Origin of the sequence: Baekduia sp. (genome assembly GCF_035318805.1) — a bacterium.
Classification (GTDB): domain Bacteria; phylum Actinomycetota; class Thermoleophilia; order Solirubrobacterales; family Solirubrobacteraceae; genus Baekduia.
The window spans coordinates 169,889-211,680 of the sequence record NZ_DATHDY010000016.1 but is presented as its reverse complement, the minus strand read 5'-3'; the positions used below and the strand labels follow the sequence as shown (position 1 = coordinate 211,680).

Sequence of the window (41,792 nt, the reverse complement as noted above, 5' to 3'; positions counted from 1 at the left end):
TGAGCAGGTCGACGATCTTCATCTGCTCGATCACCGAGCCGGGCCATCCGTGGCAGACGACGAGCGGCAGCGCGTCCTCGTGCTTCGAGCGAACGTGGACGAAGTGGATGTCGAGCCCGTCGATCTCGGTGATGAAGTTGGGCACCGAGTTGAGCTTGGCCTCGCACTTGCGCCAGTCGTGCTCGGTCTCCCAGTAGCGCGCGACCGCCTGGATCGTCGCCAGCTGCACGCCCTGCGACGCATCGTCGACGCCTTCCTTCTCGGGCCAGCGCGTGGCCGCGATGCGGGCGAGCAGGTCTTCGAGGTCCGCCTCGGGGAACTTGACCGTGAACGGCCGGACTGCCGTGGCTTCCGCTGACCTGTCAGTGGTGGCAGACATGCGGGATCCTCCTTGCTTGCAGGCACCGGCCCGTCGCACGAAGCCTGATCGTGTTAATGCACTGCGCGCCCGTGGATGGCCCTGGGGTGTGCTGCGGGGGCTCAAGTCGAGCGCTGACTGGGAGCGCAAACTGACTCTACGCGCGCCAACGCCGCGACGCCAAAGAACTCGAATGCGCAGTGTTGTGGCACTGCACTGCCCTCGGCGGCAGAGCGACGAAATGGCAGGCGCGCCGGTTGGAGTCGGCAGCCAGGTCGGCGCGGCGCCGCGAGGGACACGGCATGGGCGCCGCTGCGGAGGCAGCATCTCGCCGGCGCGCGACTCCGTCCCTCAGCGGCGGGCTCGACCGGCCACCACTCTCGCTTTCCATGCGCAGGAGCACTGACCAACAGGCGACAGGCGACCGCAGCTTTCGCGGAATCGCAGAGTGCTGCTCGTCGTCCGATGCAGCAGCGACGGCAGAACATCCCGCTCTTCGTTCCGAGCGAAGGGCCGGGCGTCGGTGCGGACGCTGAACTTGTCGCGGCGATGCGGGTCTGGGGATGTCGCTGTGAACGGCCAGCGTGCCGAGTAGCGACCTACCGTGAATAGCGGGACCGGACTCGACGGGCTCGGCGCCCCGCTCGCCGATGCGACGCGCCAACGAGTTGTCGTAGGTCCCTTTTGCCAGCATCAATGGTCCCGCGGGACGGCGCGCGGGGAGCGACGCGGACGGCAGGATCGACGGGGTCACCGACGGGGCCGCGCTGGAGGACAGCACGCGGTCAACCATCGACAGGCGGCAGCCCCGGCCGTCCTGCACTCAGGAGAGGTTTCTGCCAATCATGTCTCACCGAAAGCCCCTGGCCGCGTTGGCGGCCGTCACGGCCGCACTCGCCGTCGTTGTCCCGGCGGCGAGCGCGAACGCCTCGACGTTCGGGCCTGGGCCTGGCGTTCCCTGGCCGGTCGTCAGCCCCGTGTACACGCCCTCCACGGTGCTCTGCAGCTCGTTGGTCTTCCAACTCAACGGTGCGGAGCTGGTAGGGAACCCCATCTTGGCGAACGCGATCGGCGGGACGTTGATGGATATGGGCTGCGGGGGTGCGGCCATCTAGCCGTCGCGGCTGGGCGCCGATACAGCTCCGGGCGATGCTGTCATGAGCGCGGGGGGCGCGACGCCCCCCCGAGCCCGGCGCTGAGATTGCCGCCCGAGGCGACGCCCAAGCCCCGCCTCGTCAACGGCACCCGATTATTCAGCGACCCGCTTCCGCTTTCCCATGCTCAGGAGGAGCGCGGATGCGCTGCTCCTGTTCGTCCAAGGCGGCAGCGGTTGACCGGCGGCTACCGGCGTACTCCGCACCCCAGGGTGCGGAACTTGATGTAGCGAGACGAGCGGAGGGTGACGGTGCGGATGATCTGCCGGTGACCCGTGATCCGGACGGTGAGCCGCACCTTCGATCCTGGCGTCACGTGGGCGAGGTGGGGATCCGGCTTGTCGTTGCCGACGGACGAGGCGTAGCAGTGACGCGCGCGCTTGCCGAACGGCACGGGGTCCGCGTCGGACCCCGAACTGCCGACGAGGAAGTTGGCTCGCACCCCTTGGCGGTCTACAGGCAGAGAGCGGCTCATCCGCACCCGGACCTGAAAGTACGGTGCGCCGTCGCTCGTCCCTTCGACAACGACGACGGGCTCCCTGGTCAGCCGGAAGTCCGCGGTCGCGGGGGCGGAGGTCGGGGCGATCACGGCGTCCGGCGGACGAGCAGGCGACGCGCCCGCCACCACGACAGCGGCGCTCAGCGCCGAGGTGATCGTAAGGACGGCAGTGGATACCACGGAGCGGCGAATGCTCCTTCTAACGCACCCGCGCGACGAAGGACGCGGTAAGTGCGCTACTCGTTTCCATGCAACGGAGCACCCGCTTCGTCGCGCCCGCGTTACACCGCTATGCCGCACGGGAGCGGGCCGAAGCGCGTCCGGCAACGCGGTCGGCCCGGCCATCCCCACCCGGCGCCCTGGGATCGGCGGCGCTTTGGCTCTGTGCCGCGGATCGCGGTGTTGCCACCCCTGCGAAAACCTGAGAATGGACCGAAACCTGAGAACCGGCACGGCCCGTCGGGGCGAGCTTTCCGAAAGCCGCTCTGTGCAGGTAGTTCTCGGGTTGTGAAACCCGAGAACGACCCCGCCCTACTTGATCGAGTCGTACACCTTGAACAGCGGCATGTACATCGAGATCACGATGAAGCCGACCATCCCGCCGACGACGATGATCATCACCGGCTCGAGGATGGACGCCAGCTGCTTGACGGCGGCGTTGACCTGGTCCTCGTAGAAGTCGGCGATCTTCGACAGCATCGTGTCCATGGCGCCGGTCTCCTCGCCGACGCCGACCATGTGGCTGACCATGCCCGGGAAGACCGACGCGGCCTTCAGCGGATCGGAGATCGTCCCGCCCTGGCGCACGCTCTCGATGACGTCGCCCATGGCCTTCTCGATGCACCAGTTGCCGGCGGTCTTACCGGTGATCTCCAGCGCCGCCATGAGGGGCACGCCGGCGCTGATCAGCGCCGACAGCGTCCGCGACCAGCGCGCCAGCGCGATCTTCTGGACGATGTCGCCGATCTTCATCGGGATGCGGAGCTTGAAGGTGTCCCAGAGCCGGATGCCGGAGGCCGTGGCCTTCCACTTGCGGAATGCGTACACCGTGCCGCAGGACCCCAGGATGAGCGCCCACCAGTAGCCGGTCATGACGTGCGACAGCCCGACGGTGAACTTGGTGATCGTCGGGAGGTCGCCACCGAACTGTTTGAAGACCCCCACGAAGACCGGTACGAGGAAGACGACGAGGGCGATGAGCACGCTGAACGCGAAGCCCATCACCACGAGCGGATAGGCCATGGCCGCACGCACCTGGCGGCGCAGCGAGTCGGCGGACTCCAGCTGGGAGGCGACACGCTCCAGCGACTGGTCCAGCATGCCGCCGGTCTCGCCGGCGCGGGTCATGGCGACGAAGAGCTGGTTGAACACCTTGGGATGGCGCTCGAGGGAGTCCGACAGCGGAAGCCCGGCCTCGACGTCCTTGCGGACCGCGACGAGCGTCTCGGCGAGCTTCTTGTTCTCGGTCTGCGCCTCGAGCACGTACAGCGAGCGGAGGATCGTCATGCCGCTGCTGACCATGGTGGCGAGCTGGCGGGTGAGGATCGTCAGGTCCTGGGGCTTGATCCGGTTCAGGAACCCGATGTTGAGCTGCTTGGAGCCGTGCTTGCCGGCGATGTCGAGGACGATCAGGCCGCGCTGCTTGAGCTGGTCGGCGACGACCTGCTTGCTGTCGGCCTCGACCTCGCCCGACGCCTTGGCGCCGGTCATGTCCATGGCCTTGAAGACGTAGGTCGCCATGGCTCAGGCCGCCATCGTCATTCCGGTGCCCATGAGGCGCCGAAGGTCGTCTGGGCTCGAGGAGCGCGCCTCGGCAGCGCGCTGGCTGATCTTGCCCGCTCGCACCAGCGCCGCGAGCGCCGCGTCCAGGGTCTGCATCCCAGTCCCCGCGCCGGTCTGCATCGCCGACAGGATCTGGTGGGTCTTGCCCTCGCGGATCAGGTTGCGGACCGCTGGCGTGGGCACGAGCGTCTCGCAGGCCACGACGCGCGCCGAGCCGTCGGCGGTCGGGATGAGCGTCTGGGTCATGACGCCCTGCAAGGCGACCGACAGCTGAACCCGCACCTGGGCCTGCTGGTGGCTGGGGAACACGTCGATGATGCGGTCGATCGTCTGCGGGGCGCTCTGGGTGTGCAGCGTGGCGAAGACGAGGTGACCGGTCTCGGCGGCGGTGAGCGCGGTGCCGATGGTCTCCAGGTCGCGCATCTCACCCACGAGGATGACGTCGGGGTCCTGACGGAGCGCCGCCTTCAGCGCGGCGGCGAAGCTGGTCGCGTCCGACCCCAGCTCGCGCTGGTTGACCATGCACTTCTTGTGGCTGTGCAGGAACTCGATGGGATCCTCGATCGTGAGGATGTGCTCCTCGCGCGACTCGTTGACCTCGTCGATCATCGAGGCCAGCGAGGTCGACTTCCCCGAGCCGGTCGGGCCGGTCACCAGCACCAGGCCGCGCGGCTTCTTGCAGAAGTCGTGCACGACCGGCGGCAGCCCGAGGTCGTCGATCGGGACGATCTGCGACGGGATCAGCCGGAAGGCCGCGCCGATAGCCGAGCGCTGCAGGTAGGCGTTGACGCGGAAGCGCGCCACCCCGGGCACCGCGTAGGCGAAGTCCAGCTGCCAGTCGGTCTCGAGCCGCTGGCGCTGGTCGTTGGTGAGGATGCCGAACACGAGCTCGCGAGTGTCGGTGGAGTCGAGGACCGGGTAGTCGTCCAGCGCCGTGAGGCGTCCGCGGACCCGGATCATGGGCCGCGAACCGGCGGTGATGTGCAGGTCGGACGCGCGACGCTCGAGGACGTCGAGCAGGAGTTGGGCGAAGTCGAGTCGCATCGCCACGATGGTCGACGCATCCACCCCGTTTCTTGAGCGGGCAGGCCCCGACTGGACGGCCCGCGGAAGGGGCGGGCGTCAGCCGCGCGGCAGCCGGGCCCAGGACACCTGCCGGGTCGCGTCGTCGGCCACCCACAGGCTCGCGGCCGTGAGCATCGCTCGGCCCCTGGCGGCGACGACCCAGCGGCGCCGGTCCGAGAGGCGCATGACGTGCAGGCGCGCCGCCGTACCGCGCGGCCGCCAGGCGACCCAGCCGTCACCGAGCGTCACGGCGATGGCCGTGGTCAGCGACGCGGGCGCCTTCACCGGGCGGGCGAGGCCGCAGCGGCGCAGCTCGTGGTGGACCGGGTTGGTCGGCACCGGGTGCCCCGTGCGCGTGTCGACGATCGCCCACCCTCCGCGGTACTCGACCGGACGGTAGGACGGCCCGGAGTAGCTATCGGACCACGCGACCGCCTGCGCCTGGATCGGCGCGCAGTACGGCAGCACGAGCGTGGCGGCGTCGTAGTCGAAATGCGTGGCTTGAGCGTCGTCCTGGCCGCTGCGGAGCTCGCCCGTCCGCCAGTTCTGCACCCACCGCGCGTCGGACTTGTTGCCCGGCGTCGAGACTCGCAGCCACTGCGACCCCACCACGTCAGGCGCCGACGGCTGGCCATCGCGCAGGATCACGTCGGGCCGGGCCAGCACGGTGCCGGCGAGGTCGGTGATCGCGACGTGGCGGACGGACTTGGAGTCGGACGGGTTCTGCCGGTTCTGGAGGAGCTCGCCGCCGCAGTCCCACGCCAGGTGGTTCCCGCCCGCCGCGGCGAACCGGCAACCGGCCACGGGCGGGACGCGCTGCTGGACGAGCGCGTCGTCGATGACCCCAGCGGTGCCGTCCGATGTCCGGAAGGCCAGCGCGCCCGGCTCGGCGACCTGCGGCGCGTCATAGCCGTTGAGCACCGTGGTCGCCTTCAGCGGGTTCGGCGGGCCGGCGAGCGCGGCGGTGGGCGCCGCGGCCATGGTGGCGGCGACGGCGAGGATTGCGAGAGGCGTCTTCAGCATTCGGCCCTTCAACGATGCCCCGGCGCCGAAGTTGCGCCGCGTCGACGGTTCGTCTCAGTACCGCGCGCCGACCGCCTCGGGGAGCGCGTCGAGCTCGTCGAGGTCGTCGGACTTGAGCAGGACGTCGGTCGCGGCGACGTTCTCCTCCAGGTACGGGATGCGCTTGGTGCCCGGGATCGGGACGACGTGCTCGCCCTGGGCGAGGACCCACGCAAGCGCGATCTGTCCGGGCGCGGCGTCGTGGCGCTCGGCCACGCGGCGGACGGCGTCGACGATCGCCTGGTTGGCCGCGAAGGCCTCCTGCTGGAAGCGCGGCCAGCGCCGGCGGGCGTCGTCGTCCTCGAGCTGGTCGCGGTCCAGACGGCCGGTCAGGAAGCCGCGGCCCAGCGGCGAGAACGGGACGAACGCGATGCCGTGGAGCGCGCACAGCGGCAGGATCTCCGCGAGCGGGTCGCGCGTCCACAGCGACAGCTCGCTCTGCACGGCGGCGATCGGATGGACGGCGAGTGCGCGCTCGAGCTGGTCGGGCGTCACCTCCGACAGGCCGATGCCCGTGGCCTTGCCGGCGGCGACGACCTCGGCCAGCGCGCCGACGGACTCCTCGATCGGCACGTCCGGGTCCGGTCGGTGCAGGTAGTACAGGTCGACGTGGTCGACCTCCAGGCGGCGCAGCGAGCCGTCGATCGATGCCTTGATGTGCTCGGGCCGGCCGTCGCGACGAACGTTCTTGGTGTCCGGATCGTCCACGAGGAGGCCGCACTTGGTTGCGAGCGTCACCTCGTCGCGGCGGCCCTTGAGCGCGTGGCCGACGAGGATCTCGTTGGTGAACGGCCCGTACACGTCGGCCGTGTCGATCAGCGTGGCGCCGAGGTCGATCGCGCGGTTGATGACGGCGTCGGGGTCCGTCCCCTCCCGGTTGCCGTAGGCCCAGCTCAGGCCCATCGCCCCGTAGCCGATCGCGCCGACCTCGGGCCCGTCGATTCCCAGCTGTCGCGTCTGCATGGGCTCCACCATGACGGGTCAAGTCCTCGCACGCGAGTTGTAGGACTCGGTGCGCAGGACGTCGCCGCGCCGGCTCAGCCGGTGCCCGTGACGCGCGCCACTTCGGCGATCGACGTGCGGCCCTGCTTGACCTTCTCCAGGCCGTCGTCGCGCAGGCGGCGCATGCCGTCGCGCATCGCAACCTCCGCGATGCGGTCGGCCGGCGCGCGCTCGATCGCCAGCCGGCGGATCTCGTCGGTGATCGTCATGACCTCGTAGAGGCCGATCCGGCCCTTGTAGCCCGAGCCGCCGCAGCGCGAGCAGCCCTTGGGGTCATAGGCCTCGATGTCCACGTGGCTGCGGAAGCCGTGGTCCTGCAGCACGGGCGCGGGGATGATCGTTCGCTCCTTGCAGTTCTGGCACAGCGTGCGGCACAGGCGCTGGGCGATGACGCAGTCCACCGCCGAGGCCACGAGGAACGGCTCGATGCCCATCTCGACCAGGCGGGTGATCGACGTCGGCGCGTCGTTGGTGTGCAGCGTCGAGAGCACGAGATGGCCCGTGAGCGCCGCCTCGATGGCGATCTTGGCCGTCTCGGCGTCGCGGATCTCGCCGACCATGATCACGTCGGGGTCGGCGCGCATCATCGCGCGCAGGCCGTTGGCGAACGTGAGGCCCGCCTTCTTGTTGACCTGCACCTGGGTGACGCCCTCGAGCTGGTACTCGACGGGGTCCTCGATCGTGATGATGTTCTTCTCGGGCGTGTTGAGCTCGCCGACCGCGGCATAGAGCGAGGTCGACTTGCCCGAGCCGGTCGGGCCGGTGACGAGCACGGCGCCGTAGGCCTGGTGGAACGCCTTCTGGAAGCGCGCGGCGTCGTCCTCGTCCATGCCGAGCTTCTCGAAGTCGAACTGGACGTTGGACTTGTCCAGGATGCGGATGACGATGTTCTCGCCGTGCACCGACGGCAGCGTCACCACGCGCAGGTCGATGTGGCGGCCGTCGAGGCTCAGGCCGACGCGGCCGTCCTGGGGCAGGCGACGCTCGGCGATGTCGAGGTCGCTCATGATCTTCAGGCGCGACACGACGCCGCTGACCATCCGCCGCGGGACGGTCATCGTCTCGACCAGCACGCCGTCGATCCGGAACCGCACCCGCATCGAGCCGTCCTCGGGCTCGAAGTGGATGTCCGAGGACCCCTGCTCGGCGGCCTGGGCGATGATCTGGTTGACGAGCTTGATGACCGGCGCGTCGTCGGCCGACTCGCGCAGGTCGACGATCTCGCCCACGCCCTCGTCGGGCGAGAGGTCGATCTCGGCGGTGGCGGCGACGTGGTCGAGTCGACTCTGTCGCGAGATCAGCATCGCGATGTCCTCGCGCGAGGCGACCGCGACGCGAACCTCGTAGCCCGTCATCAGGGCGATGTCGTCGACCGCGAGGACGTTGGCCGGGTCGGCCATCGCGATCAGCAGTCCGCGCTCGCCCACGAACGAGATCGGGACCGCCTCGTAGCGCTTGGCCGACGCGGGCGCGATCAGGTTGGCCGCCGACATGTCGACCTGGAAGACGTTGAGGTCGAGGTGATCGAGGCCGTGGCGCTCGGCGACGGCGCGCGCGAGGTTGTCGAGGCTGATCGCGCCCTGGTCGAGCAGGACGTGCTCGGGCGTGGTGCCCGTGGCGCGCGCGGCCTCGACAGCCTGCTCCACGCGCGGGCGGTCCGAGAAGCCGAGCTCGACGATGACGTCGGTCAGGAAGCGGGCGCTGCCCCCGCCGGTGCGACGCGGCGGGGTGATGCCGTTCCAGTCGGCTGGACGTTCGTTCGAGCCGGCAGGGACGATGGGCGGCGCCGCGACGGTCGCCGCGCCGTTGCCCCCGCCCGCGACGTCACCGATCGGTGCGCCGGGGATCGGCGGCACGGCGGTGAGATGGGTCGCTGGTTCCGGGGTCATGTTCGTCGGGGCTCGATCCACGCGCGCTGTCCCGCATCGCGTCGATGGGCGCCTCCCGGCCGGTCCAGGCCTGGAAGCTCAACGCGCCCTGACGGACGAGGACCTCCAGGCCATCGACCACCGTGCATCCCCGGCGTCGCGCTTCCGCGACGAGCCCGGTGCCGCCGGACCGGTAGACCAGGTCCGCCACGGTCGCGTATGTGCCCAGCGCATCGGCATCGATCGGCAGCTGCTTGAACTCGCCGTCGGAGAGCCCGACACTCGTGCAGTTGACCAAAAGATCCGCGGCCAGCGGCCGAATGACGGCTTCGACGCCCAGATCCTCGGCCAGCCGGCAAGCGCGCTCCGGCGTCCGGTTCCAGACCAGCACGCGGGCGGCGCCGGCCTCGCGGAGCGCGTAGGCCGCGGCGCGCGCGCTGCCGCCCGCGCCGAGCACCAGCGCGACCTTCCCCGCGGGAGCGTCGGGCAGGGCGGCCAGGAGGCCGGGCGCGTCGGTGTTGGACGCCGCGATGGCGCCGTCGGCGTCGAAGCTCAGCGTGTTGGCGGCGCCGATCGCGCGGGCCGCGTCGGTCGCCGAGTCGGCCAGCGCCAGCGCCGCCTCCTTGTGCGGGATCGTGACGTTGGCGCCGACGAAGCCCGACGCCGGCAGCGACCTGACCGTCTCCTCGAAGATCTCCGGCGGGGCGGGCAGCCGCTGGTAGTGCCAGTCGCGCAGCCCGAGGGCCGCGAAGGCGGCGTTGTGCATCGCCGGCGAGCGGCTGTGCGACACGGGCCATCCGAGGACCCCGAGGCGGTGCATGGTCATGCGCCGGCCGCTGGGCTCAGCAGTGCGACGGGTCCTTGCCGCCGAGCTGGTCACGCTTGCGGTTGTAGGCCTGGACGTCCTTGGTGAACTGGGCGTCGGAGGACGAGAACGCGTGCGCGCCGTTGCCGCAGGGCTTGACGACGTAGAACAGGTAGGACACGTTCGCCGGCGCCAGCGCGGCCTTGATCGACGCCAGGCCGGGGCTGCCGATCGGCGTCGGCGGCAGTCCCTGGCGCGTGCGCGTGTTGAAGGCCGAGTCCTTCTGCAGCTCGGACTGCTTGAGCGGCCGGGTCCAGTTGTCGAGGCCGTAGCGCAGGGTCGCGTCGATTCCGAGCGGCATGTGGTCCTTGAGCCGGTTGTAGATGACGGCCGAGATGAGCTTGCGGTCCTTGGCGACGCCCGCCTCGCGCTCGATCATCGAGGCGATGATGAGCACGTCGTAGTCGCTGAGGTTCTTGCGCTTGGCGCCGCGACGGTCGAGCTTGTTGTAGCTCTCGCGGAACGTGGCCAGCTGCTGGGCGACGAGCTTGCTCGCGGTGGCGGTCTTGGCGCCTCGCTTCAGCTCGTAGGTCGCCGGGAACAGGAAGCCCTCGAGCGTCTTGGTGCCGCGCGGGACGCCGTAGTTCTTGAGTCCCGTGACCTCGCGCGGGTTGCGGGTCGCGGCCTTGACGTAACTGCCGCTCACGGCTCCGCGCACCGCCGGGGCGGCCTCGCGGATCGAGCGACCCTCGGGCATGGTGACCTTGACCGTCGGCGCGGCGGCGGGGTTCTGGGTCAGCGCGTCGAGCGCGGCGGTGTAGCTCATGTCGCGCTTGAGCGTGAAGCTGCCGGCCTTCAGGTCGGCGCGCTTTCCGGAGAGGCGCGAACGGATGTTGAAGAAGAACGCGGAGTCGATCACGCCCTGCTGGGCCAGCTCGTCGCCGATCTCCCCGGCGGTGGCGCCCGGCTGGATCGTGACGCGCACGGGGTGAGCCGCGTCGCCCTCGCCGGCGAACGGCTGCGCGACCCGGAAGGCGAAGTAGCCGACCGCGACGACGACCACCAGGACGAGCAGCGGGATGAGCCGGCGGCCGCGCCGCGCGCGCGGGAGGCCGCGCTGCCTGGGCGGCCGCTTCTGCCGGCCCTTGGGTCCCGCCGGCCGCGGACCGGCGACCTCCGGGAGGTCGCGGACCGATGGCGCGGCGACCCGACGGACGCCCGCGGGCGCCTCGTCGCTCGCCGGCACGGTGACGGGCTCGGGCTCGAAGACCGGCTCGGGGTCGGGCTCGAAGTCCGGCTCGGGCTCGTAGACCGGCTCCGCCTGGTCCTCGAACGGGAGCAGTCCCGCCTCATCCGACACAGGTTCGTGCGTCTCCTGTCGCGGGGCCTGGCCCTCAGGAGGAAGTGTGGAGGCGGGCTCGGGGACCGGCGGCAGCGGCCGGCCCTCGCGCTCCGCACGCCGGCGCTCGCGCTCCAGCCGCGCGGCCTCGCGCTCGGCGGCGCTGCGCGCGCGCTGCTCCGCGCTGGTGCCCTTCTTGTCGCCGCCGAACAGCGGGGTCATCCGATCTCGCTTCCGTGGCGGGCCAGCCAGTCCTCGAGGAGCACGGCGGCGGCGCGGGAGTCCTCGCTCGTGCGCGCGTGGGTGGGTGGGCCCGACTTCGACGCGATGGCCGTCGTGAAGCGCTCGTCGTAGAGCTCGACGGGGATCGGCTTGACGCGCTCGCGCAGCCGATCGGCCCACTCGCGCGTCTCGCGCGTCTGGTCGGTGTCGCGCCCCGACAGTCCGAGTGGCAGCCCGACCACGATGCGTCCGACCTCCCGCTCGCGCGCGAGGTCGGCGACGCGCACGAGGCCCTTGCGGGTCCCTGGTCGCTCGATGTGCTCGATGGGCGTCGCGAGCGTTCCCGTAGGGTCGCTCAGCGCACAGCCGCACCGGGCCGAGCCGTAGTCCAGCGCCAGCACACGCATGAGGCTAGAGAATCAGCACCCGCGGACGACGTCTCACCCGCCGAGGGCGGTCTCGATCGCCCTCCGCGCCGCCGCCAGGGCGTCGTCGAGCTTCTGCGGATCGCGACCGCCGGCCTGGGCCATCGTGTCGCGCCCGCCGCCGCCTCCGCCGACCATCTGGGCGGCCACCTTGACGAGCTCGCCGGCCCTGACGCCGCGCTCCACGAGCGCGGGCGCGACCGACGCGACGAGCGCGACCTTGCCGCCCGTGTCGGCGCCGAGCACGATCGCGGCGTCGCCCAGGGAGTTCTTCAGCCGGTCCGCGGCGTCGAGCAGCGCCTTGGCGTCGGCCACCTCCACGATGCTCGTCAGCACGTGAGCGCCGCCGACCTCGTCGGCCAGGTCGACGAGCGCGGCGACGTCGACCGCGCCGTTGGACGGCCCGGCCTTGGCGGCCTGCTTGAGCTGCTGCTGGAGGTCGGCGACCCGGGCCGGCACCTGCTCGGGCGACGTGCGCAGCGCCGCGGCGGCCTCGCGCACGAGCGCGTCGTGGGAGCGCAGCAGCGTGACCGCCTCGGGCCCCGTGACGGCCTCGATGCGTCGCACGTTGGACGCGCTGGAGCCCTCGCTGACGATCCGCAGGACGCCGATCTCGGCGGTCGCGCGCACGTGCGTGCCCCCGCACAGCTCGCGCGAGTAGTCGCCGTCGCCGATCTGGACCATGCGCACCACGTCGCCGTACTTCTCGCCGAACAGCGCCATCGCGCCGGCCTCCTGGGCCTCCTTCAGCGTCGTCGTGATCGGGCGCACGGGGTCGTTGCGCAGGACCCACTCGTTGACGCGGTCCTCCACGCGGTGCAGCTCCTCGGGCGAGAGGCGCTGCCCGTGCGTGAAGTCGAAGCGCAGCTTGTCGGGCCCCACGTAGGAGCCCGCCTGCCGGACGTGCGTGCCCAGCTCCTCGCGCAGCGCCGCGTGCAGGAGGTGCGTGGCGGTGTGGTTGGCCGCGGTCGCGTGCCGCGTGGAGCGGTCGACCCGCGCCACGACGCGCTCGCCGGCGCTCAGCGAGGGGTGGGTGGGTCCGAATCCCTCCACGACGATCGCCTGGTCCTCGCCTGCGCGCAGCACCTCGGAGACCGCGGCGCGGCCCGAGCCGTCCTCGCGCTCGATCACGCCGGTGTCGGAGACCTGGCCGCCGCCCTGGGCGTAGAACGGTGAGCTGGCGAGCTTGACGAACGTGCGGCCGCCCTGCTCCAGGACGCCCGCGACCGTCGTGCGCTCCTCGAGGTGCTCGTAGCCGGTGAACTCGGTGCGCTCGTCGGAGAGCCGGCGGATCACCTCCTGCTTGGCCCCGACGCGCTCCTGCGTGCCCGCGCCCGCCGAGGAGCGGACGCGCTGCTCGTCCATCAGCACGTCGAAGCCTGCGACGTCGACGGGCACCTCGCGCTCGGCGGCGATCTCGGTCGTCAGGTCGATCGGGAACCCGAAGGTGTCGTGCAGCCGGAACGCGTCCTCGCCGCTGACCGACCCGCCGGCCAGCAGCTCGTCGAGCATCGCCAGGCCGGTCTCCAGCGTGCGGCCGAAGCCCTGCTCCTCCGCGGTGACCCAGCGCAGGATCGTCTCGCGCTCGCGGTGCAGCTCGGGGTAGGCGTTGCCCATCGTCTCGATGACGACGTCCACGTAGCGCGGCAGGAACTCGCCCTGGATGTCGAGGCGGTGGCCCTGGACGATCGCGCGGCGCATCAGCCGGCGCAGCACGTAGCCACGGTCCTCGTTGGACGGGACGACGCCGTCGGCGATCAGGAACGTCATCCCGCGCGCGTGGTCGGCGAGGATGCGCAGCGCCCGCTCGTCGAGCTCCTCGGCGGTCGCCAGCTCCCGGCCCAGCTCCATGAGCGGCACGAACTGGTCGGTGTCGAAGATCGAGTCGACGCCCTGGAGGATCAAGGCCATGCGGTTGAGGCCCATGCCGGTGTCGATGCTCGGCTTCGGCAGCGGCGTGAGCGTCCCGACCGGGTCCTGGTTGAACTGCATGAACACGAGGTTCCAGTACTCCAGGAAGCGCTCGTTGTCGCCGCCGGGCAGGTCGTCCTCGGTGCCCCACTCCAGGCCGCGGTCGAGGTACAGCTCCGAGCACGGCCCGCAGGGGCCCGTCGGGCCGGCCTGCCAGAAGTTCTCCGAGCGCGGGCACGCCACGATCCGCTCGCGCGGCACGCCGATCCTCAGCCACGCCTCGATGGCCTCCTCGTCGGGACCGAGGCCGAGCTCCTCGTCGCCCTCGAACACCGTCACCCAGATGTCCTTGGGCTTGAACCCGAAGCCCTCGAGCGAGAGCTTCCAGGCCAGCTCGATGGCGCCGTCCTTGAAGTAGTCGCCGATCGAGAAGTTGCCGAGCATCTCGAAGAACGTGAGGTGCCGCGTCGTCGTGCCGACGACGTCGATGTCCGGCGTGCGGAAGCACTTCTGGCAGCTGGTCAGCCGCGGGTACGGCGGCTCCTCCAGACCCTGGAAGTAGGGCTTGAGCGGGTGCATCCCCGCGGTCGTGAGCAGGACCGACGGGTCGTACGACGCGGGGACCAGCGAACCACTGGGCAGGCGCTTGTGGTCGTGCTTCTCGAAGAACGACAGGAAGGTCTCGCGGATCTCGTCGGAGGTCACGATCGGATCGTCGCAGATCCGACCACGACGTCCCCCGCGAGGAGCACTGCCGTCTGGCCCGGCGCGGGCGCCGAGAAGGGCTGCGAGAGGACGACGGCATCCTCCTCCAGGCGGCAGGGCAGTACGGCGGCGTGGTAGCGCAGGCGGACGCCGTCGACCGCCCCGGCGTCGCGGTGAAGGCGCACGCCGCGCAGCGCGACGCGGTCGACGTCCAGCGCCGCCCGCGGCCCGACGGTGACGGTGTTGGCCCGCGCGTCGGTGCCGAGCACGTAGAGCGGCTCGGTGGCGTGGACGCCGAGGCCGCGGCGCTGGCCGACGGTGAAGTGGAAGTGGCCGCGGTGGCGACCGAGGACCTGGCCGCTGCGGTCGACGACGTCGCCGGGCCGCTCGCCCATGCCCCCGTGCCGCGCGAGGAAGCGCTCGCGCCCCGTGCCGGCCAGGAAGCAGAGGTCCTGCGAGTCGGGCTTCTCGGCGACGCTGAGCGCGTGCTCGCGGGCGAGCTCGCGCACGCGCGGCTTGGTCAGCTCGCCGAGCGGGAAGCGCATCCGCCGCAGCGTCGCGCGCGAGAGCGCGGCCAACATGTAGGTCTGGTCCTTGGCCGGGTCGGCCGCCGCGCGCAGCAGCCCGTCCCCGGTGCGGCGCGCGTAGTGGCCGGTGGCCAGCGTCGCGGCCCCGAGGCGGTCGGCGAAGTCGAGCATCGCGTCGAGGCGGACGTGGCCGTTGCAGCGCACGCACGGGTTGGGCGTGAGGCCCTCGGCGTGCTCGGCCATCCACGGCTCGACGACCCCGGCGCGGAACGTGTCGCGCAGGTCCAGCGTGAAGTGCGGCAGCCCGAGGCGATGGGCGACCGAGCGTGCGGCGCGCACGGCGTTGGCCGAGCAGCACGACGCCTCGGCGTCGTTCTCGGGATCGCGCCACAGCTCGAGCGTGACGGCGACCACCTCGCCGTCGCTGAGGACCGCTGCGACGGCGCTGTCGACGCCGCCCGACATCGCCACGAGCGTCCGGTCGGCGACGGGCGCCGCCTGCGCGTCGGCCGCGGCGGCGGCGCCGAGGGCGCGATGCAGCGCGTCGGAGGCCAGGTCGGCCGCGTGGAGCTTGCCGACGCTCAGGCCGCCCAGCGCGCGCGCGATCGCCTCGGTCCCCACGCGTGCGGCGTCGAGGAGCGGCGCCCCGCGCACGAGCTCGACGGCGGCGCTGCCGGCGGCGATCGCCGCGCCGCAGCCCGACGCCTCGAAGCCGGCATCGACGACTGTCTCCCCCGCGACGGCGAGCGAGATGGTCACCAGATCCCCGCAGACGGCGCCGCCCGCCGCGCCGGCATGGCTGCCGGCGGGCACGTGGCCGCGTCCCACGGGGTGCAGCAGATGATCCTCGAAGCGCTCGTCGGGCACGTCGGTACGAGTCTAGAAGCGCCGGGCCTGCGAGCCGGGTTCGCCGTCTAGTGGCCGTCCAAGCGCCCACATCCCCGCTCAACTTCCGGGGGGTGGCGGTCGACAACGCGGGTGTGGACCAGGTCAGTCGCCCCATGCAGATCGCCCTCGTGGCCGTCGTGCTGCTCGCCGGCATGTGGTTCACGGTGCTCAAGCCCAAGGCCGACGCCGGCGGCACGCCGGCCGCCGACGCCTCGTCGGCTCCCGTCGCCCCGGGCACGAAGGGCCTCGCCCGCGCCGTCGACAAGGCCAAGGGCGCCGCGTCGACCTCGGACGCCGCCAACGCGCGCATCCAGGCCGCCACCGGCGACGCCTCCGCCGCCGCCACGAAGACCGCCGCCGCCAAGGCCGCGACGACGACGGCGAAGACCAAGGCCAAGACCACCAAGTCGGTCGCCGCCGCGCGCAAGCCCGGTACCAAGGCCGCGACCCTCGTCGACCCGTCCAACCGCCTCCTCGCCTACCTGTCCAAGGGCAAGACGCTGGTCATCCTCTTCTACGGCAAGGGCTACGACGACGACGCGGCCCGCAAGGCCGTGCACCGCACCGCCCTGAAGGACAGGAAGATGGTGTCCGCCTACGTGCCGATCAGCAAGGTCGGCAGCTACGAGGCGATCACGACCGGCGTCGACGTCCTCACCTCGCCGACCGTCATGGTCATCGGCACCAACCGCAAGGCCACGACGCTGACCGGCTTCATCGAGGCCGCCACGGTCAAGCAGGCCGTCGGCGACGCCCGCCGCGCGGCCGCCGCCGACAAGAAGAAGTAGGAGACTGTGTCGCTATCGCGACTGGGGACCCACCTCCGGCGGCGACGGCTGGCCGTCGTGGGCCTCGGCCTCCCTGGCCGCCTACGGCACCCCTAGCGGCGCTCGCGGCGCCGCCCGCCGCTCCTAGTCCGTCTGGGCCGCCGGCGCGGGCGCGGTCGACTTCACGAACAGCTCGCGCAGCTGCTGCTCGTCCACCGGCGCAGGCGCCCCGGTGAGCGGATCGCCGCCGCTGGCGGTCTTCGGGAACGCGATGACGTCGCGGATCGACTCGCGCCCGAGGAGGATCGCCACGATGCGGTCGATGCCCATCGCGATGCCGCCGTGCGGCGGAGCGCCGGTCTTCAGGGCGTCGAGCAGGAAGCCGAAGCGCGCACGCGCCTCCCCTTCGCCCATGCCGAGCACGTCGAACACCTTCTGCTGGACCTCGGGGTCGTGGATGCGGATCGACCCACCGCCGATCTCGACGCCGTCCAGGACGAGGTCGTAGGCGCGCGATCCGAGCGCGCCCGGATCCGAGAAGTCCGTGCCGGTCGGCGCGGTGAACGGGTGGTGGATCGCCGTCCAGGGGTGCGCCGGGTCGCCGGTCGGCTCGAACAGCGGCCAGTCGACCATCCACAGCAGGTCGTGGCGGCCCTCGGGGATCAGCCCGAAGCGCTCGCCCAGCTCCAGGCGCAGCGCGCCGATCGCGGCGGCCGCGATGGCCTCGCGGTCGGCCACGAACAACAGCAGGTCGCCCTCGGAGGCGCCGAGCGCGTCGTTGACCGCGCGCATCTGCTCGGTCGAGAAGAACTTCGCGAGGTTGCCGGTCCAGGGCGTGTCGCCGCCGCCCGCGACGATCGGCGCGACCGCCTTGGCGCCGTGACGCTGCACGACCTCGTTGAGGCCGTCGAGCTCGGAGCGCGACATCGCGCGCCGCCCGGCGTTGAACGCGCGGATGACCCCGCCGGAGGAGAGCACGCCCTCGAAGACCTTGAAGTCCGAGCCACGCAGGTGCTCGCCGACGTCGGAGATCTCCAGCCCGAAGCGGGTGTCGGGCTTGTCGGAGCCGAAGCGCAGCATCGCGTCGGCGAACGACATCCGCGGCCACGGCGCCGGCGGGACCTCGAAGCCCGCGGCGGCGAACACCGCGACCATGATGTCCTCCATCGTGGCGATGACGTCCTCCTCGTCCACGAACGACATCTCGAGGTCGAGCTGGGTGAACTCGGGCTGGCGGAAGCCGCGGAGGTCCTCGTCGCGGAAGCAGCGCGCGATCTGGAAGTAGCGCTCGGTGCCGCCGATCATCAGCAGCTGCTTGAACAGCTGCGGCGACTGCGGCAGCGCGTACCAGGCGCCCGGCTGCAGACGGGAGGGCACGAGGAAGTCGCGCGCGCCCTCGGGCGTCGAGCGCGTGAGGATCGGCGTCTCGACCTCCAGGAAGTCGCGCTCGTCGAGCACGTCGCGCATCGTCTTGACGATCGCGTGGCGCAGCTCGAGCATCCGCTGCATCGGCTCGCGGCGCAGGTCGACGGCGCGGTGCTTGAGCCGCAGCATCTCGTCGGCCTCGACGTCCTCGTCGACCGGGAACGGCGGCGTCTCGGCCTCGGCGAGGACCGTCATCTCGGTCACGGAGACCTCGACGTCGCCCGTGGGCAGGTTGGGGTTCTTGTTCTGCGCTTCGCGCTCGACGACCTCGCCGGCGACGGAGATCACGTACTCCGAGCGCAGGCGCTCGGCCGCGGCGAACGCCTCACCGCTCACGTCCGGGTGGAACACCAGCTGCACGATCCCGCTGCGGTCGCGCACGTCGATGAAGATCAGCCCACCGTGATCGCGGCGGCGGTGGACCCAGCCGGAGACGCGGACGGTCCGCGGGTGGGTGGGGTCCGCATCCGCCGCGCGGAGGTCGCCGGCCCACGTGTCGCGGTAGCCGTTGGGGCGCGGAGGCTGCCTCATGCGAAGTGCCGTCCCTTCAAGACATGGGCGACGACCGCGGTCGCCTCCAGCTCCTCCTGCTCGCCCGTCTCCATGTCCTTCAAGAACGTTCCTTCGTCGTCGAGGATCGCGACCCAGCGCGCTCCGATGCGGGATGCCTGCTTCATCTGCCCCTTGCGCGAGCGCCCCGCCAGCTCGAGCTGGACGTTGAGCCCGGCGCGGCGCGCCTCGGCGGCCAGGGTGAAGGCCGGCACGTTCGTGCCCGCCACGTAGAGGTCGGTGACGGGCTCCGGCTCCGGCCTGTGCTCGCCGGCCAGCAGGAGGCGCTCGACGCCCGCCGCCCAGCCGATGCCGGGGATGGAGCCGAGGCCGAGCTGCTCGGCCAGGCGGTCGTAGCGGCCGCCGCCGCCGACGCCGGACTGGGCGCCCAGCGCGTCGGAGGTGAACTCGAAGAGCGTGCGCGTGTAGTAGTCCAGGCCACGCACGAGCGTCGGGTCGATCTCGTAGGGCACGTCGGCCGCGTCGAGGCGCGCGCGCACCTCGGCGAAGTGCTCGCCGTCCTCGGCGGTGAGATGGTCGATGAGCAGCGGCGCGGTGGCCATCACGTCGCGCGTGCCCGCATCGTCGGCGTCGAACGCGCGCAGCGGGTTGAGGTCGATCCGCGCGCGGACCTCGGGGCTGAGCCGGTCCTCGTTGGCGCGCAGGTGGCTGATGAGCAGCTCGCGGTAGTCGGCGCGCGTCTCGGGCGTGCCGAGCGAGCCCAGGCGCAGCCGCGCGCCTTCGACGCCCAGCTCGCGGATCAGCGTGTGCAGCAGGACGATGGTCTCGGCGTCGACCGCGGGATCGTCGGACCCGATCGCCTCGGCGCCCACCTGCCAGAACTGGCGGAAGCGCCCGGCCTGCGGCTTCTCCTGGCGGAAGAACGGCCCGAGGTACCAGAGCTTCACGGGCTGCGGCGCCTTCTGCATGCCGTGCTCGGCGTAGGCGCGCACGACCGGCGCGGTGCCCTCGGGGCGCAGGGTCAGCGAGCGTCCACCGGCGTCGTCGAAGGTGTACATCTCCTTCTGGACGATGTCGGTCGACGCGCCCACGCCACGGGCGAACAGGTCGGTGTGCTCGAAGATCGGCGTCTCGATGCGGCGGTATCCGGCGCCGCCGAGCACGCGGCGTGCGGCGTCCTCGACCGCACGGCGGGCAGCGTCCTGCTCGGGCAGCACGTCATACGTGCCGCGCGGCGCCTGGGGCTTCTCGCTCACTGCTGCGCGGAGAGCTCGGCGAGGAACGGGTTGGTGGCGCGCTCGGCGCCGAGCGTGGTGAGGCCCATGTGGCCGGGGTGCACGACGGTGGCGTCGTCGAAGCGGTCCAGCAGGGTGGCGATCGACGCCAGCAGCGTCGGGTGGTCGCCGCCGGGCAGGTCGGTACGGCCGATCGAGGACTGGAAGAGCACGTCGCCCGAGAAGAGCGCGGGCGCCTCGCCCTCGGCGCTCAGCGCGTAGGTCACGTGGCCCGGGCTGTGGCCGGGCGTGAAGAGCACGTCGACGTCGAAGCCCGCGAGCGCGAGCCGCTCGCCGCCGGCGACGGTCTGCTCCGGATCCCAGGACTCGAACGGCCCGAAGCCCGCCCACGGCACGTAGGCCATGATGTCCTGCAGGACCGGCACCTCGAGCTGCGGGCAGTACACCGGCGCGCCGGTCGCCTTGGCGACGGGCGCGACGGCGCCGACGTGGTCGAAGTGGCAGTGCGTCAGCAGGATGGCGTCGAGCGTCACGCCGAGGGCGTCGATCGCCTCGAGCAGCCGCGGCGCCTCCTCTCCCGGGTCGACCAGCACCGCGCGGTCGCTGCCGTCGCGGCGGACCAGGAAGCTGTTCTCCTGCACCGGGCCGACGGTGAACATCCGGACGTCCATGGCCTACCGCTTCCCCTGCGCCTTCTTGGCCTGGCGGCGCTTGTAGATGTAGGCGTCGGTGTAGTAGCCGAGCGGGATGTAGGTGAAGAACATGAACGCGCCGATGGCGATCGCGACGCCGATCGCCTGGCCGATCAGCGTGATGACCACGATGAACAGGATGGTCGCGATCGCGGCGCGGTTGGCCGCCGAGCGCCACGACGGCGGCCGGTCGAGCCGGTCGGTGCGCAGCGCCCCGCCCTTGCCGCCCTTGGCCGGGGCGACCGGGCGGCCCGTACGGCCTCGGGACTCGACCGCGCCCGCCGCGTTGCCACGATGCTTGGAGCGGCGCTTGCGCTTGGTCTGAGCCATGCTCAGGACGATAGCTCTTGCAGGGCTTCCTCCACCGTGCGACGGCCGCGAACCGCGACGTCGTCGGGGAAGCCGTCGAACGCGAGGGCCGGCGCGAGGCCCACCAGCTCGGCGGCCGACACGCGCGCGTGGCGTCCGACGGCGGCGACCAGCCGTGCCAGCGGGACCGCGCGGTGGTCCTCCACGTTGGTCGAGACCTGGACGATCCCACCCTGCGCGGTGAGCTCCAGGCCGAGCGCCCGGACCCCCGGCAGGCCCTCGGCGCCGCCCTCGCGCACGACGGCCGCGATGGCGCGGGCGTCGGCCAGCGTGGCGGGCGGCGCGAGCTCGAGGTTGAACGCGACCAGCGGGGGGCGGGCGGCGACGAGGACGGCCCCGGCCGTCGGGTGCGGCGTCGCCGGGCCGAAGTCGGGGCGCAGCTCGCCGGCGGCGATCCGCGCGGTCAGGGTCGCGATGCCGCCGCGGCGCAGCTCCGCGCGCGTCCTCCCGCCTCCCAGCAGGCCGTAGAGGAAGACCGGCAGGCCGGCCTCCTCCCCCAGCCGCTCGGCGAGCGTGAGCGCCTCGGCGGCGGCGGCGCCGCGGCGCCCGTCGTCGAGGAAGACGACCGGGGCGACGTCGAGCGCGCCGACGTGCGGATGGATCCCGCGCTCGGCCCGGAGGTCGATCCGCTGCACGGCGGCGCGGGCGCCGTCGAGCAGCGCGCCGGCCAGGATCCCGCGGCGCGCGGCGACCGTGTGGACCGCGCGATGGTGGTCGGGATCGGCGTGCGTGTCGAGCAGGCACGCGCCGCCGGCGACGTAGGCGGAGCCGATGGCGGCGATGGTCGCGGCGTCGCGGCCCTCGGAGACGTTGGGGACGGCGAGCAGCACGGGCGGGGGCAGGCTATCCGCAGAGCGTTTGTCGCGAAGCCGAACGGGTAACCCGCCCGCAACGTCAATCAGGGGGTCGGAATGCACGGCTTCGAGTTGACGGTCCAGCACATCGGGACGGGTGAAGTCACCATCCGTCTTCGCGGGGCGCTCGACCTCGCATACGCCTACAGGTTCGACGACGAGCTGCGCCGCGCGGAGCGCGAGGCCTCGTCGACTCTGATCATCGACCTGCGCGAGCTCGACTTCGTCGACTCCGCGGGCATGTCGAGGATCCTGGCCGCCCGGCGCCGTGCGCGCCGCGCGGGCCGGCGCCTCGTCCTCGTGCGCGGCTCGTTCGCCGTCCAGCGCTTCCTGCAGATGGCCGCGCTGACCGAGCACTTCGAGTTCGTCTCCGCTCCGGAGGACGCGACGAGCGAGGGTGGTGCGCAGTCGGCGCCGCCCGCGGCCCCGACCGCGATCCCGGCGGCGCCGTCGCAGGAGTGAGCGGGCGGCGGCGCTGCGGCGAAGCTCAGCGCAGCCGGTCCGCACGGGCGTCGAGGTAGCGCTGCTCGGGACGGCTGGTCGTGCGCCGGGCGGCGCGGAGGTACTGGTCGCGCGCCGCGGCGTGGTCGCCGGCCAGCTCGTGCAGGTGGCCGCGCACGGCGGCGAGGCGATGGTGGTCGGCCACGCGCGCGTCGGCGTCCAGCGGCGCGAGCAGGTCCAGCCCGGCCCGCGGGCCGTCGACCATCGCGACGGCGACGGCGTGGTTGAGCGTGACCATCGGGTTCGGCGCGATGCGCTCCAGCAGCCCGTAGAGCGCGACGATCTGCGGCCAGTCGGTCTCGCCGGCGCTCGGCGCCTCGTCGTGCACCGCGGCGATCGCGGCCTGCAGCTGGTACGGGCCGAGCGGCGCGCCGGCCAGCGCTTCGGTGACGATCGCGACGCCCTCGCGGATGTCGCGCCGGCTCCAGCGCGTGCGGTCCTGCTCGGCCAGCGGTATCGGGGTGCCGTCGGCGTCGGTGCGGGCCGGGCGGCGCGCGTCGGTCAGCAGCATGAGCGCGAGCAGCCCGGCGACCTCGCCGTCGGCGGGCAGCAGCCGGCGGACCTCCCGCGTGAGGCGGATGGCCTCGCGGGTCAGGTCGGCGCGCTGGAGGTCGGCGCCCGACGTGGCGGTGTAGCCCTCGTTGAAGACCAGGTAGAGCACGTGCAGGACCGCGCCGAGGCGCTGCGCGCGTTCGGCGTCCGGCGGGAGGGCGAACGGGATGTTGGAGGACTTGATCTTCTGCTTGGCCCGGCTGATGCGCTGGGCCATCGTGGCCTCGGGCGCGAGGAAGGCGTGGGCGATCTCGGCGGTGGTGAGGCCGCCCACGGCACGGAGGGTCAACGCGATCTGCGACGGCGGCGAGAGCGCGGGATGGCAGCAGAGGAACAGCAGCGTGAGCGTGTCGTCCTCGGCGGCGGCGACCGGCACGCCGGGCGGCTCCTGCGCCGCCGCGACGTCCTCGCGCCCGCGGCGCGCGCTCTCGCTGCGCCACTGGTCGGTCAGCCGGCGCGTCGCAACGGTGATCAGCCACGCGCGCGGGCTCTCCGGGATCCCCTCGCCGGGCCACTGCAGCGCGGCGGCCAGCAGGGCCTCCTGCATGGCGTCCTCGCACGCGTCGAACTGCCCGTGGCGGCGGACGAGCACGCCGAGGACCTGCGGGGCGAGGCCGCGCAGCAGATCCTCGATGCGCCCGTCCGGCATCACATCTCCAGGCCGGCGGTGTTCATCACGGGACGGACCTCCATCGCCCAGTAGCGGGCGTCGGGCCAGCGTGCGGCGATCTCGACCGCGCGCTCGGGCGTCTCGGTCTCGACCATCAGGTAGCCGGCCAGCTGCTCCTTGGACTCGGCGTACGGACCGTCGGTCGCAGCCGGGACGCCGTCGCGCACGCGCACCGTCTTCGTGTTCGAGGGATCGGCCAGCGCCTCTCCCCCGACGAGCTCGCCCGAGTCGGTCAGCTCCTTCATGATCACGTCGACCTCGCCGAAGGTGGCGTTGCGCTCCTCCTCGGTCATCGCCTCGATCGCCGCAGCGTTGTTGTAGATCAGCAGCATGTACTTCATGTCGTCGCTCCTCGCGGTGTCGATGCCCCGCGGGCACCGTGTCACGAACCGGTCGGAGCCGGCAACCCGGTCTCGACATCGACGGGTGGCGCCGCGGGCCGCGCAGCGGTTGACTTACGGCCATGAGCGACGTCAACGACTCCCGCGACCGGCCGAGCGCCGTGATCTTCGGTGCGCGCAACCTCGGAAAGGCGATCATCGAGACCCTCGTCGACCGCGGTTGGGCGGTCGTGGGAGCCGCCCGCTCGGAGGCGACGTTGGAGGGGGTGACCGCGGCCGGAGCGCTCGCGCTGCGCGCCGACGTCACCGACCAGGCCAGCGTCCGCGCGACGATGGCGGCCGCGGCCGACGCGCACGGGCGCGTCGACCTCGTCGTCAACGCCGCGTCGGCGTACGGCGGGACGCGCTCCGGGCCGTTCGGCGGCGGACCGCTGGCCCAGGCCGCTCCGGACGCCTTCGACGCGTGGGCGGCGGCGCCGGCGCGCTCGGCCTTCGCGTTCCTCTCCGGCGCCGCCGGCTTCGTCGTCGAGCAGGGCGGCCCGGCGACGCTGATCCAGGTCACCGGCGGGTCGGCACGGCGCGCGATGCCCGGCCGCGGCCTGTGGGCGGCCGGCGCGTTCGGGGTCCGCGCGCTCACGCAGGCCGCCGCGCTGGAGCTGCGCGAGCAGGGCATCCAGGTCGCGCTGCTGATCGTCGACGCGGGGATCGAGCCGCTCGACGGCTCGGGCCGCCCGGGCGCCGACCCCGCCGCGCTGGCCGACCCGCGGCAGATCGCCGACGCGGTGGTCTTCCTGGCGCAGCAGGGGCCGCGGGCCGCCACCCACGAGCTCCAGGTGACGCCGCTGGCCGAGACGTGGGTGCCGTGACGGCGCCCAAGGAGACTGTGTCGCTATCGCGACTGGGGACCCACCTCCGGCGGCGACGGCTGGCCATCGTGGGCCTCGGCCTCGCTGGCCGCCTACGGCACCCCTACTGCCGCGGCACCGTCACCAGCGCGGCGCTGCCCGCCGGCACCGACAGCCGGAACGCGCCGCCGGCGCGCACGAGCGTCTCGACGACCTTCCTGCCCGTCAGCACGCCGTCCGCGGTGGTGCGCCCATAGGTCTGCCCGGCGAACGTCACGCCGTCCTTGGACAGCACCGACGGGGCGCTGAGCCGCTCGACGCGGGCGCTCGTACCGCCCTGCGGGACGCGCAGCACCACCTGACGCGCGCGCTCGCTGTCCTTGTTGATGACGACGACACGCCGCGTGCCGGCCGGGTCGACCGTCGCCCACGTCTTGGTCGCCGCGTTCGGCGAGTTCGGCGCCACCGGCAGCAGGCGCGCGCCCGCCGGGAGGGCCCGGTCGAACAGGAGCATCCCGTAGAACAACGGATGCACCCGCGCGACGAGGCTGCCCTGGCTGTGCACGAAGTCGACGGGCGAGTAGTAGGCGCCGTTCCAGGAGTGGAAGTCGACGTTGGCGACGCCCGCCTCGGCGAGGCCGAAGAGCATGTCGGTGCCCCACAGCGCCGAGGCGAATGCGTTGCTCACGCCGTCCACCCCGCCGCAGTTGGCGGAGTTGGTCTCCGAGACGCGGAACGCCGCGCCGTGCGCGGTCGCCACCGAAACCAGTTGGTCCATGCGCGCGATGATCGGCGCGCTCCCACCGGGAGCCAGCAGCGCGCGGGCGAACGAGGCCTTCTTGCGGTTGCGCGCCGCCGCGCCACAGGCCTCGAGCGCGTAGGCGTGTGCGCCGAACGCCGTCGTCCCGGGACCCTCGCGGGCCAGCAGGGCGTCGGTGTCGGGATCCCAGATCGAGCCGGCGAAGGCGCCGCCGGACAGGCCGACGCCGCCGGCGATCGGCGCCAGCGTCCGGACGTAGCGGTCCAGCTCGTCGCTGTACTGCTGGAAGCTGTAGTCCGGCGGGCGCCGCTCGACGCGCTCCAGCTTGCGCGTCCCCACGTGGAAGGTCCGCAGCTGCGAGTAGCGATCCGGCTCGTTGCCGAGCTCGAAGCCGGCCAGCGCGCCGGGGCCGAGCGTGCCGACGGCCTGCTGGACGTAGGCCGCCGCGTTGTCGGGGGAGTCGAGCCCGAGGTTGACGCCGAGGATCATCGGCGTGCGCGTCACCGCCGTCCACGTGCGCAGCTGCGCGAGCCAGGCGGCGGTGAGGTCGGTGTCGATCCCGCTCGGGCGCGGGAGGCCGTCCGGGTTCCACCACGTCCCGTCCGTGGAGTTGCCGCCCAGCCGGATCGTGGGCGCGCCGCGACCGCCGGCGGCCAGCGTCCGGGTGAGCCGGGCGAACGCCGGGTTGACCTGGCCGAAGGCGCCGAGGTAGTCCAGCGCCGACCAGTACTCGATGGAGAACCCGGCGAACGACGGCGGCACGGCGACGCCGGGCACGGTGCCGACCGACCGCCGCTCGACGAGCACGCCCGCGGCGGTCCGTTCCTTGGTCGCGCTGCCGGCGTCGCCGGTCGTGGCGGTCGCCGGCGTCGCGACCATCGTGTCGGTCACCTGGCCGTCGTCGGCGACGGCGCGGTAGGAGCCGTAGGGCACGAGGCCGGTCTCCAGCGACCAGGTGCCGTCCGGCGCGGTCGGGACCTCGCCGACGTCCTGCCACGCGGTCGCGTTGCCGGGCAGGCGCAGCTGGATCGACACCAGGTGGTCGTCGCCGGGCCGCATCTGCCCCCAGATCATCGAGCGCTTGGCGTCGATCCACATCGGGCTGGCGAAGTGCTTGAGCGCCGGCTTGGCGCGGCCGTTGGTGGCGAACATCCCGGACTGCCAGCCCGTGTACAGCCGGCCGCCGCCCACCGGCTCGTCGTTCCACAGGTACTGGCCGAGCAGCTTGACGCGCGGATCGCGCCAGGCCATGTACGCCGCCTGCTGGAGGTAGCGGTCCTGACGGGCGAGCGACACGCCGCGGGCCTTGTCGGGCGGGTTGGTCTGGTAGCCGTACTCGTCCAGCCACAGGTTCAACGGCGTGGTCGAGCCCCACAGGCGACCGCGCTGCTGAAGCTGGTCGAGCAGGCGCTCGACGCGCGAGAGGCTCGCCAGGTCCGCGTCGTCGGGGTTGGCGTAGGGCTGGTCCGGCGCGTTGCGCGTGCTGTGGGCGTGGTAGGCGATGCCGTCGGCGACCGCCGGCTTGAAGGTGGCGCAGCGGCCGGTCTTGATCGGGTGCAGCCGCGCGTCGACGCACGCCATCGCGCGCAGGAACTGCAGCGGGCGCGTGTTGGCGTTCTCGCTGGTGAGGTTGCCGCCGGCCGGCGCGAGCGCGCCGATCAGCACGACCGCGCCCGGGTCGACGTCGTGCATCGGCTGGTAGGCCTCGCGGACCATCGCGCGGTACAGATCGCCGGAGACCGGCGTGCAGGTCTTGGCGAGTCCGCACGTCGCCTGCGGCTGCAGCCACAGCGGGAGGTTCGGCTCGTTCCAGAGGATGTACTGGTCGACGCGGTCGCCGTACCGGCGCGCCACGGCCGTGGCGAACGGCCCGAAGTCCGTCGCACGCGGGCGGTAGCGCGGGTTGCGCTCGTACGGCGCGGCGGACGCCCAGAGCGGCGGCGGGCCGTCGATCATCAGGATCGGCGTGATGCCGGCTGCCACGACGCGGTCGACCGCCTGGTCGATCGTGCCCCAGTGGTAGCCGGGATCGTCGGGGTTGCCGGCCTGGAAGCCGTCGGGCGGGACGAGCTCCTTCGGGTCGGGCGCGATGCGCCCCCAGGAGACCTGGATCCGCACCGTGTCGATCCCCGCCCGCTTCCACGCGGCGACCGACTGCGCAGCCGCCGCCGGGTCGCCGAACAGCGACGCGTCGTCGGCGATCCCCACGTGCAGGGGCAGACGAGCAGGAGCGGCGGCCGGCGCCAGCAGCGCGACCAGGCTCGCGGCGAGCGCCGCGACGAACGACAGACGGATCATGGACAAGCGTCAACACCCTGACAGGACGAGAGTCGTGGTGGCTGTTCGCCGCCAGGACCCCAGGGCCTGCCGCGGCAGCGTCGGCATGTCCGCCGACGCTGCGCTACGCCGCTCGCCCGTCGCGCGCGGACGACGGCTCAGTCGTCGCTGAGGAGCGGGTCGACGGCGACGTCCGGCTGCTCGACCGCCGCCCGCTTCCTCGCGTCCTTCTTGGCCTGCTTCTCGGCGCGACGCTCGCGGACCCGGTTCTCACGGTTCAGCTTCGCCATCGTGGTCTTCTTCTTGCCGCTGGAGGCCACGGGTCCGTCCCCCTGCTAGATGACCTGGACGTTGGCCGCCGCGGGACCCTTGGGACCCTGCTCGGCGTCGAAGCTGACCTTCGCGCCCTCGGCCAGCGACTTGAAGCCGCTGCCCTGGATCGCGTTGTGGTGGACGAACAGGTCCTTGCCGGCGTCGTCGGGCGTGATGAAGCCAAAGCCCTTGTCGTCGTTGAACCACTTCACGGTTCCGGTAGCCATCAGGTTCCCTCCGGGATATGTGCACGGCGAACGCGGAGGGTGCGGCTAAGCAACGACTGCGGAAACGCGGGACACTGCGGTAGCCGAGCGGACGCCCGACCTGTACAACAAGTCTAGCGCTCTGAGCGGCGGCGTGGAGCGACAGGCGCTCATCCGGCCTCCGTCGTGCGGTCGACCTCTTCCGGATCGTCGTACCAGCGCTTGCGCTCGCCGATCCTGGCGCGCAGCTTCCAGGCCCGCGTCTTGGGCGTGTCCTCCATCGCCTGCGCGATGGCCGCGATGGGCGGTCCGACCTCCGGCGGCGCCTCGCCGGCCGCGAGGCCCTCGCGCAGGCGGGCGAGGTTCAGCTCGAACGTATGGTGCAGGCCCCAGTCGCGGCTGCTGAGCGCCGCCAGCCGATCTGGCTCGATGGCCTGGTGATCGCCGTCGCGCAGGTCGCAGCCCGCCAGCAGCGCGTACAGATCGCCGCGATCCTTGGCGTTGAGCGAGACGATCTGGAGCTTGCTCATGAGCAGGTCGGTGGCCGGCAGCGTCGGGCCCGGGCGCTGGAGGCCGTCGGCGAGGGGCAGCGCGTGGCACATCTCGAACGCCTCGACGAACACGTCGACCTGCGCGCTGCTCGCCGGGTCGTGGAAGAGCAGCCGGCGCGACCCGTTGAGGGCGTTGAAGGCCGTCGCCGGATCCCAGCCGCGGGCCGCCAGCAGCTCCTCGACCCCGCGGGAGTCACGCCGGCCGACGAGGACGTCGATGTCGCCGTAGGCGCGGGCGAACCGCTCCGGAAAGCGGTCGCCCAGGACCATGCGGATGCCGATGCCGCCCATGAGCCGGACCGCGAGCCCCTGCGCGGCGGCCTGGTCGACCAGCTCCCGGCTCTCTTCCAGCAGCCGGTGGGCGAACGGCTCGGGGGTTGCCGGGCCCGTGCTCATCCGGTCACGAACTGGTGACGGACGGTGCCGTCGCGCAGGTTGATCAGGCAGGCCGAGATGCGCCCGGTGTGGTAGTCGCTGCCCGGGTTGATGCACAGCGTGCGCCCGATGTTCGTCGCGCCGGGGCTCTCGTGCACGTGGCCGTGGAGCGACAGCAGCGGCTGGTAGCGCTCGATCACATCGCGCACCGCCGTGGAGCCCACCGCGATCATCTTCGGCGCCGAGCCCGACATCACCACCTCGAGGTCGTCGGTCAGCGCCGGCGCGGTGTCCAGCGAGGAGTCGTAGGGCGGCACGTGCAGGTTGAAGATGCAGCGATCCATGCTCTCGACCTGGTCGGCGAGCGCGCTGACGCGGCGGTAGAGCTCGTCCTCGCTGAGCTCACGCGGCGAGTCGAACGGCGTGGGGTTCGCGTAGCCCAGCGAGATCATGGTGTAGTCGGCGAACTCGACGACGCGGTCGTCGCACGCCTCCACCTTCGCCGCCTCCTCGATGGAGCGGTCCACGCCCGCCGGGTCGTCGTTGCCGGGCATGACGAAGCAGCGGGTGTCGTCGTCGAGCCGCTCGTCGGCGAGCGCCAGCCAGCCGTCGAACGTCTCGCGCATGACGTCGGCGAACCACTCCTCCTTGGCGTCCTCCTCCAGCGTGGCGACGCGCGCCACCTCCTCGCTCGTCATCCGGTGGGGATACATCCCGTTGGAGCGGATCCGGTGCTCCATCTCCTCGACGTCGTCGAAGGCGACGTCCTGGCTCTGGCCGAACAGCTCGACGTGGAAGCCCGCGGGCCCCTCGACCAGCGGGACCACGACCTTGCCCGTCACGTCGCCGCCCATGACGAGCACCTCGGCCTTGTAGGCCGCGGCCGCGTTGAGGAACTTGCGCCACAGCACCTCGGAGCCGTGGATGTCGGAGGCGTAGTACAGCCGGGTGGCCGGCTCGCCGCCCCGGTCCCTGCGTCGGAAGAGGCTCATCGGCGACAGCCTCCTACTGGGCCGGCAGCTCACGGTAGGCCAGGTCGATGTCGACGCCCTGGGAGCGCCGGATCGCCCGCGCCACGAACCAGCCGACGAGGCCGACGACGTACACGCCCACCACGAGCGCCACCCGGCCCGGGTTCTCGCTCAGGCTGGCGCCCGAGCCCGGATCCCACAGCAGGACGCCGATCGCCGCGGCGAAGCCCAGCGTGGCGAGCGACCCGACGAGCGTCAGGATCGGCACGCCCGCGATCCGGCGGCTGTAGGGCGAGTTCTCGACCAGGGCCGGCTGCCGGAAGGGCAGCAGCGAGCCGGAGATGGCGGTCACCAGCAGGGGCAGCGAGAGGCCCAGCAGCGCCGCCAGCGAGCTGAGCCAGTCGGTGAAGGCGTACACCGCGGTGCTGGCGATGCTCACGACGAGCATGACGCCGATGGCGACGATCGGAGAGCGCGAGCGGCGATCGACGTAGGACAGCCGCTCCGGGACGACGCGGTCGAAGGACCACGCGAACATGTTGCGGCTGACGAGCATGATCGTCTGGGGCAGCCACACGGCCATGCCGATCGTAAACCCGATGATCGTGACGGCGGCGATGACGGGACTCCCCGAGGCGATGCCGACGAGCTCCGGGTACGCGGGCGCGCCGGCGGTGAAGCCGTAGGCCGCCGGGTCGGCGAGGCCGAGCTGCGACGCGAAGTCGTAGCCCACGATGTGCGTGAAGGACGGCACCAGCAACACGAGCACGACGACGGCCAGCAGCACCGCTCCCGGCATCGAGTACAGGTGGGTGCGCTTGGCGAGGCGGATCTCCCCGGCGAAGTAGTTGCTGGAGAAGATGAACCCGAAGATGAACCAGAACACCGACACGGCCTTGAGCGTCATCTCCCAGCTGAAGCCCGCGTGCGCGAAGCCGGCGTCCTTGGCCGACCCCGCCAGCGCGGCCGTGGCGCCGGTGGTGCCCAGGTGGGCGCCGTAGTCGTCGAAGTTCGCCAGGAAGCCGCCGTGGCCCTGGAAGACGCCGACGAGCACCGGGATGAGGATCGCTCCCAGGAGGTAGAGCACGAAGCAGGCGGCCTGGATGCGGAAGAACAGGCGCACGCCGCCGAGCGCGAACATCGTCGCCGACAGCAGGAGCATCACCGTGCCGGTGATGAAGAGCCCGACGTCGGTCGAGAACCAGTCGCCGAAGCTCAGCCACCCCGAGCCCGCGCCGTAGCCGGCCATCATGCGGCCGAAGGCGCCGAAGCCGTAGGACGCGATGTAGGTGGTGTAGACGCCGATCACCACCGCCAGCCAGAACGAGTAGCTGAAGTTCCCCGCGAACCCGACCGAGGGATGCAGCGACCGGCTGTTGAACACGTAGTCGCCCCCGGTCCGGGGCATGAGCTGCGTGAGCATGGCGTACAGGAACGCACCGGGCAGCCCCAGGGCTGCAGCGATGAGGGCCGACAGCAGGGCGTTGGAGCCCGGGTAGAACGCCGCGAACAGCCAGTAGAACGCGAAGGTCAGCGCCACGCTGGACCAGAGCAGGTTGTAGAACAGCGCATCACGCGTGCGGCCCTCGCGGACGAGGCCCGTGGCCTTGCGGGTGAACAGCCCCGGCGCGGGTCCCGCTGCCGGCGGATCGGTGGTGTGGGCGCTCATGAGGTGGCTCCGTGTGTGGGGATGGGCTGATCGTCCTCCACCGCCAGATCCGGGCGGAGGTGCTGCAGGTAGTCGGCGTCGAGGCCCGTCGCGGGCCCGCCGGCGAGCTCGACGCAGGCCAGCTGCGACGCGCGACCGAGCTGGTGCTGCACGGAGCCGTCCGGCCCGATCACGGCGCTGCCGCCGGCGAAGCTCATGCCCGCCTCGTCGCCGCAGCGGTTGACGTAGACGTGCGGACGGCGGTTGTCGAGCGCCCGCGCGCGGGCCGCGAGCGCGTGGTCGGGCCCGTAGGGGTCCATGTTGGCCGCGACGGTGACCAGGAGCTCGGCGCCGGCGCGCGCCAGGGCGCGCGCCGGCTCCGGGAACTCGATGTCGAAGCACACGAGCGGTCCGGCGCGCCGGCCCGCGAGCTCGGTGACCCGCAGCGCGTCGCCGGCCACGAACGCCTCGCGCTCGCCCGCACCGAACAGGTGCGTCTTGCGGTAGGTGGTCGCGAGGCTCCCGCCGGCGTCGATGCAGGCGACGGCGTTGGCCACGCCCCCGTGCGGGAGGGCCTCGGCGAACCCCACGACGAGCGCCGTCTGCGCGTCGCGGGCGGCGGCGCGCAGCTCGCCGATCACCGGGTCGCCGACCTCGACGGCCAGCCCGGCCACGCGAGCGAGGTCGTAGCCGCCGAGGAACAGCTCCGGGAACACGGCCAGCTCGGCCGTCGGGTGCTCCGCCAGGGCGTCGGCGATCGCGCCGACGTTGGCGGCGACGTCACCGGGCACCGGGCAGAGCTGGCCGAGGAGCACGTGCATGGGTCAGCGCGCGGCGCCGGCCCCGGCGTGGAAGGCCATGGCCTCGATGGCCACGCGGCCGGCGATCAGCGAGGTCGACGGCGTCGCCTCGAGGCTCGGCGCGGCCTCCACGACGTCCACTCCGAGCAGGCCGCCGCGCGAGACGCCGCGCACGATCTCGATCGCCTCGCGGCTCGTGAGCCCGCCCGGAGAGGGGCAGCACGTGCCGGGGGCGTAGGCGGCGTCGAGGGCGTCGACGTCGAAGGACAGGTAGATCCCGTCCCCCGCCCCGGCGATCTCCCGGGCGCGGTCGGCGGCCCACGCGGTTCCGCGCTCCCAGATCTCCTCGAGCCAGATGACCGTGATCCCGTGCTCGCGGCAGTAGTCCATCTCGGTGCGCGGGTTCATCCAGCCCGAGATGCCGACCAGCGCGATCTTGGCGGGATCGAAGCCGGCGTCGACCGCGCGGGAGACCGGACAGCAGTGGTTGAGCTCCTCCCCACCCACGTCCGGCGCGCTGTCGAGGTGCATGTCGACGAGCACGAGGCCGGGGTCGGCGACCCGCTCGCGCAGCGCGCGAACGGCGGGGATCGTGATCGAGTGGTCGCCGCCGAAGGTGACCGGGAGCGCGTTGGCGTCGAGGATCGCGCCGATGTCGGCCTGGGCGCGGGCGAACGTCTTCTCGGCGTTGGCGAGCACGACGTCGCAGTCGCCGCAGTCGACGGGGTTGAGTGCCGCGATCAGGTCGAAGTCGAGCATCGCGTTGTAGGGCAGGAACTGGCAGGAGACCTCGCGGATGCCGCGCGGTCCGTAGTTGGCGCCGGTGCGGCTGACGTTCGTCGCGTCGAACGGCAGCCCGTAGATCCCGGCCCGGGCGCCGGCGGCGAGCAGCGCCTGGGAGTCGGGGGCGACGTACGGGAGGCGCATGAACGAGCTGACGAGGCCTGCGTGAAGCAGGCTCGTCCACATCGTGGGGTCATTCTGAGGGGGAGCGACCGACATGGATACCCTTATCTCTTCTGATGGCAAAGACGGTTTTGCAGGTGACCGGCGCGAGCCTAAGGAAACCGTTTTTGCATGTCAAGGTGGCATCGGCTAAGTTCTGGGCGTGGCCGAAGCCAATCGACGTGTAGGCATTCGCCAGGTCGCGGCGGCGGCCGGGGTCTCCGTCACCACCGTCTCCCACGCCCTCAACGGCAAGGGCCGGCTCCCCCAGGAGACGCGGGACCGGGTGCAGGAGATCGCGCAGCAGCTCGGCTACCGCCCCAACGCGACGGCGCGCAACCTCGCGGGCGGCAAGACCGGGCTCCTCGGCCTCGTCATCTCGCAGCCCGCCGACATCCGCTTCGCGCTCTCGGACTTCGCGTACTTCACCTACCTGACCGCCGCCGCCTCCGCGGCCGCGCTGGACCGCGGCTACGCCCTGGTGCTCACCCCCTCCGACGTCGGCCTCGGCGCCGCGGTCGGGGTCGCCGTCGACGGCGCGATCGTCGTCGACCCGGTCGAGGGCGATCCGCTGGTCGAGGAGCTGCGCGAGGCGTCGATGCCGCTCGTCACCACGGGACGGGTCGTCGGCGACGAGCCGGGCAACGCGTGGGTCGACAACGACCACATCGCCGCGACACGATCGGTCCTCGACCACCTGGGTCGCCGCAAGGCCCGCCGGATCGCGTTGATGACGACGCCGACGGTCATCTCCTACAGCGTCGACGTCGAGCGGGCGTATCGCGAGTGGTGCGCCGAGCACGACGTCGAGCCGCTGATCACGAAGACCGATCAGCAGCTGACCGAGAGCGCGGGATACGCGGCGGCCTCCGAGCTCCTGAGCCTGCCGACCCCGCCCGACGCGATCTTCGCCAGCTACGACCGGCTGGCGTTCGGCGCGCTCCTGGCCGCCAACGCGCGCGGCGTCCAGGTCCCCGACGAGCTGCTGCTGGCCATGACCGCGACCGAGAGCAGCCACGGCCAGTCGACCGGGCCGTCGGTGACGGCGCTCAACCTCCATCCCGACCAGATCGGGCAGCGGGCCGTCGAGCTGCTGATCGACATCGTCGAGGGCAGAGCCGAGGGCGGCCATGTCCTGGTCCCGACGGCCATCATCCCGCGGGCCTCGACCAAGCGCCCGGGCGCGTCCCGCGCGGCTCAGAAGAACGAGCCGATCGAGCGGTAGACCGAGGCGATGTTCGCCGTGGTCCCGTCGTAGGCGGCGCCACCCGAGGCTCGGGCGATCTCCGTCAGCGGGCCCCGCGCCTGGAGCGCGTCGGGCGAGTACGCGATGGTGAACACGCGGACCCGCCGGTCGCTCTCGCTGTGCAGGTTCAGCCGGTCGATGACGTCCTGGGCCCGGAGCGTGCTGGTGGCGTCCTGCCCGTCGGTCAGCACGACCACCGCGTTGATGTGATCCGCCCGGGCGTGCGCCTCGACCCGCCGCACCCCCGCTGCGGTCGCGTCGTACAGCACGGTGGCGCCGTCCGGGACGAGCCCGTCGACGAGCCGGGCGAGCTCGCGGCCGTTCGCGCGGATCGACCGGATCGGCGCGAGGTTGCGTACGCGGTCCGAGAACGCCGTCAGCCCGACGCTGTCCTGCGGTGAGACCTGCCTCAGGAACGCCCGCAGCCCGGCCTTCGCGTGGTCGAGCCGGCGCTCGGCGCTCATCGAGGTCGACGTGTCGACGACGAGCAGGATCCGCGCCGGCTTGCGGTCGAGCTGCCACGCGCGCCGGATCGCGGCCAGCACGCGCGGCTCCGGCAGCGCGAGGACCCGCTGCGGCTGGCGGAGATCGACCGCGACGTCGGCGCCCCGGCCGCTCGACGGGGACGGCAGCTGCGCCCCGCCCGGGCGGAACTCGAAGGCCGCGGCCGCCTTCGCCGTGACCTGGCTCAGCGCGAAGCGCTCGAACAGCCGGGCCGCGCGCGCCTCCTCCGGCGAGACCCACGCCGCCGAGAGCACGACGAACGGGTTGTCGGAGAAGAACGTGCCCTCCTTCGGGTAGTGCACCATCGAGCGCTCGAGGTCGCGGATCGTCCGCCGGCGACCACCCGACCGGCTTGAGCCGCCCGTGCGCGATCGCGGTCTCGGCGGCCCCCGAGGTGACGTTGCTCGCCTGGATGACGACGGTTCGCCCGCCCAGGGTGCGGTGCTGCGCGTTGAAGCGCGCGACGAGCGAGCGGATCAGCTGCGCCTTCTCCGGCGAGTACACGAACGAGACGCGCAGCGCCGGCGGGCCGGCCGTCCGCGCCGGCGGCGGGGGGCCGGAGTCCTTGGCGCGCGACTGCGCGAAGGCGATCGCCACGGCGCCGAGGGCCAGCAGCAGCACCACGGCGCGGCCGCGCACGACCGTCCTCAGAGCTCGTGCTGTCGCACGACCCGGTTGACCAGGGCGAGCGCGGCCAGCCGCGCGCGCTTTTGGTTCTGGGGCAGCGCGTCGAGGCCGAACCGCTCGAACAGCACCCGCAGGTGCGCCTTGACGGCGTCGACGCTGAGGTGCACCTCGGCGGAGATCTCCCGGTTGGTGGCGGGCGTCGCGTAGGCGGAGTCGCCCAGGGGGCGGCAGAGGGAGACGAGCACCTTGCGCTGCGCCTCGGACAGCACGACGTCGCCCTGCCCCGTCGACACCCCGGTGGTCGGCAGCGACGGCCCCTCCCCGGGAGCGTGGAACACGACCGGCGTCTCCCCGAAGCAGAGGCGGTCGCCGTGGCGCAGGCGCCGCCGTCCAGCTGCACGGTCGCGAGCGCTCCGTCCTCGCCGCCGTAGGTCAGGAACGGCAGGCCGCGCCGCTCGGCGTCCAGCTGCGCCTTGACCTCGCGCGCACTCGTGGGATGCGGGTCGGCGACCGCGGGGTCACCCATGACGGCGCTCCGCCGGATCCCGGTAGCTGCGCACGACGCCCGCGCCGTAGACCACCAGCGCCATCGGCACCATCAACGCCACCGTGCCGAGCGCGACGCCCACGGCCAGGAGCACGGCGAGCAGCACGAGGTTGAACGGGTCGGTCAGGGCCGTGAGGAGCGGCTGGTCGCGTTCGCGACGCGCGACCGCGGCGCGCACGGCCGGCCGGCGGGCGGGGGTGCGTGCGGCAGGTGCGGACCGCCACGGCGCCGCCGGCGCGGCCGGCCGCGGGACGCTCCCCCGGCGGCTGCGGGTCTGCTCGAAGTCGCGGGCCGGCATACCGCCGGCCGCCGCCTGGATGGCCGCGCCGAGCTCGCCCGCGGAGGCGAAGCGATCCTCGGGCCGCTTGCACAGCGCGTGGCGGACGGCGCGATCGAACGCCGACGGCATCCCGTCGACGAGCGCCCCGAGCCGCGGCGGCGGCTCGGAGAGATGGGCCCAGAGCTTGCCCTCCTCGGTGTCGGCGGGAAAGGGGACCTCACCAGTCAGCAGGTCAAAGGCCATGCAGCCCAGCGCGTACACGTCGGTGGAGGCGCTCAGCGTCTCGCGGCGGATCTGCTCGGGGGCGATGTAGTCCAAGGTCCCCAGCACGTCGCCCGCGCGCGTGAACACGGTGTCGGCCATCACGCGCTTGCTCAGTCCGAAGTCGCTGAGGTAGACGTGGTCCTCCTTGGCCATCAGGACGTTGGCCGGCTTGACGTCGCGGTGGACGAGCCCGCTCGCATGGGCCGCGTCCAGCGCAGCCGCCACCTGGGCGATCACGCGCGCAGCCCGGGAGGGCGCCAGGCGGCGCTCTGCGTGGAGGACCGTCCGCAGATCGTCGCCCGGCACGAACCTCATCGCCAGATACAGCACGCTCTCGCACTCCCCGGCGGCGTAGATCGGGACGATGTTGGGATGGTCCAGCGACGCCGCGGTCTTGGACTCGGCCACGAAGCGGCGCCGGAACTCGGGGTCCTCGGCCAGCGCCTCGACCAGGACCTTGAGCGCGACGGTCCGGTCGAGCGCCAGGTCGGTTGCTCGGTAGACGACCCCCATCCCGCCGCGCCCGACGACGCTGTCGACGCGATATCCGGCGAACTCACGGTCGGTGAGCAGATCCGACACATTGGTTTTCTACTCCTGCCGCTTCGCGCAGGCAAGCCCAGAGGTAAGGTGGACGAAGCTTCGCTCAGCGCCGGCGCAGGAGCGTCGTGTCGTGCACCGCCGGGAGCTGCGGACGCAGACGGCCGCCGGGACGACCGAGCGCCGCCCGCTGCATCGCGGTCCGCAGGCGCCCGGCGCGGCGAACGCTGCGCGCGAGCCGGAAGGCTTCGGCCTCACGGATCCGGTCGGCGACCACGGTGCGGGCGACGGCGTTGCTGATGGTCGGATGCGAGAGCATGGTGGGCCTTTCGAGGAGACGGCAGGGAGGCTGGAGCCATGCTCCGCGCTGCCCGCCGTCGCGACCAGGGGCCCTAGGGGTCGCGATTCACACCTGCGCTGCGCCGCCCTGCGGTGCGAGGAGACCGTCTACGACGGCGCCTGGGAGGCGGCCCAGTCGCGCAGGCGATCCGACAGCTCGGGCGCGGCCGCGCCCACCTCGACCACCGCGTCCACCGGCACGTTGGCCCGCTGCGCGGCGGCGACGATGGCGTCGGACGAGGGCGCCTCGTACAGGCAGTAGGTCCGGCGCCGGTCGGCGCTGAGGAACGAGAACAGCCAGCGCACGCCCTCGTCGGCGTTGATCTCGTCGATCAGCCTGACGTCCTCGCTGGAGAGGTCGAGCTCGACGGCGAAGTTGCGCTCGATGACGTAGAGCGGCATGGTCCGACGATCCTACAGGGGCCGATGGCGAGCCATCTAGGCCTCGACGAGGCCGTGACGGTGAGCGTACGAGGCGGCCTGGGTGCGGTTGGCGCAGCCCGTCTTGCGCAGGATGTTGCGGATGTGGTTGGCCGCGGTGTGCTCGCTGATCATCAGTGTGCCGCCGATCTCGCGGTTGCTCAGGCCGCGGGCGACGAGGCCGAGGACCTGCACCTCGCGCGACGACAGCCCGTCGGGCAGCACGGTCGTCGTCGCCGCCGGCGATTCGAGCGCCCCGATGCGCCCGGCCAGCGCCCGCAGGCCGAGGGCCTCGGCGAGCGCCGCCGCCTCCGCCAGGAGCGGCGCGGCACCGGCGCCGTCGCCGCGCGCCAGCCGCGCCCGGCCGTGCTGGTGCAGCGTGTGGCTCAACCAGGTGAGCATGCCCGTGCGCCGGTTGAGCTCCGTGGCGCGCCGGAAGTGATCCTCCGCGCGGTCCCACTCGCCCAGCGTCGCCGCGAGCATGCCCAGGTAGCGATCGGCCGCGCCGTAGCAGGCGACCAGGTGGCCGATCATCACGTTGGCGCCGGTGAGTGGCGCGAGCTCCGGGTAGACGAGCGCGGCCGTCTCCTCGTCTCCGAGCGCCGTGCAGGCGTCGGTCAGGTACGTGAGCGAGGCGAGCCAGAGTGACTCGCGGAGCGTGTCCAGCCCGTCGACGCGCACGCGCTCGAGCTCTCGCCGCGCCTCGGCATGCATGCCGAGCTCCACGAGCACGGAGACGAGCCCCGGCCGCCACGGCCCGCTGCTCCCGACCTGGCCGGCCAGCAGCCGCACGACCGGCGCGAGCTCCGCCAGGCGCCCCTGCTCACGGCGGATGCCGAACATCTGGATCCCGTGCACGCCCGACGCGTCGCGCCCGGTCAGCAGCCGGCTCCAGTCGTGCGAGCGGGCCGCCAGCGCTTGCGCGGCGTCCAGGCGACCATCGGAGAGGGCGAGCGCCGAGCCGTAGTGCGCGGCGACGTGGAGCATGAACGGCTGCGCCGTCTGCTCGGACGTCGCCTCCAACGTCGCCACCTCGCGCCGGGCGGAGTCGATGTCGCCGAGCGCCACGAACGCCGGCACGCGCCAGGACATCGCCTCGGCGCGGATCTCGGTGTCGCCGAGCTCCTCGCCGATCACCGCGGCCTCGGTGAGCATGGCGAGGATCTCCTCGAACGAGTTCGTTCCCCGCGACCAGTACGCGCCCACCAGCACGGTGGCCAGGCCGGCACGGTCGTGCAGCTGCCGGGCCATGCCGATGGCGCTCGTGCGCACGATCGCCGCGCGCTCGTGGTCGCCACGGAAGTCCCGCGCGCGGGCGAGCCCGCTCAGGAGCCGGACGCGCAGCTCGGAGCTGGCCTCGCCGAGCGCCGCGGCCGCCTCCTCGAGCAGCTCCACCGCGCCCTGATCGGCGATGCCGGGGCGCCAGCAGGCGTCCTCGTAGCCGATCGCGGCGCGCGCGAGCAGCTGCGCGTCGCCCAACTCGCGGGCGATCTCCGCCGCGGTCCTCAGCGCGTCCTGCGCGTCGAGCGCCTTGCCGGCGCGATGGCAGGCGGTCCCGAGCTCGATGAGCACCTCGGCCCGGCGCTCCGGGCTCTCGATGCGCAGCTCCAGCGCGGTGAGCAGCCGCGCCACCGCCTCCTCGAACGCGAGCGCCTCGGTGGCCGCCCGGGCGGCGAGCACGTTGTAGTCGACGCCGCGCCGGGAGCCGTCGAGCGGCGCCGCGAGGGCGAAGTGGTGGGCGAGGTCGGCGAGCGCGCGGCCCGAGCGCGCATCGTCGCGCTCGAGCGCCTCGCCGACGCGGAGGTGCAGCTCGGCGCGGCGCACGCCGGTGAGCCGGTCGTACAGGGCCCGCCGCACCAGCTCGTGGGCGAAGCGGTAGGTCAGCGTCCGTGACGGGAGCTCCTCGATCATCCCGCTGCGCACGGCCTCGTCGAGGCGCGCGAGCAGCTCGGAGTCCGGGACGCCGGAGCCCCGCCGGACCACGTCGAGCCCGAACTCGCCGCCGGCGGTCGCGGCCAGCTCCAGCAGCTCGGCGGTCCCGCCGGCCAGGCGAGCGAGCCGCTGGTTGACGACCTCCCGCACGCTCTCCGGGGTGCCGAGGTCCACCGTCGAGCCGGTCAGCCGCACCGTGCCGTCGACGATCTCGACCGCGTCGGTCTCCACGAGCGCGCGCCACAGCTCGCAGACGAGGAAGGGGTTGCCCTCGGTGAGGTCGCCGATCGCCTTCGCGAGCTGGGGCGGCCCGGCGCCGACCTCGCCGCCCGCGGCGCGCCGGATGAACTCGGTCACCTCCTCGTCGGAGAAGCCGGCGACGCGCATCCGGACGACGGCGTCGGACCGGCGCAGGTCGGCGAGCGTCTCCGCGAGCGCCTCGGGGACGTCGGCCTCGGCGTCGCGGAACGTCGCGAGCACCAGCAGCCGCGCGCTGCCGGCCGCGCGCGCGAGGTAGCGCAGGAGCAGGAGCGTAGGCGTGTCGGCCCAGTGCCCGTCCTCGAGGACGAGCAGCACCGGGCGCCGGTGGCTGATGCCGGTGAGGACGTTGGCCACGGTCGTGTGCAGGCGGTGGCGCTCGGTGTCCGGATCGGCCGCCACCGGTGGCGACAGGCCGCCGACCCGGGCCGGCAGGTCGGGCAGCAGCCGTGTCAGCTCCCCGCCCGTGGCGCCGAGCGCGGCCCGCAGCTCGTCCGGATCGGCGGCCCGGACGAGCTGGCCGAGCGCCTCGACGAACGGTCCGTACGGCGTGCGCACCACGGCGTCGCAGGCGCCGGACAGGACGAGGACGCCGTCGCTCTCGGCCTCGGACGCCAGCTCGCGGACCAGGCGGCTCTTGCCCGAGCCGGGCTCGCCGCCCAGCAGCACGACGCGCCCGCCGTCGCCCTCCGCTCGCGGCAGCAGCGTCCGCAGCGTCCGCAACTCCGCAGAGCGTCCGACGAACGGGAACGTCGAGGTCAGGCGAAGCGAGCCAGAGAGATCGGGCATTGCGGCGATCGCGACCGACCATAGTCAAGACTGATCATCCGTGCCGGATCTTTCGGGCCGAGGCCTCACGAAAGTGGGTCAGCACACGTCATGACAGCCGGTTGCGACGCCCGTACCGTCGGCTCCACATTCGCCAAACGAAATTGGAGCACACATGAGCACCGTCATGACACCCGCGGCGACCGCCCGCCGTGAGTTCTCGCGGTTCAGCGGACGGCTGGTCGGGCCCGGGGACGCCGGCTACGACGAGGCGCGCAAGGTCTACAACGCGATGATCGACCGGCGCCCGGGCCTGGTCGCCCAGTGCACGAGCGCCGACGAGGTCGCGCAGATGGTCAGCTTCGCGCGCGCCCACGGCCTGCCGCTGGCCGTCCGCGGCGGCGGCCACAACGGCGCCGGGCTGGGCACGTGCGACGAGGGCGTCGTCATCGACCTCTCCCCCATGCGCGACGTCCAGGTCGACCCGCAGGCGCGCACGGTCCGCGTCGACGGCGGCGCCACGTGGGGCGAGGTCGACCAGGCCACGGGCGAGCACGGGCTCGCCACGCCGAGCGGCATCATCTCCACGACCGGCGTCGGCGGCCTCACGCTCGGCGGCGGCCTCGGCCACCTGACCCGCAAGTTCGGGCTCACGATCGACAACCTGCTCGAGGCCGACGTCGTGCTGGCCAGCGGCGAGCGCGTGCGCGCGAGCGCCGACGAGCATCCCGACCTCTTCTGGGCGATCCGCGGCGGCGGCGGCAACTTCGGCGTCGTGACGTCGTTCGTGTTCCGCCTCCACGAGGTGGGCACCGTGGTCGCCGGGCCGACGCTGTGGTCGATCGACGA

39 protein-coding genes (1 of these 39 cut by a window edge) are annotated in these 41,792 nt (G+C 72.6%); 5 read left to right on the top strand and 34 right to left on the bottom strand.

The features are described 5' to 3' along the window. The 13 genes from VK501_RS03920 to mnmA all read right to left on the bottom strand — a co-directional run. The coding region (locus VK501_RS03920; protein WP_324334836.1) for an epoxide hydrolase N-terminal domain-containing protein at positions 1 to 379 on the bottom strand (379 nt) is incomplete at its 3' end. Positions 380 to 1,208: 829 nt separating this feature from the next. Further along, on the bottom strand, positions 1,209 to 1,385 hold the full coding sequence (locus tag VK501_RS03915; protein ID WP_324334834.1) for a hypothetical protein: 177 nt from the start codon (positions 1,383 to 1,385) through the stop codon (positions 1,209 to 1,211). Positions 1,386 to 1,699: 314 nt separating this feature from the next. After that, positions 1,700 to 2,191: a hypothetical protein gene (locus tag VK501_RS03910; protein WP_324334832.1), complete on the bottom strand. Its 492-nt coding sequence runs from the start codon at positions 2,189 to 2,191 to the stop codon at positions 1,700 to 1,702. 351 nt (positions 2,192 to 2,542) lie between these two features. Continuing rightward, a complete protein-coding gene (locus VK501_RS03905; RefSeq protein WP_324334830.1) occupies positions 2,543 to 3,751 on the bottom strand; it encodes a type II secretion system F family protein in 1,209 nt (402 codons plus the stop codon). Positions 3,752 to 3,754: 3 nt separating this feature from the next. Continuing rightward, positions 3,755 to 4,837, bottom strand: coding sequence for a type IV pilus twitching motility protein PilT (locus VK501_RS03900; RefSeq protein WP_324334828.1), 1,083 nt, complete (start codon positions 4,835 to 4,837; stop codon positions 3,755 to 3,757). Between the two features lie 78 nt (positions 4,838 to 4,915). Next, the gene (locus tag VK501_RS03895; protein WP_324334827.1) at positions 4,916 to 5,881 is read right to left on the bottom strand and encodes a hypothetical protein; all 966 of its coding nucleotides are present in this window, start codon (positions 5,879 to 5,881) and stop codon (positions 4,916 to 4,918) included. Positions 5,882 to 5,935: 54 nt separating this feature from the next. Continuing rightward, complete coding sequence (locus VK501_RS03890) at positions 5,936 to 6,883, bottom strand: aldo/keto reductase (RefSeq protein ID WP_324334825.1); 948 nt, start codon at positions 6,881 to 6,883, stop codon at positions 5,936 to 5,938. A 74-nt stretch (positions 6,884 to 6,957) separates the two neighbouring features. Next, positions 6,958 to 8,778: a GspE/PulE family protein gene (locus tag VK501_RS03885; RefSeq protein WP_324334823.1), complete on the bottom strand. Its 1,821-nt coding sequence runs from the start codon at positions 8,776 to 8,778 to the stop codon at positions 6,958 to 6,960. Then, positions 8,747 to 9,616, bottom strand: coding sequence for a shikimate dehydrogenase (gene aroE / locus VK501_RS03880; protein WP_324334821.1), 870 nt, complete (start codon positions 9,614 to 9,616; stop codon positions 8,747 to 8,749). Before aroE ends, VK501_RS03885 begins: the two co-directional genes overlap by 32 nt. Before the next feature lie 16 nt (positions 9,617 to 9,632). Next, on the bottom strand, positions 9,633 to 11,156 hold the full coding sequence (mltG, locus tag VK501_RS03875; protein ID WP_324334819.1) for an endolytic transglycosylase MltG: 1,524 nt from the start codon (positions 11,154 to 11,156) through the stop codon (positions 9,633 to 9,635). Then, complete coding sequence (ruvX, locus tag VK501_RS03870) at positions 11,153 to 11,563, bottom strand: Holliday junction resolvase RuvX (protein WP_324334817.1); 411 nt, start codon at positions 11,561 to 11,563, stop codon at positions 11,153 to 11,155. The genes mltG and ruvX overlap by 4 nt, the downstream gene beginning before the upstream one ends. A 33-nt stretch (positions 11,564 to 11,596) precedes the next feature. Further along, positions 11,597 to 14,197, bottom strand: coding sequence for an alanine--tRNA ligase (gene alaS / locus VK501_RS03865; protein WP_324334815.1), 2,601 nt, complete (start codon positions 14,195 to 14,197; stop codon positions 11,597 to 11,599). Further along, entirely contained in the window at positions 14,194 to 15,591 is a 1,398-nt protein-coding gene (gene mnmA / locus VK501_RS03860; protein ID WP_324334813.1) for a tRNA 2-thiouridine(34) synthase MnmA, read from the bottom strand. The genes alaS and mnmA overlap by 4 nt, the downstream gene beginning before the upstream one ends. A gap of 134 nt (positions 15,592 to 15,725) precedes the next feature. Here mnmA and VK501_RS03855 point away from each other — a divergent pair, with 134 nt between their 5' ends. Then, entirely contained in the window at positions 15,726 to 16,400 is a 675-nt protein-coding gene (locus VK501_RS03855; protein WP_324334811.1) for a hypothetical protein, read from the top strand. 123 nt (positions 16,401 to 16,523) lie between these two features. Here VK501_RS03855 and aspS read toward each other — a convergent pair whose 3' ends face one another. Genes aspS through VK501_RS03830 form a run of 5 tightly spaced genes read right to left on the bottom strand, consistent with a single transcriptional unit; the run spans position 16,524 to position 21,440 of the window. Beyond that, a complete protein-coding gene (aspS, locus tag VK501_RS03850; RefSeq protein ID WP_324334809.1) occupies positions 16,524 to 18,335 on the bottom strand; it encodes an aspartate--tRNA ligase in 1,812 nt (603 codons plus the stop codon). Next, entirely contained in the window at positions 18,332 to 19,570 is a 1,239-nt protein-coding gene (gene hisS, locus VK501_RS03845; protein WP_324334807.1) for a histidine--tRNA ligase, read from the bottom strand. The genes aspS and hisS overlap by 4 nt, the downstream gene beginning before the upstream one ends. Beyond that, entirely contained in the window at positions 19,567 to 20,220 is a 654-nt protein-coding gene (locus VK501_RS03840; RefSeq protein WP_324334805.1) for an MBL fold metallo-hydrolase, read from the bottom strand. The genes hisS and VK501_RS03840 overlap by 4 nt, the downstream gene beginning before the upstream one ends. 3 nt (positions 20,221 to 20,223) lie before the next feature. Further along, positions 20,224 to 20,571, bottom strand: coding sequence for a hypothetical protein (locus tag VK501_RS03835; RefSeq protein WP_324334803.1), 348 nt, complete (start codon positions 20,569 to 20,571; stop codon positions 20,224 to 20,226). Positions 20,572 to 20,573: 2 nt separating this feature from the next. Next, positions 20,574 to 21,440 (bottom strand): hypothetical protein, encoded by an 867-nt coding sequence (locus VK501_RS03830; protein WP_324334801.1) that lies wholly within the window; start codon positions 21,438 to 21,440, stop codon positions 20,574 to 20,576. Between the two features lie 81 nt (positions 21,441 to 21,521). Here VK501_RS03830 and VK501_RS03825 point away from each other — a divergent pair, with 81 nt between their 5' ends. Further along, positions 21,522 to 21,926 (top strand): STAS domain-containing protein, encoded by a 405-nt coding sequence (locus VK501_RS03825; protein ID WP_324334799.1) that lies wholly within the window; start codon positions 21,522 to 21,524, stop codon positions 21,924 to 21,926. Between the two features lie 25 nt (positions 21,927 to 21,951). Here VK501_RS03825 and VK501_RS03820 read toward each other — a convergent pair whose 3' ends face one another. Further along, the gene (locus VK501_RS03820) at positions 21,952 to 23,166 is read right to left on the bottom strand and encodes an RNA polymerase sigma factor (protein WP_324334797.1); all 1,215 of its coding nucleotides are present in this window, start codon (positions 23,164 to 23,166) and stop codon (positions 21,952 to 21,954) included. After that, positions 23,166 to 23,528, bottom strand: coding sequence for a YciI family protein (locus VK501_RS03815; RefSeq protein ID WP_324334795.1), 363 nt, complete (start codon positions 23,526 to 23,528; stop codon positions 23,166 to 23,168). The genes VK501_RS03820 and VK501_RS03815 overlap by 1 nt, the downstream gene beginning before the upstream one ends. 122 nt (positions 23,529 to 23,650) lie before the next feature. On the opposite strand from VK501_RS03815, the gene VK501_RS03810 reads away from it, so the two are divergent. Beyond that, a complete protein-coding gene (locus tag VK501_RS03810) occupies positions 23,651 to 24,394 on the top strand; it encodes an SDR family oxidoreductase (protein WP_324334794.1) in 744 nt (247 codons plus the stop codon). A gap of 103 nt (positions 24,395 to 24,497) precedes the next feature. Here VK501_RS03810 and VK501_RS03805 read toward each other — a convergent pair whose 3' ends face one another. The 8 genes from VK501_RS03805 to speB all read right to left on the bottom strand — a co-directional run bounded on the left by VK501_RS03805 (position 24,498) and on the right by speB (position 33,275). Next, entirely contained in the window at positions 24,498 to 27,431 is a 2,934-nt protein-coding gene (locus VK501_RS03805; protein ID WP_324334791.1) for a glycosyl hydrolase family 79 C-terminal domain-containing protein, read from the bottom strand. Positions 27,432 to 27,568: 137 nt separating this feature from the next. Beyond that, complete coding sequence (locus VK501_RS03800) at positions 27,569 to 27,730, bottom strand: hypothetical protein (protein ID WP_324334790.1); 162 nt, start codon at positions 27,728 to 27,730, stop codon at positions 27,569 to 27,571. Positions 27,731 to 27,745: 15 nt separating this feature from the next. Beyond that, entirely contained in the window at positions 27,746 to 27,949 is a 204-nt protein-coding gene (locus tag VK501_RS03795) for a cold-shock protein (RefSeq protein ID WP_324334789.1), read from the bottom strand. A gap of 149 nt (positions 27,950 to 28,098) precedes the next feature. Continuing rightward, a complete protein-coding gene (locus VK501_RS03790) occupies positions 28,099 to 28,875 on the bottom strand; it encodes a hypothetical protein (RefSeq protein ID WP_324334788.1) in 777 nt (258 codons plus the stop codon). Further along, positions 28,872 to 29,846, bottom strand: coding sequence for a hypothetical protein (locus tag VK501_RS03785; RefSeq protein WP_324334787.1), 975 nt, complete (start codon positions 29,844 to 29,846; stop codon positions 28,872 to 28,874). Before VK501_RS03785 ends, VK501_RS03790 begins: the two co-directional genes overlap by 4 nt. A 13-nt stretch (positions 29,847 to 29,859) precedes the next feature. Next, positions 29,860 to 31,494 carry an amino acid permease gene (locus VK501_RS03780; protein ID WP_324334786.1) on the bottom strand — a complete coding sequence of 545 codons (1,635 nt, stop codon included), beginning with the start codon at positions 31,492 to 31,494 and terminating at the stop codon, positions 29,860 to 29,862. Continuing rightward, a complete protein-coding gene (locus VK501_RS03775) occupies positions 31,491 to 32,294 on the bottom strand; it encodes a nitrilase-related carbon-nitrogen hydrolase (RefSeq protein ID WP_324334785.1) in 804 nt (267 codons plus the stop codon). Before VK501_RS03775 ends, VK501_RS03780 begins: the two co-directional genes overlap by 4 nt. Positions 32,295 to 32,297: 3 nt before the next feature. Next, complete coding sequence (gene speB / locus VK501_RS03770; protein WP_324334784.1) at positions 32,298 to 33,275, bottom strand: agmatinase; 978 nt, start codon at positions 33,273 to 33,275, stop codon at positions 32,298 to 32,300. 106 nt (positions 33,276 to 33,381) lie between these two features. Here speB and VK501_RS03765 point away from each other — a divergent pair, with 106 nt between their 5' ends. Then, positions 33,382 to 34,443, top strand: coding sequence for a LacI family DNA-binding transcriptional regulator (locus VK501_RS03765; protein ID WP_324334783.1), 1,062 nt, complete (start codon positions 33,382 to 33,384; stop codon positions 34,441 to 34,443). Here VK501_RS03765 and VK501_RS03760 read toward each other — a convergent pair. From VK501_RS03760 to VK501_RS03735, 6 genes are all read right to left on the bottom strand, one after another. After that, positions 34,416 to 35,273 carry a vWA domain-containing protein gene (locus tag VK501_RS03760; protein WP_324334782.1) on the bottom strand — a complete coding sequence of 286 codons (858 nt, stop codon included), beginning with the start codon at positions 35,271 to 35,273 and terminating at the stop codon, positions 34,416 to 34,418. The genes VK501_RS03765 and VK501_RS03760 overlap by 28 nt on opposite strands. A gap of 342 nt (positions 35,274 to 35,615) precedes the next feature. Next, positions 35,616 to 35,933, bottom strand: coding sequence for a hypothetical protein (locus tag VK501_RS03755; RefSeq protein ID WP_324334781.1), 318 nt, complete (start codon positions 35,931 to 35,933; stop codon positions 35,616 to 35,618). A 180-nt stretch (positions 35,934 to 36,113) separates the two neighbouring features. Then, entirely contained in the window at positions 36,114 to 37,268 is a 1,155-nt protein-coding gene (locus VK501_RS03750; protein WP_324334780.1) for a serine/threonine-protein kinase, read from the bottom strand. 64 nt (positions 37,269 to 37,332) lie between these two features. Next, the gene (locus VK501_RS03745; RefSeq protein WP_324334779.1) at positions 37,333 to 37,545 is read right to left on the bottom strand and encodes a hypothetical protein; all 213 of its coding nucleotides are present in this window, start codon (positions 37,543 to 37,545) and stop codon (positions 37,333 to 37,335) included. Positions 37,546 to 37,673: 128 nt separating this feature from the next. Further along, on the bottom strand, positions 37,674 to 37,967 hold the full coding sequence (locus VK501_RS03740) for a DUF4242 domain-containing protein (protein WP_324334777.1): 294 nt from the start codon (positions 37,965 to 37,967) through the stop codon (positions 37,674 to 37,676). Positions 37,968 to 38,003: 36 nt separating this feature from the next. After that, positions 38,004 to 40,964, bottom strand: a complete 2,961-nt coding sequence (locus tag VK501_RS03735) for an ATP-binding protein (protein WP_324334775.1) — start codon at positions 40,962 to 40,964, stop codon at positions 38,004 to 38,006. Positions 40,965 to 41,118: 154 nt separating this feature from the next. Here VK501_RS03735 and VK501_RS03730 point away from each other — a divergent pair, with 154 nt between their 5' ends. Then, positions 41,119 to 41,792, top strand: the 5' portion of a protein-coding gene (locus tag VK501_RS03730) for an FAD-binding oxidoreductase (protein WP_324334773.1). The gene runs 721 nt beyond the window's last position; the window shows 674 of its 1,395 coding nt (coding positions 1–674); the start codon lies at positions 41,119 to 41,121; its stop codon lies off the right edge, out of view.

Coding starts and splice junctions, on each gene's coding strand:
- VK501_RS03905 (WP_324334830.1), bottom strand. CDS start 3,751: ATGGCGACCTACGTCTTCAAGGCCATGGACATGACCGGCGCCAAGGCG.
- VK501_RS03900 (WP_324334828.1), bottom strand. CDS start 4,837: ATGCGACTCGACTTCGCCCAACTCCTGCTCGACGTCCTCGAGCGTCGC.
- VK501_RS03895 (WP_324334827.1), bottom strand. CDS start 5,881: ATGCTGAAGACGCCTCTCGCAATCCTCGCCGTCGCCGCCACCATGGCC.
- VK501_RS03890 (WP_324334825.1), bottom strand. CDS start 6,883: ATGCAGACGCGACAGCTGGGAATCGACGGGCCCGAGGTCGGCGCGATC.
- aroE (WP_324334821.1), bottom strand. CDS start 9,616: ATGACCATGCACCGCCTCGGGGTCCTCGGATGGCCCGTGTCGCACAGC.
- mltG (WP_324334819.1), bottom strand. CDS start 11,156: ATGACCCCGCTGTTCGGCGGCGACAAGAAGGGCACCAGCGCGGAGCAG.
- ruvX (WP_324334817.1), bottom strand. CDS start 11,563: ATGCGTGTGCTGGCGCTGGACTACGGCTCGGCCCGGTGCGGCTGTGCG.
- VK501_RS03855 (WP_324334811.1), top strand. CDS start 15,726: ATGCAGATCGCCCTCGTGGCCGTCGTGCTGCTCGCCGGCATGTGGTTC.
- aspS (WP_324334809.1), bottom strand. CDS start 18,335: ATGAGGCAGCCTCCGCGCCCCAACGGCTACCGCGACACGTGGGCCGGC.
- VK501_RS03840 (WP_324334805.1), bottom strand. CDS start 20,220: ATGGACGTCCGGATGTTCACCGTCGGCCCGGTGCAGGAGAACAGCTTC.
- VK501_RS03835 (WP_324334803.1), bottom strand. CDS start 20,571: ATGGCTCAGACCAAGCGCAAGCGCCGCTCCAAGCATCGTGGCAACGCG.
- VK501_RS03825 (WP_324334799.1), top strand. CDS start 21,522: ATGCACGGCTTCGAGTTGACGGTCCAGCACATCGGGACGGGTGAAGTC.
- VK501_RS03820 (WP_324334797.1), bottom strand. CDS start 23,166: ATGCCGGACGGGCGCATCGAGGATCTGCTGCGCGGCCTCGCCCCGCAG.
- VK501_RS03815 (WP_324334795.1), bottom strand. CDS start 23,528: ATGAAGTACATGCTGCTGATCTACAACAACGCTGCGGCGATCGAGGCG.
- VK501_RS03810 (WP_324334794.1), top strand. CDS start 23,651: ATGAGCGACGTCAACGACTCCCGCGACCGGCCGAGCGCCGTGATCTTC.
- VK501_RS03805 (WP_324334791.1), bottom strand. CDS start 27,431: ATGATCCGTCTGTCGTTCGTCGCGGCGCTCGCCGCGAGCCTGGTCGCG.
- VK501_RS03795 (WP_324334789.1), bottom strand. CDS start 27,949: ATGGCTACCGGAACCGTGAAGTGGTTCAACGACGACAAGGGCTTTGGC.
- VK501_RS03790 (WP_324334788.1), bottom strand. CDS start 28,875: ATGAGCACGGGCCCGGCAACCCCCGAGCCGTTCGCCCACCGGCTGCTG.
- VK501_RS03785 (WP_324334787.1), bottom strand. CDS start 29,846: ATGAGCCTCTTCCGACGCAGGGACCGGGGCGGCGAGCCGGCCACCCGG.
- VK501_RS03780 (WP_324334786.1), bottom strand. CDS start 31,494: ATGAGCGCCCACACCACCGATCCGCCGGCAGCGGGACCCGCGCCGGGG.
- VK501_RS03775 (WP_324334785.1), bottom strand. CDS start 32,294: ATGCACGTGCTCCTCGGCCAGCTCTGCCCGGTGCCCGGTGACGTCGCC.
- speB (WP_324334784.1), bottom strand. CDS start 33,275: ATGTCGGTCGCTCCCCCTCAGAATGACCCCACGATGTGGACGAGCCTG.
- VK501_RS03760 (WP_324334782.1), bottom strand. CDS start 35,273: ATGGTGCACTACCCGAAGGAGGGCACGTTCTTCTCCGACAACCCGTTC.
- VK501_RS03745 (WP_324334779.1), bottom strand. CDS start 37,545: ATGCTCTCGCATCCGACCATCAGCAACGCCGTCGCCCGCACCGTGGTC.
- VK501_RS03740 (WP_324334777.1), bottom strand. CDS start 37,967: ATGCCGCTCTACGTCATCGAGCGCAACTTCGCCGTCGAGCTCGACCTC.
- VK501_RS03735 (WP_324334775.1), bottom strand. CDS start 40,964: ATGCCCGATCTCTCTGGCTCGCTTCGCCTGACCTCGACGTTCCCGTTC.